This window comes from Bacteroidota bacterium, from assembly GCA_020402865.1.
Taxonomy (GTDB): Bacteria; Bacteroidota; Bacteroidia; order Palsa-965; family Palsa-965.
Genome location: JADBYT010000001.1, coordinates 1 through 57,671, shown reverse-complemented (window position 1 = coordinate 57,671; position 57,671 = coordinate 1). Strand labels below are relative to the sequence as shown.

The following is a 57,671-nucleotide window of genomic DNA, read 5'->3' as shown; positions in this document are numbered from 1 at the left end:
TTTTACGGAGGTGGAAATGATATTGATGATGCGGCCGAAACCCGCAGCTTTCATGCCCGGAAGCACGGCCTGCGCCAGCAGATGGTTGCACAGCAGGTGCGACTGAAATGCGCCTACGAACGCATCAACCGTAGCGTCGGTAATGGGGCCGCCGGGAGGGCCGCCGGTGTTGTTTACCAGAATATGAATGGTGTGACCGGCCGCTACAAACTGCTGCACCGCTGCACCCACCTGCGCGGGCTGCGAAAAATCGGCCACGATATAGCTGTGATGGCCTGTGCCGGGAAGCGCGGCGAGCGTTTGTTTTAAACTTTCTTGGTTGCGCGCCATGAGTACGATGTTTGCACCAAGCAACGCAAGTTCATGCGCAGCCGCGCGGCCAATACCCTGCGTGCTGCCGCACACCAATGCTGTTTTTCCGGTAAGATCGAGATTCATGCGGCAAAGATACCGGAAAACCCTTGACGGACGGTTGCCGCGAAGCTGCCAGACGGACGCTAATTTGAAACACGGCTGGTATGAATTCCTAGCCTTGATTGAGCGCTTTCTCCGCAATAGCGAAAGCAAGAGCCTGACCGAATTTAACTGCGTGTGAGGTTCGCTCCTGCAAATCATTTTACTTTCATTGACAGTTATCAGGAAACAAAATTGCACCCAATCGCAGGTACTTGTTTATATTCGTTCTTCAAAAAAACAGATGCTCATGATTACACGTCCGTTTAACTTTAAAGTCTGGATAGAAGAAAACCGCCACCTGCTTAAACCGCCGGTAAACAATAAAGTGGTGTATAAAGACGCTGAGTTTATTGTGATGGTGGTAGGCGGGCCGAACTCGCGCAAGGATTTTCACTACAACGAGAGCGAGGAATTTTTCTACCAGCTTGAAGGCGATGTAACCGTGCGCATACAGGAAGACGGCAAAGCGGTGGATGTGCCGATACGCGAAGGCGATATTTTTCTGCTTCCGCCGCGCGTGCCGCACAACCCGATGCGCGGGCCCAACACCGTAGGGCTTGTAATGGAGCGTAAGCGCCGTGAAGGTGAAAAGGACGGACTGCTTTGGTTTTGCGAGAAATGCAATACCAAATTGTATGAAGAGTATTTTGTACTTACTGATATTGCGAATCAGTTTCAGGGAGTGTTTTCGAAGTTTTATGGCAGCGAGGCACTGCGCACGTGCAAGGCCTGCGGGCATGTGATGGAGCCGCCGCCGGTGATTGCGTGAGGAGTGCGGGAGGGGGATTTTTGGATGGGGCTGTGTGGTAGGGCTGTGCGGTGGGGCTTTGCGGTGGGGCTGTGTGGTGGGGCTGTGTGGTGGGGCTGTGCGGTGGGGCTGTGCGGTGGGGCTGTGCGGTGGGGCTGTGCGGTGGGGCTGTGCGGTGGGGCGCGAGGTTCGCGCCCGGGGAGTGAGCTGGGGAGGGAGCTGGGGAGGGAGCCGGGCGCCACCGGAGACGCTACGCGAAAAAGCTTTTATCCAGCGCGAGCCATTCCAGAGCGGCGCCATGCAGCAGCATGTTTTTCTTTTCGTCGGGCCAGGGCATGCTGCGGATGAGTTCGCCGGGGCGGTTTTCGCCGAGGGGGAAAGGATAGTCGCTGCCCAGGGCTACGCGGTTTGCGCCAAATTGATCGACCACCAGTTCGAGGACTTTTGGATCATGCACAAGGCTGTCGATCCAGAAACGGCCGGGGTAGTTGCGGGGCGGTACGGGATTGTCGATAGCCACCAGATCAGGCCGGCAGTCGAACCCATGCTGTACACGACCGATTGTAGCGGGAAACGAGCCGCCGCCATGGGCAAAGGCCACCCGCAAATGCGGCAGTTTTTCAAATACACCGCCAAAGAGCATGGAGCAGATTGCACGTGATGTTTCGGCGGGCATGCCTACCAGCCACGGCAGCCAGTAACGCTGCATGTTTTCCTCGCCCATCATTTCCCACGGGTGAATGAACACGGCCATTTCGAGCTCCTGGCAGGCGGCGAAAATCTCGAAAAACTGCGGCTCGTTGAGGTTGAGCTGATTTACATTGGTACCAATCTGAATGCCGCGCAAACCAATTTCCTTGCAGCGCCGCAATTCCTGTATGGCATATTCGGTATGCTGCATGGGCACAGTGCCAAGACCAACGAAACGTTTAGGATAACGCGTTACGATTTCGGCAATATGATCGTTGAGGAATTTCGATAATTCGAGACAATCTTCGGGCTTGGCCCAGTAGCTGAACATGACCGGCACGGTTGAAAGCACCTGTACATCGACCAGTTGTTCATCACTTTCGCGCATGCGGGTTTCGGCGCTCCAGCAATTGTCATCAATATCGCGGAAAAACTTACCATCGTCGCGCAGCATGCGTGCGCAGCAGGGTTTGTAGTGATCCAGCTGAATAAAACCGCCGTATCCAAATTTTTCTTTCCAGTTGGGAATATGTTCGGGAAGAATATGGGTGTGAATGTCGATGGTGAAGTAATGCGCCATGAACACAAAGGTGGCGATTTTGGGCGAAACCGTGCCGGCGGCGGTGGTTACTTTTCTTTTTATCAAGCAGCCTACGGTTGCAGTTGAGCGCAAGATTGATCCATAATGCAGGTAAACAGTGCTATCCGTAAATACGGCCGGAGCACTTAATCTGCATTAACCACAACCCACATAAAAATCGTAACTTTGCACTTCCTTGTAACATCAGAAACAACAAGGCAAAGCGCCATGAGCGATCAGATCAAACACGAGTGCGGCATAGCTCTTATCCGCCTGCTTAAACCCTATCAGTATTATATAGACAAATACGGCACGCCCATGTACGGGCTGAACAAGCTGTATTTGTTAATGGAAAAGCAGCACAACCGGGGGCAGGACGGCGCGGGTGTGGCTACCATAAAATTTGATGTGCCACCGGGTACGCGCTACATAAGCCGCTACCGCTCTACCGATCCGGCTGCAATTAAGGAGATTTTCGGCAAGATCAATACGAAGTTTGAGCATGCGCTGCGCGAACATCCCGACAAGATAACCGATGCGGCCTGGCTTAAGAAAAACGTGGCGTTCAGCGGCGAGTTATTGCTGGGGCACCTGCGCTACGGCACATACGGCGGAAACAGCGTGGAAAACTGCCATCCGTTTCTGCGCCAGAACAACTGGATTACCCGCAATCTGGTGGTGGCCGGCAACTTTAACCTTACCAATGTGGACGAGCTTTTCCACCATTTGGTGGAACTGGGCCAGCACCCCAAAGAAAAAGCCGACACGGTTACAGTGATGGAGAAAATCGGTCACTTCCTTGACCGGGAAGTGGAAGGACTTTTTCAGGAGTTCAAGCGCAAAGGCCACAGCAACGAAGAAATTACCGGACTCATTGCGGAGCACCTTGACATACAGAAGATACTGAAAGACGCCGGCAAGAAATGGGATGGCGGTTACACCATGGCCGGTATGCTTGGTCATGGCGATGCGTTTGTACTGCGCGACCCGAACGGCATCCGTCCGGCGTTCTGGTATGCCGATGAAGAAGTGGTGGTGGTAACTTCCGAACGTCCGCAAATTCAAACGGCGTTCAATGTCTCCATCGACAGCATCAACGAACTGAAGCCGGGACACGCACTTATTATCAAGAAAAACGGCAGCTACGCCGAGAAACAGGTGCGCACACCCCGCGAGAAAAAATCGTGCTCGTTTGAGCGTATTTACTTTTCGCGTGGCAGCGACCGCGATATTTACACCGAACGCAAAAGCCTCGGCCACCAGCTTACCGACAAGGTGCTGAAAACGGTTGATTATGATCTGCACAATACCGTGTTTTCATTCATACCCAATACAGCCGAAATTGCCTTTTACGGTCTGGTTGACGGTTTGCACCATTACCTGAATACTGTAAAACGCCACAAAATACTCTCACTGAAAAATGTGACCGAGCCGGAGCTTTCAGACATCCTCTCCATGCAACCGCGCATTGAGAAAATTGCGCTCAAAGATGCCAAGCTCCGCACATTCATTACCAGCGACCGCCAGCGCGACGACATGGTGGCGCACGTGTATGATACCACCTACGGCATTGTAAAACCCGGCGATAATCTGGTGGTGCTCGACGATTCGATTGTGCGCGGCACTACGCTCAAGCACAGCATTATCAAAATCCTCGACCGTCTGAAGCCGCGCAAAATTGTAATCGTATCATCGGCACCGCAAATTCGTTACCCCGACTGCTACGGCATTGACATGGCCAAAATGGGCGATTTCATTGCCTTTCAGGCTGCCGTAGAATTGCTGCGCAAGACATTCCGCGAAAATTTGCTGGATGAGGTGTATGAAAAAGCCAAGGCGCAGGAAGATTTACCTGACGAGCAGATTGTAAATGTGGTGAAGGAAATTTACAAACCCTTTACCGCCGATGAAGTTTCGGCCAAGATCTCCGAATTGCTTACACCCGCCGGCGTAAATGCCAACATTGAAATTGTGTTCCAGTCTATTGAAGGCCTGCACAATGCCTGCCCCGGCCACACCGGCGACTGGTATTTTACCGGCGATTATCCCACGCCGGGTGGCAACCGCGTAGTAAACAGAGCCTTTATGAATTACATGGAAGGTAAAAACGTGCGGGCGTATTAAGGCTTCAAATTCTGTTTTGTTTATACAGTTTGCATCCGGCTTTTACAGGCCGGATGTTTTTTTTCATATCTTGATTAAGTCAAACTCCCAGACTCATGAAAAAACGCCTCCGCATTCTTTGTATTCTCCTGCTTGCAGTTACCGCAACGCTGCATGCACAAACGTTCAGCAGCACAGCTACTGCACCTATTCAGGATAATCAGTACCACTTCACCACCATTAACGTAAGCGGCCTCCCCAATACGCTCGACAGTACGTTTGGCTTATGCACGGTTTGTTTTGATGTAGCACACAGCTACATTGGCGATCTTGATGTGTATGTGATTTCTCCTGCCGGCGACTCAATCAGGCTCATCAATAACCAGGGCGGCGGCGGCAACAATTACAGCGGCACCTGCCTGAACATGGCGGCCACTACATCGGTACTGCTTGGACAGGCCCCGTTTACCGGCACATTCATTCCGGAAGTGAGCCTGAACTATTACAATCAGGGGCAAAACCCCAACGGCACATGGCGTTTTGGCATACGTGATGAGGCTCCGAATGATACGGGAATGATTGTGCAGGCCTCACTCACCTTCTGCAATAACCCGCCGCCCGATCCGCCGCAAATGCCCGGCCCGTGCGACTACTACAACGGCGGTAACTGCTTTTGTCCCGACGGCTTTTCAACTAACTGCGACCTGTTGCCCGACATGACGGCTTCTTACGATTACATTATTCAGGATCATCAGGAGCAGCCGGGCATTATACGCGTGGGCAACGCCACACCCAATATTGGCTGGGGGCCCATGGAAATACGCGCTTCAAACTTCTGCTGGTGCGATACCGTGCCGGTAAACTGCACCACCAGCGTATGCCCCAACGGCGGACAACCTACACAGCAACTTTACCAGCGCATCTATCACAAAAACAATGGCGTAATTACTTACTACGACACCCTCACACAGGGACGCATGAGCAATCACCCTTCGCACGGGCACGTACATGTGAACAACTGGTCGGAGTTTACGCTACGCACATTTGACCCCAACGAACCCGATGCACGCAACTGGCCCATTGTGGCGCGCGGATCAAAAATCAGCTTCTGCCTCATCAACCTTGGCGATTGCACAAGCAACAACGGCTGGTGCCGCGACACACTCAACAATGTACTAACCATGGATAGTATTCCCAATGCCCCGTTTGGCCGCGTAAGCGGCTGCGGCACCGAACAGGGAATTTACACCGGCATGCTCGACATTTACAGTTCCGGCCTGCCCGATATGCATATTGATTTAACCGGCGTGTGCAACGGCAGCTACTACGTCGTATCAGAAACTGATCCCGACAACAACTTCCTCGAAACAAACGACGAAAACAACTGGGTTGCCGTGCCCATTACCCTCAACCTGCAGTCAAACCCCATCAGTACCGGTTTCAATATGAGCCAGAGCGGCACTGCGGTAGTAGTAAACAACAACAACACCGACCTGCTGGGCTTTGAATGGGATTTCGGCGACGGCAATACCGACACGCTTAACAATCCGGCCACACACGTGTATGCGCAGCCGGGCACATACACCATTACGCTTACGCAAATAAACGGCTGTGGCAGCTACACCTCCACGCAGGTTGTGACCATTACCGGCATTGGCGAAACGGAAGGCTTCAACGAACAGTTGCTGCAGGTGGCGCCCAATCCCACACCGGGCATTGTGCAGCTCAGCGGCATACTACCGGATGGAGAAATGATGCACGTGGAGTTGTTTGATGTACTTGGCCAGCGTGTGCTGAATGTGCAGCAACGTATGCCCGCCGGAAAATACACCCTGCCGCTTGATCTGGATGCAGCGGGGCTTGCAAACGGAAGCTACCTTGTGCGTGTATCGGCCGGCAATTACTCGGCTGTGAAGCGGGTGGTGCTGAGCCGGTAGTGCATTGAGCCGGTTAGAAATTTAGCATTGAAATAGTACGTTAATAAAAGGAGGCTGTCTCACACTTTTGAGGCAGCCTTCTTTGCTGCTGTATAGCCGTTAGTTACTTTGTATTTACCGTTCGTTACAGTATAGGTGTGTTGGTTACACGCAACGATTTCCCGCTTGTGGTTGTTTCATATTTGCATTATTAAACTGCCCGCGTGCCATCAGGCATCTATAGCCTGGGACTTAAAAGGCAGATGTAGCCCTACTGTGTTGCCTACAAAAATACATTTAAGCACAACGAATATACAGCCGAAGCCCACGAATATACATCTGCCACTCACACCCTGTGGTGCAGAATTACCTTCATCGTGCTCAGTACTTAAATTATGCTACACAAGATCCTCGTTAGCCTCGCAGGGCTGTTTTGCATCTGCTATACAGAAGCAAATGCACAGTCGTTTTTTAGCAATTCAGGCGACAGTATTCATGATAATCAGCAAACCTGTTTACCTATTGTGGTAAGTGGTTTACCTGGTAGCACCGACAGTAGTTTTGGTATTTGCACCGTGTGCTTTAGTATTAATCACGCCAACATTGGTAATCTGGACGTGAGTATGGTTTCGCCTGCGGGCGACACGGTAAAGCTCATCAACAACCAGGGCGGAACGGGAACAAGCTATCAGGGCACCTGTTTATCCAATTCGGGAATTACACAAATTGCCAATGGTTCGAGCCCTTTTTCAAACACCTACATTCCTGAAAACAGCCTGAACTATTTTAACACGGGGCAGAATCCAAACGGAACCTGGTTTCTATGCGTGAAGGATGAAGTACCCACCGCAGAGGGATACATTGTTTACGGAGCAATTCTCTTTTGCAGTAATCCTCCGAACGACTCGCTTGCCGTTGGGCCTTGCGGAATATTAAATGGTAATTCATGCGTTTGCCCCGACGGAAGCAGCGATTGCGATCTGCTTCCCGACATGACAGCCTCAGCCGATATTATTCAGGCCGAGCATACCGAGTTTCCGGGCTTGCTTACGCTGAGCAATGCCACACCCAATATCGGCTGGGGGCCGATGGAAATACATAGTTCTGGGCTGTGCTACTGCGACACGGTTAGTGTACCCTGCTCAACCACCATTTGTCCGGACGGAAACCCGCCAACCGAAAAACTTCTTCAGCGCATTTATCACAAAAACGGGGCTTCAATTACTTCATACGATACGCTCACAGGCGCTACAATGAGTTATCACCCCACGCACGGACATATACACATCAATAACTGGTCGTGGTTTACATTGCGCACACCTACATCAAATCCAGATGCGACTACCTGGCCGATTGTAAAATCAGGCTCAAAGGTTAGTTTCTGTCTTGTAAATCTTGGTGATTGCACAAACAATCCGGGGTATTGCCGTGACAGTGCGGGAAATATTCTTACCATGAATGATATCCCGAATGCACCCTTTGGTGAAGTAAGCGGCTGTGGTATGGATCAGGGAATTTATACCGGGAAACTGGATATATACGGTCAGGCATTGCCCGATATGAATATTGATCTTACCGGTGTATGCAACGGTAATTATTACCTCGTTTCAATTACCGACCCCGACAACAATTTCATCGAATCAAATAACAACAACAACTGGGTTGCCGTTCCTGTAAGTTTAAACATGCAGTCGTCGGCCATTACCAGCAGCTTTTCCGTTTCAATTTCCGGATCGGCTATCATAGCCTCCAATAACAATTCTGATTTAACCGGATTTATCTGGGATTTTGGCGACGGCCATACAGATACTATAAATAATCCTGCCACACATACTTATTCAGCACCGGGAACCTACACAATTACGCTCACACAAACTAATCCGTGCGGCAGTTACACAACCACGCAAACAATAGTAATTACCGGCATTGAAGAAAGCAGCGACTACAGCCAGCGAGCCTTGAAAGTGTATCCCAACCCCACACAATCGGTTGCCGAAATTACACACCTGCAAACTTCTGCTGGTAAATGCCAGCTTTCGCTACTCAATTTAAATGGTGAGGTAGTATATGCTCAGGCTGAATCAAATGTACAGCGCGGATGGAACAGTTTTACCCTCGACTTTGAACAGCTGGGAATCAGTCAGGGGGTATATATCGTTCGTTTAATTAGTGATGAGCGCACCTTGGTAACACGGCTTGTGTATCAGCACTGATATATGTTTCGTACGGAAGTATTCACGATAAACTGAAGGGAAAAACCTTTCGGTCTTTTTTAACTCAACACAAAAACGATGAAAAACAAACTGACGTTACTCGCAGTATGCAGTTGCATTGCATTGGGCTTATCCGCCCAGCGTTATGTAAATGCAGTAACCGGTGCATCTGCCGGACAAATTAATGAAGTGATAGAAACAGAATGGAACAGCGGGATCAATAACCCGACCGTACTGATGGATAAAACTTCAGGATTTGCATTGATGAACTTCAATGAATCTAACGGGGCACTTTTAGCCGGATTTGGCATTGACTTAAACGGAGGTGCACTCAACAGATATCATCCGGTGGCTATGGCTCAGGTAGGCAACATGCAGATGGTTGTTGGACAGGACCGGGATAATATTTACTACACGCTGGTATATTCAAATACGGGTGTGGTATTATATAGTTTCGGTTTTGCTAAAACGAATATTACCGGAATCAATTTGTATCAGGATGCGATTCCTGTTGACATTGTTTACGATGGTGGTCTGTTTTGTTATTTACTAACTGAATCGACCGTGACTAGCGCTTTTTCCACCAGCGTCAGATCATTTGGTTTTTTAAAAATAAACGTAATGAACGGAAGTGTGAATACGTTTGCAATTGACGCGTCCGCCAAAACTGGCATCAATAAATACCCCAATGATATTGAGTATGTGGATAATACACATATTTATGTTTCAGGTGTAACTGAATTTCAGGGAACAAAAAGGTTCTTTGTTGATAATATTCTTACTCCAAATAATATTTATCAGTTTGCTTACAGTACATCGAGCTTAACTCCGGCACATTGTTATGTGAAAGCATCGGGAACAACCCTGTGGCTTTCGTGCGATATGAACAACTCCCTTAATTCTACCTCACCGCTTGTATTAATGAGAGTTACAGACACCGGAAGTGGCTTCACGGTAAACAACGCCAGCACGTATAACTATTCCATGCTAAAAATTGTATCTGTTGATTTTCGTTCGAATTATCTGCTGATTGGAAGTACAAACGCCACAAACTCACAACCCCAACAATTCCTGTTCAATACAAGCACAGCTTCATTAACCAGTCTATCCAGCTATTCCACAACCGGATCAAATGTAAAGCCGTATGGAATATACTGCAGTGCTTCGCAACGGATATTTACAGCCTTATGTGATAATTCTGTTAATGTACTCTACAACCTCCGAACAGATGTAAACAGCACAGCAACTAATTGCCACAGTTCGATCACTTCACTCCCAAAGTCGATTACGGTTCCGGTAACAACAATAACCCCTGCATGGAAACTTAATGATCCTGTGCTGATGAATATGACCTACGCTACAGTTAGTTATTTACTTACTCAAACCGCTCAATGCCAGACATTCGCACAAAATGAAACCGAATCGAATAATCAAACACTTTCCCGAATTGGTTCTTCTTCGCTTATTGCCCCTAATCCATCAAACGATTATATTCAGATCAATGCGGCTGAACAAAAAGAAATTACACAGATTGAAATCTATTCTTTCAACGGACAGCTCATTGAGCGTATTCGTCCGGAAAATGGAACAGCTGTTACGTTCTCCACTTCGCACCTGAATAATGGTATTTATCTGTTCATTATTCATAACAACGACGGTACTGTTGAAAACCGGAATGTAGCGGTGCAGCATTAACCAGAAATCAACTCAAAGCAAAGAAGCTGTCTCAAAAGGAAGAGACAGCTTCTTTGCTTTAATATTATAATAAATGATAAATTTAGTTGAGGCGGTAAAAGCCCATCGAAGTAATCTACCACCAGCTATATCATGAGGTGCCGGTTAGTTTCGGCTGCTTATACACCGGTACGGTCGAACACGGCTCACCATACATCAGACTTTTCACCACGGGTTGCAGCATACGTGTAAGTTCTACATACGCCGTAAGCGGCACCGGCTTATCGCCACAGCCTTTTACCACTACGCGGGCATCTTTGTATTGTGCAATATCAAAGTTGGAGAGTATTTCACTGTAAAGCACCGTTTCAAGCATTTCTAAATTGCCAAACACAATTTTCTTTGCAAACGGCGCCAGCGAAACCGAAAGCAGCATCCATGCCCAATCGGGAATAATGGCATCGGCACTGCAATGCACGGCTACAAACGCATCCTGATACTGCGCCCAGTTGTTGGTTTTAATGTATTCGCGGAAATCCTTCTCACGCAAAATCAAACCCTGAAACAACTGGTCTTTAATGTCGATGACTTTACGTTCGCCCGCAGGATACCACTCTCCAAGATCAATGGTGATAAGTCCGCTCTGTGCAACGCGATTTACAATTTCGTTTTCCATTGTAACATTGTACTACCGGGTTCGGTTCGACAAGCTCACCGACCCGGGGTTGTGTACTTTGCTATTGGTTGGTGAGCCTGTCGTTCCACCCAATAGTTACATAAATCCAAGCTCCAGCTGTGCCACTTCGCTCATCATGTCTTTTTCCCACGGTGGCTCAAACGTAATTTCCACTTTCCCTTCCTTCACCCCTTCCACTTCTTTCACACGTTGTTCCACTTCTGCCGGCAGCGACTCAGCAGCCGGGCAGTTGGGCGATGTGAGCGTCATACGTACACTCACTTCTTTTTCGTCATTGACATTAATCTCGTAAATGAGACCAAGCTCCCAGATGTCAACCGGAATCTCAGGATCATAGCACGTTTTAATGGCATCAATGATGCGCTGCGCAAGGTCCGTATCTTTTGAAATAATGATTGCCGACATAAGCGAAATATTTGATCAGGATGCTTTGGCCTGAAGTACAAGCGCATCCATTTTCATCTGTTTAATCATGGCCACCAGTCCGTTTGCGCGCGTGGGCGACAAATGTTCTTTCAGACCGATTGTATCAATAAAAGGCAGTTGTGCCTCCGTAATTTCTTTGGGTGTGTGGCCCGAAAGCACACGCACCATAAGCGCCACAATGCCTTTGGTAATTATTGCATCACTGTCGGCCGCAAAGGTTACTTTGCCGTCTTTCAGTTCGCTGTGCAGCCATACACGACTCTGACAGCCGCGTATCAAACGGTCATCGGTTTTGAGTTCATCTGACAACGGAGCAAGCGATTTTCCCATATCGATCAGATACTGGTACTTATCGTCCCACTGATCGAACATTTCAAATTCGCCGATAATTTCTTCTTCCTGTTCGTGTATGCTCATAATTACGCAAGCATTTTAAGCGCCTTGTGCAACGCTGCAATAAACACATCCGCATCGCTGCGGGTATTATACAAACCAAACGACGCACGCACAGTACCAGGCACACCAAAGCGCTGCATAAGCGGCTGTGTGCAGTGGTGGCCTGTACGCACCGCTACGCCCTGCTGGTCGAGAATGGTGCCCACATCATAAGGATGCAGATTGCCCACCACAAACGAAATGACTCCGGCTTTATGCGGCGCTGTGCCAATGATACGCATGCCTTCAATCTGCTCAAGCTGTGCAGTGGTGTAGGTCAGCAAATCGTGTTCATGCGCGGCAATGGCTTCTACGCCCACCGCATTCATATAATCGAGTGCGGTGGCAAAACCAATGGCGCCTTCTATATTTGGTGTACCGGCTTCAAAGCGCAGCGGGCCTTCCACATAAGTCGTTTTCTCAAACGTAACGTGCGAAATAATTCCGCCACCGCCCTGATAGGGCTGCAATTTATTCATCATTTCACCACGCACATACAACATACCAATGCCCGTGGGGCCGTATGTTTTGTGCGCCGAGAAGCAGTAGAAATCGCAGCCGATTTCCTGTACGTTTACACGCAGATGCGGCGCAGCCTGAGCGCCATCAACCAGTACCGGTATCTGCTGCGCATGTGCCATGGCAGTAAGCCGCTGCACATCGTTTACCGTGCCCAGCGTATTTGACACATGGGTAAACGCAAATAATTTAGTGCGCGATGAAAGCATCCCGGCCGCCGCTTCGTAGTCCAGCTCACCGTTATCGGTAACGGGTACTACTTTGAGCACAGCGCCTTTTTCTTCGCATACCAATTGCCACGGAACAATGTTTGAGTGATGTTCCATGCCGGTAATAAGCACTTCATCGCCCGGCTGCAGGCGGTTACGCAGGTAGGCATGCGCTACAAGGTTCACGCTTTCTGTGGTGCCGCGCGTAAAAATTATTTCCTGCGCCGATGATGCATTTACAAAGCCGGCCACGGTAACGCGCGCTGCTTCGTAGGCTGCGGAAGCTTCCTGACTAAGCGCGTGTACACCGCGGTGAATGTTGGCATTATAATGTGTGTAGTATTTTATAAGCGCGTCAATTACCTGCTGCGGCTTTTGTGTGGTGGCACCATTATCAAGATACACCAGCGGCCTGCCGGGCGATTTTGCAGTAACATGCACATGACGACCGAGTATAGGAAAATCGGCACGGAAGCGCTGCACATCAAAAGCAGCGGCGGCGGTGATTTCGTTTTCGGCAGACACGTGCATACGTATTAAATGGCGCCCATACGGCGGGCAATAAGTGTATCAATGTAATTACGAAGCTCGTCGTGCGGCACGGCATTTACCACTTCTTCGGCAAATGCGTTTACCAGCAGCTTGCGTGCGCTTTCTTCGCCAATGCCGCGTGCGCGCAGGTAAAACAAGGCTTCTTCATCCATGCGGCCGGTTGATGTGCCGTGACTGCATTTTACATCATCGGCATAAATTTCAAGCTGCGGCTTGGTGTTTATCGAAGCATCGTCGCTGAGCAGAATATTTTTGTTGTTCTGAAACGCATTGGTCTTCTGCGCATCGCGCTGTACAAAAATCTTTCCGTTAAACACAGCCAGCGAGCGGTCGCTCATTACACCCTTATACAACTCATTGCTCATGCAGTTGGGCACCTGATGGTCAACCAGCGTGTGGTTATCCACCACGGCATTGCCATAAGGCAGATACAGTCCGTAGAGATGTGCTTCGGCATGCTCACCGGCAATTTCCACATTCAGGTTGTTGCGCACAAATGCACCGCCGGTGGTAAAGGTGTAGGTATTGTAAAGCGCATCGGCCGATACATGTGCCTGCACAGTACTGAGCAGGTAACCGGCTTCGTTTTCTGTTTGCAGGCGGTAGTGATCGAGCTTGGCGCCGTTGGCCACTACTACTTCGGCCAGTACGTTTGTAAACGAGCGTACCGGACCAATGCTTTCGAATGTTTCAATGAGTGTGGCTTTCGAATTTGTTTCGGCCACAACCAGATGACGTGGCTGCAGGAAGGCCGAAACCTCGTTGGTGGCAATGTGCAGAATATGCACCGGCTTCTCCACCACCGCATCTTTGTCGATATGTACAAATAACCCGCTGTCGGCCAGTGCTGTATTTATGGCAATAAACGGATCGGCGGCACTGTCGGCCAGTTCGGCGTAGTGTGCTTTTGCAGCCGGATCAGAAACTACTGCATCGGCAATGGATTCAACGGTAAGTCCTTCGGGCAGTTCGCCTGCAAACGAAAGATCAGGTACAAAGTGACCGTTGATCACCACAAATACCATTGCTTCTTTTACCGGCGAAAGTTCGGCCACATCTTCGGCTGTTACATCGCGGAAAGCAGCTACCCGTGTGCCGAAGCCTTTTTTAAGCACGGCATCAGGGTTGATGTATTTGTAGTCTTCCGATTTACGTGTAGGAAAACCTGTGGCTGCAAACTGTTGTGCAGCCGAGCGGCGCAGTGCGGCCTCGCCGAACAGCGAGGGAAGTTCGGTTTCAAACTTTTCCAGCAGCTGCTCTTTCAGTGTCATGGCTTGTGTGGCTGTACTCATGCCTCAACTGTATTTGCTTCTGCCTTAATCCAGTCGTAGCCTTTTTCTTCAAGCTCAAGCGCCAGTTCTTTCGGGCCCGACTTTACAATGCGGCCGTTCCAGAGTACATGCACCACATCGGGCACAATATAATCGAGCAGGCGCTGGTAGTGTGTAACCACAATAAACGAACGTTCGGGGCTGCGGAGTTTGTTTACACCGTTGGCTACAATGCGCAGCGCATCAATATCAAGACCCGAATCGGTTTCATCGAGAATAGCCAGTTTCGGTTCGAGCATGGCCATCTGGAAAATTTCGTTGCGTTTTTTCTCACCACCGCTGAAACCTTCGTTTACCGAACGGCCGGCAAGTTTACCATCAAGCTCCACCAGCTTCTGCTTCTCTTTCACCAGCGCCAGAAAGTCTTTCGCTTCCATGGGGCCTTCGCCTTTGTATTCGCGAATTTCGTTGATGGCTGTTTTGAGGAAGTTGATGTTGCTCACACCCGGAATTTCTACCGGATACTGGAAGGCGAGAAACAGTCCTTCGCGGGCGCGGTCTTCGGGCGAAAGTTCGAGGAGATCTTTGCCGTTGAATGAAACACTGCCCTGTGTCACTTCATACTCTTCGCGGCCGGCGAGTACCGAAGCAAGTGTACTTTTGCCCGAGCCGTTGGGGCCCATAATGGCATGCACTTCGCCCGGTTTCACTTCGAGATTGAGTCCGCGAAGAATTTCTTTTCCTTCAACAGAAGCGTGGAGATTGTTTATGGTAATCATGATTATGAATATGCGGATGCGTTTGTAACGATGAATGAATTAACCCACACTGCCTTCGAGGCTTACCGAAAGCAGTTTTTGTGCTTCCACGGCAAACTCCATGGGAAGCTGGTTGAGCACTTCGCGGCAATAGCCGTTTACAATAAGACCGATTGCTTTTTCGGTATCAATGCCGCGCTGGTTGCAATAGAAAATCTGGTCTTCGCCAATTTTCGAAGTGGTGGCTTCGTGCTCCACAATGCCCGACTTATCGTTTATTTCGATGTAGGGGAATGTGTGCGCACCGCATTTATCGCCCATCAGCAGCGAATCGCACTGCGAGAAGTTGCGCGCATTTTTGGCGCCTTTGGCAATACGCACTAATCCGCGGTAGCTGTTGTTGCTGAAACCGGCCGAAATACCTTTTGAAATAATGGTGCTGCGCGTGTTGCGGCCCAGGTGAATCATTTTGGTACCGGTGTCGGCCTGCTGCATGTTGTTGGTAACAGCTACCGAGTAAAATTCGCCTACCGAATTATCGCCTTTCAGGATTACCGAAGGATACTTCCAGGTAATGGCCGAACCGGTTTCTACCTGAGTCCACGAAATTTTTGAATTGGCACCGAGGCAAATGCCACGCTTGGTGACAAAGTTGTAAATACCGCCACGGCCTTCTTTATCGCCGGGATACCAGTTTTGCACGGTTGAGTATTTCACTTCACCGTCGCGCTGGGCCACAATTTCCACCACGGCCGCATGCAGCTGGTTTTCGTCGCGCTGCGGGGCGGTGCAACCTTCGAGGTAGCTCACGTAAGCGCCTTCGTCGGCCACAATAAGTGTGCGTTCAAACTGACCGGTTCCGGCCGAGTTGATGCGGAAATAGGTGGAAAGTTCCATCGGGCAGCGCACGCCTTTGGGAATGTAGCAGAACGAACCGTCGCTGAACACGGCTGAGTTTAGTGCAGCGTAGTAGTTATCGGTATAAGGCACCACCGAGCCCATGTACTGGCGCACCAGTTCGGGGTGATCCTGCACGGCTTCGCTGAACGAGCAGAAGATGATGCCTTTTTCGGCCAGCACTTCCTTAAAGGTAGTTTTTACCGATACGCTGTCTATCACCGCATCCACGGCAATTTTCGACTCCACCCCCACGAGGCGTTTCTGCTCTTCGAGCGAAATGCCGAGCTTTTCAAAGGTTTTGAGCAGCTCGGGATCCACTTCTTCGAGGCTCCCTACGGTTGCTTTTTTCTTGGGCGCCGCGTAGTAGCTGATGGACTGAAAGTCGATGGAAGGATAATCGAGATGCGCCCAATGCTTCGGCTCTTCGAGTGTGAGCCAGTGGCGGAAGGCTTTAAGACGATATTCGAGCATCCATTCCGGCTCGTTTTTCTTGGCCGAGATGAAACGCACAATATCTTCGTTGAGTCCGAGCGGGGCAAACTCAGTATCAATATCCGATACAAAGCCGTATTTGTATTCGGAGGAAATATGTTCTTCGAGAACCGGATTTTGTTCAGCAGCCATAGTGGTGTGCTAGATGTGATCGCTATAGAAACAGTGGAAAACGCGCGAAGTTCAGCCGTGCAATGAATTACACCGAGAAACTTTCGCCGCAGCCGCAGGTGCGTGAGGCATTGGGGTTGTTAAACACAAACCCTTTGCCGTTGAGGCCGCCGGTGTAATCGAGCTCGGTGCCGGCCAGATAAAGGAAACTCTTGCGGTCAACCACTATTTTGATGCCTTTATCTTCAAACACCTGATCAGTGGGCAGCAAATTGTTGTCGAACTCCAGCTTGTACGAAAGCCCCGAACAACCACCACTATCCACTCCCACACGAATAAACGTATCAGCAGGGCGGTTTTCCTCTGCAATCAGGTGCAGCGCGTGCTCTTTGGCATTATCAGTTACCGTAATCATTTGATTATCAGTTTTAAAACTCAGAATCTTTATTTAGACTAATTCTAAACTTGGGTGCAAAAATACCTACTTTTAGGTAGCTGGGCAAGCAGATTAACAAGTTTTCGACAAATGAGCGGAACTAATGGATGTGGCTTTAGTAATAGCGTGATTTACAACCATTAAAACCTGTTAATGGTACGCAGCCCTTGCAAAAATGCAAGGGCTGCGTGCGGGGTATAAAAGATTAAAAGGATACAGGGTTACAAAGCGGCAGCCAGTTTTTGTTTTATTTCCTCTTCAGAAGCTGGTTTTGCTGCAAGTACTATTTTTTGTTGTGGTTGGATGATTAATTTCTCTGATGCAAAATAGGACTGGCTTTCTTTTTGGGCGGTAACAACAAGTACAGCTTCTTCGCCTACCGGCAATTGCATGGGTTCATAATCGCCGTGAGAAAAACCATAGGTGCCATCCGCTTTCTGGTATCCGGGGAGAAATATGTTTTTTCCTGGAAAAACAAGTGTAATATTCACACTGTTATATAATTTCTTGTCTTCCAGATCTGTAACAAAATCTACCTGTCGGGTGCGCGGATCGTTACTCAGCCGGTCAATGTTTGCCCAACCAAGTTTTTTCATACTGAATACATACGACTGTGAAGGGTCTGAAACTAAATAATTAGTGTTGAAATTTCCTTCTAAAATAACATTTCCCGCACCAGTAGTTCTACCGCCATTCGGGATCAGAGAACGATAATATTGTCTGATTTTTTCTGGTCTATAAATCAATGTATCATCTCCCTCTCTCAGAAAAACGGTATCCTCACCGATATATATTGCAATTGGATTAGGAGTTAAATCATCCGAAGACGAATCATATTCATCTCGACTTTGGATTGATGGATTTTCTGATTCCTGATCAATTTTTACCGGGTTAACCCAGTTCATTAATCCATTACTAATTTTACCTTCAAACACCGACATTCCCGCTTGTTTAGCTGCAGCAGGAATTTCTACATCCACAGCCGCATTGCGGTTTAATTTCAGCTCACGGCCATTGCTTCGGGCAGTTATTTCAATCATACCTCCGCTTTCCAACACCCGCCCGTTATGAAGTGTGGTAAGTCCGGCCAGCACAATATCTTCTGGCCTTACGGCCTCGCGGAGACTTACTTCTACCGGCGTTTTTACTTCACTCCCATCGGCAAAGCAAAAGGCTGATGCCGGTATGCGAAGTTGTGTGCCGTATTTTCCCTGAATAACAGTATCGCGAAACGGGTTTACTTTCCATTCCTGCTTCTCTAACACATTCGGTGTAAATACTAATGCAGGCTTGTACCGGCGTGGTTTGCGACGATTACTTTTAATTTTTGGAGTAATTTTTTCAGGTGCAGCAACCGGCGCAGGCTGTGGTGCTGGTGCAATTTCAGCAACTTGTTCGGGCTGACGGGTTGTTGCGGGTTGCTTGATTTCTACGGGTGCCGAACATCCGGCAAGAAGCAAAGCCGGTAAAACGAGGGTGAGAAGTATATGTTTCATACCTGTTAATTGCACTAAACTATAAAAGGTAACCCTTGCGGTTAAAATTTCTTACAGGTATAATATAGATAATTACCCCATTATATTCAAAAAAAACCCGGACAAATCCGGGCTTATACAGTTGTTATGAAGTTACCCCACCGGGCACGGACGGATATCGCCCGTATCATGCCACTCGTGCTCAATATCATGCAACACGAGTGCATTATCGAACTTTATGGTGCCTTTGGGAAACATATCGGTATCCTCGAAAAAGGAAGAACGAAGTGTTTTGGGAGCGATAAATTTGGGTTCCCAGTTATCGGGGCGGAATTCAAGACCTACCATTTTATCACCGGTGCGGGAATAGCCTACGGAGCCGCCACGGAAAAACAGGGAAGCCTGCTCTACACTATCAAACACAGAACCTTCAGGAAGTCCGTTAATTATGCGGGCATCAATGGAAAGGCTGGTATTGTCTGTGCTGATGATATCAACAAGATAACGGTCGCCTACTTCTTCGAAGTGGAAATAGGCATCCTGATTGCGGCCAGGAAAAATGCGGCCGTTTGTAATGTTATTGATGAACGAGGAATTATCGCGGCGGGGCACATAAACGCCTTCGCGCTTTACGCCGTCTTCCTCCCACTCTACCGCAATGCGGTAGGCGATATTTTTTGAACTGAGGCCAAGCATTTTGGGCATGCCTTTTACCCGCATTTCTTTCATCCGGATAAGGCATACGCCAGCAATAGCTCTGCCTTTCACCAATTTCGGACGAAACGGTGAGGGCAACAGCCGCTGGGCTACTTCAGGGTCAACCGTGTAATTAATCATTACACGTAATGCAATCAATCCCTTAATCACTGGCAACATGCTCGCTCTTCTTTGGGTGTAATTTGCAAGTATAACACCCGGCACGGTTCGTTGTTCAGTTCTCATTAAAATAAATGTTTTGAGCTTATTTTGTTGAACTAAACAACCATGTTTTCCTGTTGTTCACTCCACGAAATTAAAGTGTGAGTGAGGGGGAAAGCGTAACTTTGCGGCATGCTTGACAATTCTTCGCGCACTGAACTTGCCGAACTGGGCGAGTTTGGCCTAATCCGCCACCTTACCCAGCATGTTGAACTGCGCCACACCGGCAGTGTAAAAGGTGTGGGCGACGATGCCGCCGTGCTGAAGCCTGCCGAAAACATGCTAACGCTTGTTTCAACCGATATGCTGGCCGAGGGCGTGCATTTTGATCTGGGTTACATGCCGTTGCGGCATCTGGGCTACAAGGCGGCCACTGTAAATTTCAGCGATATCTGCGCCATGAACGGCACGCCCAAACAGCTGCTGGTATCAATGGCGGTATCAAGCCGTTTTCCGCTCGATGCCATTGAAGAGTTGTACAGCGGACTGCTGCTGGCCTGCAACCGCTACCATGTGGATCTGGTTGGCGGCGACACGACCTCATCGAAATCGGGGCTGGTGCTTTCGCTCACCATCATTGGCGAAGCCGCACCCGACAAAGTGGTGTACCGCAACGGCGCAAAGCCCGGCGATTTACTCTGCGTAACCGGCGACCTTGGCGGGGCTTACATTGGCCTGATGCTGCTGGAGCGCGAAAAGCAGGTGTTCAGAGAAAACCCCAACATCCAGCCCGACCTTGAAGGCAATGATTACGTGCTCGAACGCCAGCTCAAACCCGAAGCCCGCATAGACGTGGTGCAGCTGCTTGCCGACAGAGGCGTGAAACCTACCGCCATGATTGATATTTCCGACGGGCTGGCCTCCGAACTGCTGCACATCTGCTCGCAGTCGAAAACCGGGGCACAGGTGTTTGAAGAAAAACTTCCAATCGACCCGATGACCTACGAACGTGCCCGTGGCTTCAATCTTGATCCCACCACCTGCATGCTCAGCGGCGGCGAAGATTACGAACTGCTGTTCACCATCGACATCAACGATTTCGAAAAAGTACAGCATCACCCCGATATCACCATCATCGGCCACATTGCCGACGAATCAAACGGTATTAATCTGGTTTCAAAATCCAACACCGTGCATCCGATCACGGCGCAGGGCTGGAATGCATTTACAAGCGGAAAATAAATTGCTGTTTGCGTTGCGCAAACACAAAACGCCGGAGGTCAGCGCTGACTTCCGGCGTTTTTTTTATCTGTTTGAGTTTGCATGCGCTGCCAGCAAACCCGGCGCCACCTGCTGTCCGGGAGGAAGGTGGCCGTACACTTCTTCGAATGAGTAGCCGCAGTAATGCTCGGTGGGAAATTCATTCACTTTGTTTTTGATGAAGTGGATGAACTGGTTGTAGTTGCGTTCGCGGGTGAGCGTGTCGATGAAAGCGGTGTACTTTTCGGTGTTGTTGAAGAAATCGCCGGCAAGGAGATAGTGGAATATTTCGTAGGCGGCGAGGAATTTCTGATAGCCATTGTCGCCCGCGCCGGCGTGAGCAAAGTTGAGCAGATTGGGATCGTAGAAAAGGCGGATGAATTTTTCGATAAGTGCATACGCAGCATCCACTTCTTTGTATTGTTTTTCAAATGCTGCCCGCCCGGCTTCATCGCCTTGCGTGAATTTCACATGCAGGCAATTGGCCACGCGGTGCGCTACTTCCATTGCGACATAAATACCGCTCGAAAAAATAGGATCGAGGAACGCGGCTGAGTCGCCGGCAAGCGCATAGTTTGAACCGAATTTCTGCGTAACGCGATAGGAATAATCGCCCATTACCTGTACTTCGTGTTCAATGGAAGCACCTTCAAGCACCGGTTTAAGGCACATTGCTTCTTCAATAAGCTGCTTGTACAGCGCAGTTTTCCAATCGTCGCCAAGCAGCTTTTTTTGTTCTTTTACATAGGCATTATTGAGTGTAACACCAATGCTGAGGTGATTGCGCCCCACCGGAATAACCCAGAGCCAGCCTAATTTTTCGCCGCCTATGTACACAATTTTGATGAGTCCGCTGCTGAGGGCCGAATCATAATTCGTGTTTACCCAATGTGTAAACAAGGCCACACGATCCAGCCCTTCATACGGTTCACGTGTGCGCCGGCGCGAGGCGAGGAATGCATTTTGTCCGCTGGCATCGACCAGAAAACGTGCAGCGTAATTTTTGCGTGTACCGTCGTGATGCAGCACGTCGATCGTAGCTTGAGACGGATTGGTGAGATCGACATTTTTCACGGTGGCACCTTCAAACACATCGGCACCCAGCTGTGCTGCACGTTTAAGCAGGGCGTGGTCAAAGGGTGCGCGCAGGGTGTGCATACTCATCTCGGCACCATCATTCATAATTTTATCAAAACACCACACCGATTGCCGCAGCCCGTCGCGATCCACAAAGTTAACGCCGGGCTTTTTGGTGGTAAACGGCAATACCTGTTCAAGCACACCCATTTCCTGCAGCTTGTAATAGGTGTAAGGAATCAGCGATTCGCCCACATGATCACGCGGAAAAAATTCTTTTTCAAAAACGGCTACGGCATAGCCATTTTGCCTGAGATAATTTGCACAGGCAGAACCGCCCGGCCCGCCTCCAATAATGGCTACATCGTATTGCATCACCACAAGATAATTAATATGGCACGACAAGCAGGCACTGGCAGCATATAAAATTTAACTATCAACACCAGCCCTCGCCGCTACAATTTCAGCAAAGCTTTTGCCTGAGGTTTTGCTTTCTGCCCAGGCGGGGAAATCGAAATATTCGAAAGCCGAACGCTCAAACGGATCGTCGGCCAGCGGGGCAATGTTTTGCAGGAAAGCCTCGTAATCGGCAATTGTGGCTTTGTTTTGCTGGCTAAGGTTTTCGGCAAATGCGAGAAAGCGTGTTTCGAATTGGTAAACGCGGTTACGTGTTTTGAAATAGCGCGTTACCGAACGCAACACATACGGCAGTACTTCATGATTATCGAGTTCGATATGGAGGATGACCTGAAAAAGCTGGGCCACGGCATAAATCCATTCATTCAGCCCGATTGCCGTATCGTTGAGCAGGCGTGTAATCCAGCGCAGTGCAATATGAGGTTTTGCAATGCCGAAAAAAGCCACTGCAAGGCTTAGGCAGAAATGTGCTTCGCGGAGTTTGCTCAGGCGGCCTTCGTATTTATCAAGTCCTTCGCTGATACGCGGAGCAAGATCGGCGGCTTTCTGAAACTGGCCGATACTGTTGTATAAAGCCAGTTCGAGACTGAATGCGGAGGAGAAGAGTTTGATTTCAAGATCTTCGTTGCCGCCGGTGTCGAGCTGTTCGGGCAGGCGGCGCAGTTTTTCGAGGTAGATATCCACAGCATCGTACCTGCGCAGGCGGCCGGCCACATAAATCAGGTTAGTGAGCACCGAAAAATAGGCATTCGGCTCATCGCTGAAAATGGTGGTGTTTTCTTCAATCAGCGTGGCATTGGCGGCCAGCTGGGCATAGCAGTTTTCGTAGTCGTTGGCCGCAAAGTAATAGGCACTGCTGGTGTGATGATAGAGATAGCGGGCATTTACACTGTGCCGGCCGGCAATTTCGGCGGGCAATGCCTGATCGAGCAGGCTGCGCAGGTGTTCGAGCTGGGTGGTTTCGCGTGCACGGCCTGTGCGGTTGAGCTGCATAAACAAGCGGCTTTTTACATGCCATAAATCATTTATCACACGTATTTCTTCGGCCACCAGCCTGTCGTTTTCAAGCATCCCGGCCACCTGCGCATCACTTATGCCGGAGTAATTATCTTTTTCGGCAAGGAGTTTTTCGAGCGCCTGCACCTGCACCAGCACCGCATACTTTTCGTTGCGCAGGGCCAGCTTTTTCAAGCTGCGAAGCCGTTTGGCACACTGGTCATACAGTGTTTTTTTATACAGAATTTCCGTGTAATGCAATTCTTTCCAAAGCTGTGCATCAACCGAGCTGTTATGATGAAACACATCCAGACTGCGCAGAATACTTTCGTACAACCGGTTTTTGGTTATGCTGAATTGCCTGATAAAAGCCTCCTTCCTGAATTTTTTCAGCAATGCTTCCTCATTGTAATTTTCCTGCGCAGCGATGGCGTCGAATAACAGCACATAGTTGTTGCTTTCGCCAATGGTATGCCGCGATGAGAAAATCTTGAAATGCCGCCGCTCGGCTTTGTTGAGCGAAAGGATTAATTTATGCAATTGATCAGAACTCGTCTTTGACATGTAAGTAATTTTTAATCGGGAAACCGGAACACTATTGTCTCAAACAGCTTTTAAGAAAGCAATTTAGCAGAAATATGGCATTCCCACCGCATGTGAATCGTCAAATAATTACACCTTTAACATGTATATTTATGGGTGATCTTTTTATTTGACTGCACATATCAAATCATAACACATGTATTAAAATGATTTTCAATATATTATACTATAAAAATATATCTTTGATCTGTATATTTTGCTCAATAATTGATTTGTGAAGCAAACGGTGTGGATGTAGGTTTGCATTGTATTGATCAACAAGCCGAGATCCGGAGTCTGATAAACGGGGATGTGCGTCAGGCTCCGGGTCAACGCAAAATGAATCACACTAAGAAAACAATTGACAGGTAACATGGGGATGTGCGCCTGTTGATTGTTTTTTGTTGCAGCTATCCGAGGTATTTGCATACCTGCGCAGGCGGGAAACAGTATCTTTAACCCAAACCAATTACGTTTCGGAACACGTGCACTTTCGCCTCAACCTGTTTTTGATCTGGCTGTTCTCGCTGGCAGCACTGCCTGATTTTGCACAAACGAGGCATTTCCGTAATTACTCGGTTGATGACGGGCTGGCTTTTGTGCAGGTTTACACCATTTTTCAAGACAGTAAAGGTTACCTCTGGTCGGGCGGGTATGGTGGTTTGAGCCAGTTTAACGGGCTTACGTTCAGCAATTATTCACCCCGCAACGGATTGCCTAACCACTGGGTAACAGGCATAACCGAAGACAAACAGAAAAACCTGTGGGTAGGCACCATTGACGGAGCCAGCCGCCTTCGAAACGGGAGGTTTGAAAACTTTAATGCTTCCAACGGACTTGCGGGAAACCACGTAAACTGCCTGCTTCAAACAACCACTGGTGCGCTTTGGTTTGGCACCGAAAGCGGACTGACGCTTTACAACGGCATCAATTTTATTTCGCTCTCCGCGCAAGGACCAGGGCGACAGGAAATACTATGCCTTTACGAACAGAAAAACACATCGGTACTCTGGATCGGCACGCGAAACGGAATTTACCGTTATGCCGACGGGCAGTTTACGCATTTCCCGATGCCGGCGCTTTTTAATAATGATGTAAAAGCCATTGCACACGACATAAACGGCGATTTGCTGGCCGGCACGTCCGACGGGATATTCATTTTTGAGGAAGGCCGGTTCAGGCTGCTGCTGCCGCCTTCGAGCGTGGATATGCCCGATGTGAATGCCTTGTTTACCGACAATGAAAACACCACCTGGATTGGCGCAGGCAACGGGCTTTTTGCGTGGGACGGCAAAACGATAAGGCGTATTCTGGTAGCGCGAAATATTAATGCCGAAAAAATTGATTGTATTTACCAGGACTATGAAGGCAGTTTGTGGCTGGGCACACATGCAGGCATGTATCGCTACCGGGGTGATGCGTTTATCAGCTACGGCGTGCACGAAGGCCTGAGCAACTATTTCATTTTTGGTGTTACGGAAGATAATGACGGAAACATCTGGGCCTGCTCCGAAACCGGCGGCGTGTTTAAGATGGCCGATGACGAGAAATTTGTAAACTATACCACAAAAGACGGACTCCCCTCAAACCGCACCAACGACGCCGAAACCACTCCCGACGGATCAGTGTGGATTGGGACCGGCAACGGGCTGGCACGCTGGAAAAACGGACGCTTTACCACATACACCAAAAAAAACGGACTGGAAAGCGATACGGTAAATACGTTGATGACCGACCGGAAGGGGCGGCTTTGGATTGGCGGCGGACAAGGCATTACACTTTTCGAAAACGAAAAATTTACCGCTTTCGAAATTCCTCCCGGTAATAAAAAAGCATTCAATGTCTGGTACCTCACCGAAACTGCTGATGGTAAAATCTGGGTAGGCACCTATTTGGGCGGATTGTATGTGTTTGACGGGAAAACGTTTGCCGATGCGACTTCACTCACCGGACTGAAAACAGAATCGTACTTTTCAATTTGTCAGGATAAAACCGGACGTATGTTTTTTGGTACACTCGACGGGGTGTTTATCTGGGACGGGAAACGCGGCGATAAGATTTCAGAGCTCGACGGGATGAATTCTGATCTGGTGTATGCCATGCTGCTTGATAAAGAACAGCGTTATTTGTGGATAGGCACCAATCAGGGCCTCAACCGGTTTGACCTTGAAACCTACAGGCGCAACGGCTCCAAACAAATTACCACACTGGGCAAGGAAGAAGGCTTTATGGGGGTAGAATGTAACTCGAACGGTGCGCTGCTCGACAGCAGAGGGATCATGTGGTTTGGTACGGTAAACGGATTGATACGCTACAACCCGGCCCGGCAGCGTATGAACCCGGCCTATACCAAAACAAACATTACAGGCATCCGGCTTTTTTATCAGGACACCGCATTGCAAAACAATGTGGAGTTGCCGTATTCCGACAACAACCTTTCGTTTGAGTTTGTAGGTATTTGCTTAACGCAGCCGGGCAAAGTACGCTACCGCTATCAGCTCGAAGGATTCGACAAAACCTGGTCGCCGGCTGCACATGAAAATGCGGCCACGTATGCCAACCTGCCTCCGGGTAAATACAAATTCAAAGTAATCAGCAGCAACAACGAAGGCCTCTGGTCGCCACAGCCGGCTGAGTTTACTTTTGTGATTCAAACTCCCATCTGGCAGCGCACCTGGTTTCAGCTGCTCATTGTGGCGGCGGCATTGTTGCTTATCATTACCGTGGTGCTGCTGCGTATCCGCCAGATCAAACGCCGCGAGCGGCTGGAAGCCGAAACACATGTGGCCATGTCGCGCAATGAGCTGAAAGCCCTGCGCGCGCAGATGAATCCGCACTTTGTATTCAACTCGCTCAATTCCATTCAGCATTTTATCTTAAACAACAAATCGGCCGATGCCGGCAAATACCTTAATAAATTTGCCCGCCTTATCCGCATCATCCTCTACAACTCCGAAAAAACTGCACTCACCGTGCGCGAGGAGCTTGAATACCTCCAGCTCTATCTCGACCTCGAAGCCCTGCGTTTCGAAAACCGGTTTACCTGGGAAGTGGATATTTCAGACGATATCGACATCGACTACATTGAAATACCACCCATGCTGCTTCAGCCCTACATTGAAAATGCAATCCTGCACGGACTCATGCCACGCGGCGATAACGGCAAACTGAACCTCAGCTTCCGGCTTCAGGAAAATACAATGGTGTGCAGCATTGTGGATAATGGCATTGGCCGTGAGCGTTCTCGCTCAATCAGGCAACTGTCTAAACAAAAAGACCATAAATCGTTAGGCATGAAAATTACCAACGACCGGCTTGAACTCATCAACCGCCTGAACGGAAGCAACCTGAGCATGTCTATCACCGACTTATACGACGAAGCCGACGAGCCGGCCGGAACACGTGTTGATATATTCATACCTGTTTCCTAATTTGCAGCCGCACGAAACATTTCATTCACATCAATTACCTGACTCATTATGATTACTGCCGTTATTGTAGAAGACGAAACCAAGAGCCGCGAGGTACTGGAAACATTAGTGAAAACAAATTGCCCGGATGTGCAGGTGGTGGCTACGGCCGACGCTGTGGCCTCGGGCGTAGAGCTGATTCGAAAAGTAAACCCAAAACTGGTTTTTCTCGATATTGAAATGGCCGACGGCAGCGGCTTCGATTTGCTCGAACAATTGCCGCAGGCCGGCTTTGATGTAATTTTTACCACAGCTTCAGACCAGCATGCCCTGCGCGCTATTAAATACAGCGCAATCGACTATCTGCTCAAACCCATCGACGGCGACGAGCTGAAGGCGGCGGTAGATAAAATTGTGAAAAAGCAAAGCGGCAACGATAATCTCGAAAACCTCAAGTTCCTGCTGCAAAACTTCCGCATGCCTTCTGAGCAGTACACAAAAATTACACTGCCCACCGGAAATGCCTACGAAATTGTAAACGTAAAAGACATTATCCGCTGCGAAGCCGATGGCAGCTACACCAGCTTCTTCCTCGAAAGCAAAAAGAAACTCCTCGTATCAGCCAGCCTCAAACATTACGAAGATCTGCTGCCCGAAAACGATTTCATCCGCGTTCACCATCATCACCTCATCAATATCAACCACGTGGTGCGCTATCTGAAAACCGATGGCGGCTATGCAGTAATGACCGACGGCTCGCAAATCGAAATTTCGCGCCGTAAAAAAGATGCATTCCTGCAGCGTCTAAATAAAATCTAAACTTCATACCAAATTATTATCGAGGCGCAACACCCCAAGTTGCGCCTCGATGCATTTATTACCGCAGGTAAGCCTAATTAACCTTTCACCACACCTGAAAGCACTTGCATTGCCAGTTTTCATGTTTATTTTTTCCATTTACGGCTTTCCTGCTGCCACATATCAAAGAGAAGAATCGGGGTATGGGTGATGTATGTATAATTGCAATGTAGTACCTCCGGGAACGTCCGGAGATTAGCTGAAAAAATTGAAGACAAAGAGCAGGACAGCAATGTCCGGGGAGCAGTCTGATGATCGGTGTACGTGGGGATGTTACATCGGCTGTCTGCTGTTCCCCCGCTCTTTCCGGTTTTAAAGCACTGTCTGATCCCCCGGACATCTATTCATACTTTTCCCCGCGCATCCCGCATTTTACTCATTCACAATTGCTGCTGTTTTATCTGAAACAGGCAGCGTAAAAACGTATTCGTATGAATAAAAAATTACTCCTCAGTATCGCCGCGGTTGCGGCAGTATTTCACAGCCTTTCGGCGCAATCGACCCTGGGTTATTCCGTGCTTGATATCAATCAGGCACATGCGGGTGTAAATTCAAACGGCGCATTGTTTACCAACTACACCACATTCGGGCCGCAGTATGAAGTGCCCGCAAATTCAAACAAACATACTTTTTATGCCGATGCCATGTGGATTGGCGGCTATGATACAGCGGGCCTGCTGCACACGGCTGCACAAACATATTCGCAGGCGGGTGTTGACTTTTTCGGCGGGCCGGTTTCAAGTCCTTCGGCCTATAACACCACTTTTGACAACCAGTGGGCACAGGTGTGGAAAATAAACAAAACGCAGATCGACAGTTTTGTGAACTGGTATGCCAACCCTTCGTTATATCCTAATTATACCATTCCGGCCGTAATTACCACATGGCCCGGCAACGGCGATACGAATCAGGGACAAGCCACCATGCTTGCCGCATTTGTGGATCTGAATCAGAATGGTCTCTACGAACCTATGCAGGGCGAATACCCCTGCATCAAAGGCGACCAGATGATCTTTGCCATCTATAACGACGACCGCGATGTGCACACCGAAACCGGCGGACGCAAGTTTAAGACCGAAATACACATGACGGTTTACGCCTACAGCCGTCCGGGCAACTGGCTCGACAGTACCGTGTTTATCAATTACCGTGTGTACAATCGCTCCACGAATGACTATGTAAATACGTTTATAGGTAAATGGGCCGATTTTGATATTGGTGCGTATGGTGATGATTTCATTGGCAGTGATGTATTGCGTGGAATGGTGTATGGTTACAACGGCGCTGTAAACGATGGTGGCAACAGCGCACCGGGAACCGGCACTTACGGAGCCAATCCGCCGGCGCAGGGCATCATGTTTTTGCGCGGCCCGCAGGCTGATGCCGGCGACGGAATTGATAACGATTACGACGGCGCTGTGGATGAAGCCGGCGAATACTGCAAAGTGAACCGGTTCATGTACTATAATAATGACGGCTCGCCGAGAGGAAATCCTACCGACACCACACAATACTACGGCTACATGACTTCATACTGGCGTGATACAAGTCCGCTTACCTATGGCGGCAACGGCTACGGCGGCACTACACAGGCGCATTTTATGTTTCCGGGCAGTTCTGATCCGCAGGGCTTTGGCACCAACATGGTTCCTCAGGCGCCGTGGGATGAAGTTTCGGCTGGTTCAACACCTGGCGATCGACGTGGTGTAGGCACATCGGGTCCGTTTACATTTGAAGCCGGCGAAATGCTTTGCCTCGACTATGCGTATTTATATGCACGCGGCAACAACGGCCCCGCAAGCAGCGTAGCCCGCCTGCAGCAAGTAGCCGACAGCACCCGCTACTGGTATGATCCGCAACCGCCCTGCGCATGCAACACGGTAAACCCCACCGGCATCCACCAATCTTTAACCCCGACGCGAACTGTCAGCCTGTATCCGAACCCGGCCAGCACAGTAGTGTTTGTAAACTACGAAGTGAAAGCTGCGAATGCTTCGTGGATCATTACAGACATTACCGGCCGCACTGTGGATACCGGGCTGATAGCCGCGGGCAACTCCTCGCAGGTAAATATCAGTAACCTGCCCGCAGGCATTTACACCCTGCGCATTGCCGACGGACAAACCATTGCCCAGGCGCGATTCGTGAAACAATAACTTTTGGCCACGCCCCGGCACGCACGCCTGTTTGAGTATATATTCAGACAGGCGTGTTTTTTTTACCCGGGCCAGATACTGCTCGTTTATTCGTTTTAGACAGCCAAATTACAACCACCACATACTACAATTTCCTGTTTTTCAGTTAGTTACCACTCATTTACAAAATCGACCAACAAGTAATCTAAACAGACCAACAGGCAAAGCATACCGACAAATTCCACTGCCACTTATCGCAAAAAATGTCCCGCCTGAAGCAAATCATTTGCCACCTGTTGAAAGTCCACAACATTGTATAGCGTGTCCGCGTACTATTGTATAGAAAGCTTCACCAAACAAAAAGAAGCCAACTAATAAGAGTAAGTTCTCTGACATACTGGAAGCACTTCAACTCAATACTGTGTGATACGGATGTTGTTAAAATGTGAACGGCCGAGTACTAAAAAACGTTAATTCAATCAACGTTTCCAATACCTGAACGTCATATTATCAAACACGTTCGTTGAAACACGGAGAACAGAAGGACGTACAGGTTTGTGTGTGTACGTGGGGATGTTACATATTCAAACAGGTACTGCCTTCTTTCTTTTTACTTGTATCTTTTTTTACTTACTGCATTATTTAGTCAGAAGTAAATATTAAGTCATAAATACTATTCACCTTCTAAATACGTTTGGTTATGAAAAGGCACGATGTTATCCGAAAAGACAATATGCAAAATAGACATGAATATCATGTGGACGGACTCGGTACTATGGGATTCATTTTTGGTCTTGCTTGTGTGGGTATTATTCTTTACAGCATTATACAGTTAATTTTTTCCTGAGTGTGTGTGGGACCCGGTTGTTGAATGATCGGCAAGGATTGTAAACAACCGGGTTTATTAAGAGTTTCAGCGGTAATTAAGCCGCTTCGCAATAAATAAGTTCTTGTACGTATTCAATCACTGTTTGCATAGCCCGGCTTGCCGGATTCAGGCAGAATGAAACAGAAAGTATTATGCTCCGTTTCCGACTTTGTGCGGCACGGAAATGCAAACGTTCTTTTCCCATTTCGCAGTCCCGTAAGACTGCAGTGTAAATTGAAATTACGCAGCCCCGTAAGGTTGCAGTGTAAATTGAAATTACGCAGCCCCGTAAGGTTGCGGCGAAATTCCGAACCCCGTAAGGTTCTTCCGCATTAAGAAATCGAAAAAACGACTCCCGGTTAGTTTGAATTATTCATTTACCGGACATGAGCAAGATTAGTTACTGTACAATGTAATTGGGCAACCCCGTAAGGTTGCAAACAAAAAAATCAGGATACGTTCTTTTGAGAAATTGATTTTAAACAACCCCGTAAGGTTGTACTGTTTTAACGAACCCCGTAAGGTTCGTTTGTTTTTCAGCTTCCGTTCTTTTATTTATTATTAATATGGTTTCTGCAATGCTTTTCCGGATTTCCGGAGCTGTAATGCATCGCTATAGTTACTTACCCGTTCTGGTTGGGGAAGTGTTTTTGGTTAGCCTTGTTTTGTGTGTGTAACAAGGCCGATTGGTTTCCAACTGCTTTTCCTATGCAGTTGTTCATTTTGGCAGTCGCGTTTTTTTAAGGTTAAGGCGTGACTAAATTTAAAAGCCGGTTGCAAATGTGCAGCCGGCTTTTGCTTTTATTATGATCATGCGTTTTACACGCCCGAAAATTTCCGTTTATAACAGGCACCGGTAAACGCGCGGAGTTTCTGCAAGGTAAGTTCGCGCGCTTCAATGAAGCCCATGTGGCCAACACGATCGAGGGCAAGCAGGCGGCAGGTTTTGGGGAGGCTGGCCTGTTCTTCGAGTGTGTGAAAGGGAATTACATTATCGCGCTTACCGGCAATAATGAGTACCGGGTATTGTGCAAATTTAAGCACGGGCTCACGGTTACGGCGTATTTTCATGCCTTCGAGTGCGGCTACAATGCCCTGTTTGCGTGTGCGTGAGGCCACGCGGCGCAGCCAGGTAATTTCCTTTTTCATGTAGCGCACATTGGCCAGCGCAAACAGGTTGGTCACCAGCGGATGCGTGTATTTTACCGCGCTGCGTTTCACAATGCGTATGGCGCGCTCGCGGTCCAGCTGCTTCTCTTCGCTGTCGGCCAGTGCGGTGCTGTGAAACAGACAGAGGCCGCGCAAAAATTCGGGGTACTTCTCGGCAAAAGCCAGCGCCACATAGCCGCCCATCGAATGCCCGGCAATAACATACCGCCTCAGCCCGGCCTGATCCATTACATCTTTCACCACATCGGCCATGCGCTCCATGCGGTGTACGTAGCCCAAACAATCAGACTTGCCGTGGCCGGGAAGGTCAATGGCAATGACGCGGAATTTTTTGGCAAGCTCGTCGGCAAAGCCATTGTAGTTCCACACTTCAAGCGATTCGAGAAAGCCATGCAACAACACAATAGCGCGGCCTTTGCCGGTATCGGAATAACGGATACGCGCACCACGGCACACCACTGTTTTTAGCGGACGTACCTCATCTTTTTTCTGTTCAGCCTTTCCGTTTTTCGCAGCAGCCATCAGCGAAAGATGATAAATTTTTGACTAACCACTGCTTCTCCGGCTTCAATGCGCACAAAATAAATTCCCGGCGCATACGCCGCCACATCAAACGCACACTGGTTTACCGCCTGCTGCTGCATAAGCTGTTTGCCCGCGCTGTTGTATATCGTGCAAACGGCTTCGCGCCCCTGAAATTTCACCTCAAGCACATCGCTGGCCGGGCTCGGGAAAACAGCAACGTCAGGAATCTCTGCCATCGTCGGCACGTCAGAAGCCGTGCACGGATTATAATTGTTTTTGATGCTCTTGCCAATGGCTACATTTTTCTGTATCACATTGGCTGGCATGTTTCGCACGCCCAGTTGTGCCGGCTCATCAAAACCACCCGGCCATAAATAGCCGATCAGTCCGGCAATACTTGTATCGGCCACCGCCAGATCGTAGTAGTTCTGCACCATGTATTCAATGGTATCCGGCGCATATCCTGCCTGGCCGTAAAGCGTAATCCACTGGTCGTCGATAATCAGAAACAATTCCTGCGACGATGAAGTGCGTGCATTTTTCAGCAGCGTCAGGTTCTGCATAAACTGCGCATCGTTTGGCGGATCAAAAATGCCGTACATATCGAAAGCAAGCCAGTCGGCCGAGGGCGGCACCTGAAACTGATTCATCATGGTGTAGGCCTCCACCAGAAAAACCGGAATAGCCGGAAATGCCTGCTGCAAAAGCGTGCACACCGTATCCAGTTCGGCATAGGTTACACCGTTCCAGTACGGCTCATCCACAATATAAAATGCGCCTATCGAAGCCGGCGTAATGGCTGCTTGGTTGATGGCCAGAAACTGATTCCAGCGGCTCAGGTAATCGCTGCGCAGCCCGTAGTTGGCGCCGCTGGGGCCGTTGGTGTCTTCGTATTCAAAAAACACAGACTGTATGTGCAGCATGGGCAGTACGCAGCGGCTGTTCATATTGGCAATGCGCTGCACAATGTTATCCGAGGGGCTGTACACCGCCAGATGCGCCACGTTCGAGAACGTGTCCACTTCGTTCAGGTAATTGGTCACTGCAGATGTATCATGCGGATCGTCCCAGAACACATCAATAAGTGCAAAACCAAAATAGCGAAGATGCGGCGGGGCTGTTTGTGCCTGCGCGGTGCGGCCCAGCAGGGCCATAATAACAACAAGTAAAAACAGCCGCTTCATGCCGGTGTTCAGTTGCGTGCCTCAGCCATGAGCTGCTCGATATGATCAGCTTCAATGGGGATATTGGCCATGAGGTCTATCTGGCCATTGTTGCTGAGCAGAATATCGTTTTCAATGCGCACACCAATGCCTTCGGCGGGAATGTAAATGCCGGGCTCGCAGGTGTAAACCATGCCTGCTTCAAACTTGCGGTAGCGTGCGCCCACATCGTGCACATCAATACCGAGGTAGTGCGAGGTGCCGTGCATGAAATACTTTTTGTACAGCGGTGCATCGGGGTTTTGCTTCTTCACTTCAGCCGCATCCAGCAGGCCGAGTTTAATGAGCTCTTCTTCCATGGCCAGCCCCACTTCCTTGTGGTAATCCACAATCATGTTGCCGGGCACAAGACGTGAGGTGGCATAACGCATTACGCGCAGCACGGCATTGTACACATCGCGCTGGCGCGGGGTGTATTTGCCGTTTACGGGCACCGTGCGGGTAAGATCGCTTTGGTAGTTGGCGTAGCCTGCAGCAAAATCCATGAGTACAATATCTCCGTCGTGGCACTGCTTGTCGTTGATGTTGTAGTGCAGCACGCATGAGTTTTTGCCGGCTGCAATAATGGGTTCATAGCCAGCAAAGCCGGCACCGTGGCGGATAAATTCATGTGCCAGTTCGGCCTCAATTTCGTATTCCCACACGCCGGGTTTAATGAACCCGAGCACACGGCGGAAGCCTTTTTCCGTAAGGTCGCAGGCTTTGCGCATGAGTTCAATTTCAATGTCAGATTTAATGGCACGCAGCTCATGCAGAATGGGTGCCGAGCGCAGGTAATTGTGCATCGGGTAGGTTTCGCGGCACCATTTTACAAAACGTGCATCGCGGGTTTCCACCTCAATTACGGCGCGGTAGTGCTCGTTGGTATTGAGGTACACGTTTTCGGCTTCTACCATTAACGTGTAAAGAATCTGTTTGAACTGGTGTGTCCAATACACTTTGCGCACACCCGAAACCTCGGTGGCCTGTTCCTTATTCAGTTTTTCGCCTTCCCAGATGGCAATATGCTCGCTGGTTTCGCGCACAAAAAGCACTTCGCGGTGATCGGGGTCAATGGAATCGGGAAAAAGCACCAGAATGGTTTCTTCCTGATCCACACCCGAAAGGTAAAACAGGTCGCTGTTCTGGCGGAATTTCATGGTGCCGTCGGCCCCGGTTGGCATTACATCATTGGCATTCAAGATTGCAATGGAATTGGGCTTCATGCGTGAAGCAAACCGGCGGCGGTTATCGGTAAACAGCGAATTGTTTATGGATGCGTAGCGCATAGGTATGTGTGTTGGAATGAGGGTTAAAGATAAAGGATTGCGGGGAAATGAATACTCTTAAAAACCTCGAACAGCTATTTTGTTGCAGAAATCATTTTGAATTGCAAAAGCCCTTTTTTAAGGTAAACCTATGTATAATCTGCAATTCGGATCAGCTTCAAAAACAAGCATCTTGTCCACAGGATAATCCAATTCTAATTCTTTGGTATCAATCCAAATTCCTAATCCTTTTATTTTTATTTCTTCACCTTCATATAAGACACCTTCATTACATCTTAATACTTTACTTTTACCAGATGCGGTTGTTAGAGAAACCGACGATTCATTCAATAACCAAGAAAGGCCAGGGGAATTATCATTAACAGAATTAATAATCATTTCCCCATGAAAACCAATATCGGCAATTGCAGACAATGTTCTCACTACGGCATAACCTGTACCATCATAAATTATCAAAGATGTTCTAGGAATATAGTCTACCAGCAAATTCCACATTACCTTGCCAGTTGCACCATATTTCATTTCTTCAATCTTCGAATTATAAAACACACAACTTGTTTCGCTTAACGGAGCAGTTAATAAATTTTGACATCCAATTATTTCTCCTTTTACACATACTACCTCATGGTCTTTGCAATCAGATATTTGGGAAACATTGTGTCTATTCAGATTCGATCTTACAATCTCTTTTTTACTAAAAAACCAAATTAACACCCTTAATATAATGGCTGTTATTAACAAAAGAATTGGTGTCAATGGAACGAAATTCATAATACAATTTAGCTTAGAAAATTCATTCAGCTTATAATAATCTGGGGGAAACTCACACCGCCCCATCCGTAAAATACAACTTCGCATCCTGCTCAGCCGAGAACACCAGAATTTTATCCACCGGCAACTGAAAGCCCAGCGACTTCGCATCGCGCCAAACGGCTTTGCCGGCCACATTTACCACTTCGCCTTCTTCAAGCAGGCCTTCCTTGTAACGCATGCTTTTGTTCCAGCCAAAAATGCCGGTGCTTTTTTTCGCATGGGTTTTCAGGTATTCTTCAATATGTGCAGGCGCATCTTTAAATGTGCCCGAATTGAAGTTGGCATCGGGCACAATAAAGCAGCGTGCGCTTTCGGCGTTAATCAGGGCATAGCCGCTTCCGTCGTGCAGCAATACAAGACCGGCTTTCACATCGTCAATTACCTTATGCCAGTGGCCTGATTTTCCGCTGCTGCGGTATTCCTCCACAATTACGCGGTAATACGAACACTCGCGCCCGCTCAGCGGCGCACGCAGCGTTTGTCCGTGAAACACCACCTTGCCCTGCACGCGGCCAGCTTCACCTTCGCGGAAGCTGCTTACCTGCTGCGGCTGGTGCTTGCGGATGTTGCGGAACACCGTTGTTTTTTCGCCGAAATACCAGGCGAGAAAAATAAGGAGTGCCACAACAGCAATGATGACGATTGCCCAGATCATAGGGTGAAGCGTTTGGTTGTACCTGGTAAATATAAACAGATGGAGCGAACCGTTCTGAGCAATAAAGCACCACCTGCTCCGGCTGTAGTTCAAAAAATCAGAAACAACCTACTTTACCGCAAACACAATAAAACCCACCCCCACCAGCATAAGCCCGGCAAAGGTGTACCACGGTGTTTTCGGTTCAATACCACGCTGAATCAGCGCCTGCTTAATATCGTGCGACATTTCGAACATCTGTCCGTTTTGTTTCAGTGCCCAGATTTGTCCGATACTGAAAAAAGGAATCCAGAAGAGATGAGCGTATTTCTGACGAATTTCCACTTCAATACCCGGCGCAAAGTTTTGTCCGAAGTCAAATTGATGCACAGGTGCAGAATACACCTTGAAAGAGCTCCATCCGTAAACAATCATAAAATAAGTTTATCAGGGTTAATTATTGAGTTTGGGTTGAGCAGGCAAGATTTGAAAAAAATCTGATTTTTCAAAATCACTGAAAAAGTTCATTTGTGGAATGAATTGCGTTGGGGAACGGGTGAAAATTTTACAAACCCGCTTTCCTTTTTCCTGAAACCACAAAAGAGCAGGAACCGCCTTATTTAGATTCATTTTTAATAAGCCTGAAACACTTGCTATTATTGAACTAAGCGCGCTGAGGCTTGTTATTAAGGCAAAATGAAAAACCTGCATTTTCGGCTTGTGGTATCGGTTGCGGTAAGTACATTTGTAACCGCTTCCGGAAACCAGTCCGGACAGGTTTTCCAAAATCAACATTCGTATTTCGCAGTATGACGAAATTTCTGACTTCCTCGCTCGGCAAGAAAACGGTGATGGCCCTGTCGGGGTTATTCCTTTGTCTGTTCCTCGTGGAGCACCTTTACACCAACGTGCACTTATTCTTTGGCGATGGCGGCAAAGAATTCAACGAGGCTTCACACAGCATGGTGCACAGCATCATCATCCGCATTATTGAAGTAGTGCTTTTCCTTGCCATTGTGGTACACGTGGCACAGGCGCTGCTGCTTACCAAAGAAAACAGCGATGCCCGCCCGGTAAAATATGCCGTAAACGGAGCAAGCAAAACCAGCAACTGGTTTTCGCGCAATATGCTGCTCACCGGCAGCGTAATTTTCTTTTTCATTGTAGTTCACCTCTACAATTTCTTTGTGCCGTATCGTGTTACCGGCCATGTGGTAGGGCCCGAAGAGGCGCTGGCCACCGGCGGCGAAACGCTGGCCATGGAAGTAGCCGAGGCAATGGCCAATCCTATTTACGCCATTATTTACCTTGTGTCTATCGCCCTGCTGGCGTTTCACCTTAACCACGGCTTCCAGTCGGCTTTCCAGACTTTGGGTTTGAACAACCAGAAGTACGGTAAAATCTGGAAACTGGCGAGTACCGGATTTGCGGCCCTCATTTTTGTGGGTTTTGCGGCATTCCCCATTTTCTTCCAGCTGGCCAAGTACATTGGTTTTGATGCACTGAACTGGAACCTCTAATTCATTAACCGCACATTCGCATTCATCATAATACTATGAGCAGCAAACTCAACGCGAAAATTCCGGCAGGCGAACTCGAGCAAAAATGGACGAAATACCGTTCTGAAGTAGCTCTGGTGAACCCGGCCAACAAGCGCAGCCTCGAAATTATTGTGGTAGGTTCAGGTCTGGCCGGTTCAGCCGCTGCAGCCTCTCTTGCCGAAATGGGCTACAAGGTAAAGGTGTTCTGCTTTCAGGACAGCCCGCGCCGCGCACACTCCATTGCCGCACAAGGTGGTATTAACGCCGCCAAAAACTACCAGAACGACGGCGACAGCGTTTGGCGCCTGTTTTACGATACCATTAAAGGCGGCGACTACCGCGCCCGCGAAGCCAACGTACACCGCCTGGCCGAAGTAAGTACCAGCATCATTGACCAGTGTGTGGCGCAGGGTGTGCCTTTTGCCCGCGAATATGGCGGACTGCTCAGCAACCGCTCATTCGGCGGCACACAGGTGCAGCGCACATTTTACGCCGCCGGCCAAACCGGCCAGCAGCTGCTGCTGGGCGCCTACAGTGCGCTTGAGCGCCAGGTAGGCCTGGGTAATGCCATCATGTACTCGCGCCACGAAATGCTGGATGTGGTAATGATCGATGGCAAAGCCAAAGGCATCATTGCCCGCAACCTCGTTACCGGCGAACTCGAACGCCATTCGGGCCATGCAGTGCTGCTTTGCACCGGCGGCTACGGAAACGTATTCTTCCTTTCCACCAATGCTATGGGTTCCAACGTAACCGCGGCGTGGAAAGCACACAAACGCGGCGCCTATTTCGGCAACCCGTGCTTTACTCAAATTCACCCCACCTGCATCCCCGTATCGGGCGATCACCAGTCGAAACTCACGCTCATGTCGGAGTCGCTGCGTAACGACGGCCGCATCTGGGTGCCCAAGAAACAGGGCGATACACGCCATCCGAACCAGATTCCGGAAGAAGAACGCGATTACTACCTCGAACGCCGCTACCCGGCTTTCGGTAACCTCGTTCCGCGCGACGTGGCTTCGCGCGCAGCCAAAGAACGCTGCGATGCCGGCTACGGTGTGGGCGCTTCGAAAATGGCGGTTTACCTCGACTATGCTTCGGCCATTGAGCGTTACGGAAAACAGCAGGCCAACAAGCTCGGCGAAACCGGCGCTACAAAAGAACGCATCATTGCCCTGGGCAAAGACGTAGTGAAAGAAAAGTACGGCAACCTTTTCGAGATGTACGAAAAGATTACCGACGAAAATCCCTACGAAATGCCCATGCGCATTTACCCGGCGGTTCACTACACCATGGGCGGCCTCTGGGTTGACTATGAACTCATGACCACCATTCCGGGTCTTTATGCGCTGGGCGAAGCCAACTTCTCCGATCACGGCGCAAACCGCCTCGGTGCTTCGGCGCTGATGCAGGGCCTGGCCGATGGATACTTTGTAATTCCTTACACCATTGGCAGCTACCTCAGCAGCCAGATCCGCGATAAAGCAGCCGATGTGAACAGCCCCGAGTTTGTGGCCGCCGAAAAGGAAACCGCTGAGCTCATCAACAAACTGATGAACATCAAAGGCACCAAGTCGGTTGACTATTTCCACAAGCGTCTCGGTAAAATTATGTGGGACAAATGCGGCATGGCGCGCAACAAGGAAGGTTTGCAGTGGGCGGTTGAAGAAATCCGCAAGCTGCAGAAAGAATTCTGGAGCGATGTGCGCGTACCCGGTACGGCAAACGGCCTCAATCCGGAGCTTGAAAAAGCCTGCCGCGTGGCCGATTTCCTCGAACTTGGCGAACTCATGTGCCTTGATGCATTGGATCGCGAAGAATCCTGCGGAGGTCACTTCCGCGAAGAACACCAAACAGAAGAAGGCGAAGCCATGCGCCATGATGATAAGTACATGTACGTAGCTGCGTGGGAGTTTAAAGGCACCAACAACTACGAACTGCACAAGGAAGAGCTCAAGTACGAGCGCATCAAACCTTCACAACGTAATTACAAGTAAGCACATTATCGCTATGGAACACAAAGGCATGAACCTTACACTTAAAGTGTGGCGCCAGCAAAACGCCTCCGACAAGGGCAAATTCGTTACGTACAATGTAAAAGACGTTTCGCCCGATATGTCGTTCCTCGAAATGTTCGACGTACTTAACGAGCAGCTTATCAATAGCGGCGATGAGCCGATTGCGTTTGACCACGACTGCCGCGAGGGCATTTGCGGCATGTGCAGCATGTACATAAACGGCCGCGCACATGGCCCCATGAAAGGCACCACCACCTGCCAGCTGCACATGCGTTCGTTTAAAGACGGCGATACCATTACCGTGGAGCCCTGGCGCGCAAAAGCATTCCCGGTAATTAAAGATCTCGTGGTTGACCGCTCCGCGTTCGACAAGATCATCGCTTCGGGCGGCTTTGTATCGGTAAATACCGGTAACGCGCAGGATGCCAACGCCATTCCGATTCCGAAAGACGATGCCGATGCTTCATTTGCTGCGGCGGCCTGCATTGGCTGCGGTGCCTGCGTGGCATCGTGCAAAAACTCGTCGGCCATGCTGTTTGTATCGGCCAAAGTATCGCAGTTTGCCCTGCTGCCGCAAGGTCAGGCCGAACGTACTGACCGTGTGCTGAACATGGTAAAAACCATGGACGAAGCCGGCTTCGGCAACTGCACCAACACCGGCTCCTGCGAAGTAGAGTGCCCGAAAGAAATTTCGCTCGGCAACATCGCCCGCATGAACCGCGAGTATTTGATGGCTACGCTGAAGAAGTAATTTCTTCTGCTGCTAAACATAAAAATCGGTCGTCTGAAATCAGACGACCGATTTTGTGTTTATACCAGGGCTGTCGGGGTGTTTTCTTTCTGCTGGTTTTGTACTGCTATACAAAAAGCCCGGCCGCATCGGTTGATGCGGCCGGGCCAAATTGCATGGGTTTATGCTAAGCAGAACTTACTGCTTCACAAACGTACGCTGTGAGGTGCTTTCGCTGCCAATGAAACGTACAGAGTAAGTTCCGGCAGGAAGCTGCTGCAGATCAACCGTAAGTGTGTTGCGGTTGCTTACATTTTGTGTAAACACTTCACGTCCGCGGATGTCAACAATAACCACGGTGTTTACGTTCTCGGTCCAGTTGAGGTTGATGAACGAAGCAGCCGGGTTGGGCATGATAGCGAAACCACTGTTGTCGATTTCGGTTACACCGGTGCAGGGTGATACCGAGATGTTTTGTGATGCGTTGTTGGTACAGCCGCTTGAATCAGTGTAGGTGTAGGTGATTGATGTGCTGCCTACTCCGGCGGTTGCAGGATTAAACACGCCATTGTTAACTGCTGTGCCGCTGTAGATACCACCTGCGGGTGAACCACCTGCGAGTGTAAGTGCTGCATCATCGAGACAAATGGTGCTCTGGCTGAGGGCCAGGGTTACCACGGGCAGTGCATTTACGTTCACGGTAAATGTAGCTGTGTCGGTGCAGAGGTCGGTGCTGTAACCCACTACGGTGTAAGTAGTAGTGGTGGTGGGCGATACCGTGAGTGAGGAGTTGGTTGAGTTATCAGACCAGAGGTAGGTATTGCCACCGGCTGCGTTGAGTGTGTTGGTTGAGCCGGCACAGGCAGCAGTGAGCGGGCCGGTAACAGTAACCACCGGAGCGGCAAAAGTGTTGAGGTTGAAAGTAGCTAATGCACCCTGACGGTTGCACACGGTATCTTCGGCATACACAGAAACTGAACCGGCCGCATTAGCAGTAACGTTAACAGTTGTGGTACCATTGCCGCTGTTGATTACAAGACCGCCGGTGGCTGTCCACACGTAGTTGTTTGCATTGGCAACGGCATTGATGCTGATGTTGATCTGGTTGCCGGGGCAAACTGTGTTTGTGGTGGTGGTGAATACGGGCTGAGCAGGTGTAGGATCAGCATAGCTGATGTACACGGCGCCGTTTCCGGTGCGGATGCCGCTGAGCAGGGTTCCGGCTACGGTCATGCCGCCATTGTAGTTAGTGCCACCGGCACCGCCGCCGCCGCCGCCTTTGTCGTTACCTGAGCAACCTGTGGTTCCGGCCGAACCGCCGCCGCCACCGCCGCCGCCGAGGAAGCCGCCGCCGCCGCCACCGCCGCCGGGAATAGAAGCAGCATTGAAGCAGCAGCAGGTTTGTCCGTTACCGCCGTTACCGCCATTTTCGTTGGTAGCTGTAATGCCGGGCTGGCCAAGGAAGCCTGCGCAGCCAATACCTGCAGCACCGGCGTTTGCGCCGTTACCGCCAAAACCACCACCGGCCACGCCGTTTGAGGTGGGCGCATCGGCACCGTTAGCACCGTTGCCACCGCCACCGTTACCGCCGTTACCGCCGTTTACAACAGCCTGTTCGCAACCGCCACGGCCACCGCCGCCACCGCCGCCGGCAACAAGCACACGATCAGCCGCAGCTGATGAGTTTACACGAACATCGGTAGCACCGCCGCCGCCGCCGGAGTTCTGGTTGCCGCCGTTGCCGCCACCATTAAAACCGCCGCTGGGTGTGGCACCAATGCCACCTACATATACAAACAGCACCTGACCAGGCACTACAGAAAGCGTTCCGCTAGCGTAGCCGCCAAGGCCGCCATTACCGCCAATTGAGCTGTTGCCACCAACTGCGCCGTTGCCACCCTGTGCACCATAAGCATCAATGTTGATGCTGGTAACACCGCAGGGCACAGTGTAAGTTTGCATGGCTCCCGTAAATACGAGCGAGTCCACAATTTGTGCAGGCCCGCCAACGGTAGTCGTTTGCGCCTGTAAGCCTGCAAAGGTTAACAGGGCTATGCCTGATAAAAGAGGTAATTTTGTCTTCATATTGGATTTAGGAGGAATTAAGGGTGCGAATTTAGCACCATAACGTAAAAATCCGGCTTTGGGTTATTGAAATCTGGTTTCGGGTAATTGAAAAAAGACTTTTACCCATCCTTCAACAAAAAACTTTATCTGCGATTACGCACTTTTACACGTTGGAAACCGGTTTTTACTAACCCGCCTGTTCAAACCCGTGCGGCAATTCTATCTTTACACGTGATGAGAGCCGTCTTCACCCTCTTTGCTTCTGTGCTTGTTTTCTTGCTTCACGGGCAAGACCCCTACGGCATTCCCGTCACCAAACGAAACGGACTTCCCTCCAACGAAATTTACAATATTCTTCAGGACAGCAAGGGATTTATATGGATATGCACAGGAGCCGGCTTATGCCGATACGACGGCTTTTCGTTTAAAACATATCCGCTCTCCCTGCAACGGCCTCCGGCTGGCACCTGCCTGCGCGAAGACAAATACGGCCGCATCTGGTACACTACTTTCGACGGCTGGCTGCATTACGTGGAGAATGACTCACTCTACGCCTTACCCAAACAACGACAGCCCGCAGGCAGTGTCGAATTCGGAATTAATCAGTCGGTTGTTTTTGCCCCTTCAATCCACGGCATTGATATTTATGATCTGCTTACGTTAAAGCTGAAAAAATCTATCCCCAATAAAAATCAATACTTCATTAACGCTACACAATATCAGGATAAATACTGCATACTTTCCGATTCGCTTTACCTCTATGATAGCGAAGGCCGGCTAAGCACCTTTCAAACTCCGCGCCCGTCGGTAAGCGGCTCTATTGTATGTTCAAACAATAACGAACTCCTCATTCTGCCCAGAGTTTTTGGCGCAAAACGTGCATTCCGCTTCAATGGACAGTCTTTTGAACCCGGGTTCGAATTGCCTGAAAGTTTTATTCACGCGCAGGCATTCTGCGAAAACAAATACTGGTTTTTTACCGATAAGGGTATTTTCATCTATACTACTTCCGGTGTCCCGCTCAATAAAGGAAATCCGCTTTTTGCAAAAGAACTCATGACCTGTCTGATGAAAGACAGAGAAAACAACTACTGGTTCGGGTCAAAAGATAATGCCATGCTGCTTGTGCATGACTTCGACCAGTATTTGCTGCTTAAAGACAGGGTTCCGGTGCAGCTTGAAATAACCGGCACAAAACTATACTGCGCATTCCGCAGCGGGGGGGCATCCATTATGCCGCTGCCGCTCAACGGCACGGAAGAAAATGTAGCGGGAATGGAAGGCCATGCGATTTACATGATGCGGTTTGATTCGGCATCGGGGTTGATGTTTTACACACACTCGCAGGGGTTTATTGTGCTTAAAGACAACAAGCCCATCATTACCCGCGATGCCGCAGTGAAAGGTGCCGTCCCGATCAGCGAAACCTATGCGTTGTATGCAGGCTCCGGGTCAAGTGGTTTATTGCGACTGAATGATAATCCTGATCCGGTTTGGGACAGATGCTACACCAAATACCGGGTTACGCGCATGGAGAATTACGAAGCGAACAACGTAACCGGAAACCTCCGGGGACGCGATGTAGCTGTAACCGAGCATGGACAACAGGGCTGGATTGCCACCAATCAGGAGCTTTATTCGATAACGCCACAAGGGGCAAAGGAGGTAAAACATAATGGTGAAGCCATTGTATGCCGGAGAATTCAGGCAGTAAAAAAAATCCTTTACGGGCTCACCGTAAACGGCGACCTGATTTGTATTAATTCCGCGCAAAAAATGGAGAAACTGAGCGGCCGGTTTCAGGTGCCCTCGCAAATTGAACAACTCTACAATTTCGGCAATCTGCTCATTATGGTCAGGGCGGGCTCGCTGATTATTTTTGATGTAACCAATTATGGCGGCGGGGTTACGGAAATAAAAACCAACGCATCAGACATTTTTGATGTGGAGTATTATAACGCAAACCTTCTTATTGCCACACCCGAAGGGCTTCTTGTGCTCAAGTATGCACAAAGCAATGTGCCGGTTTCCAACCCTCCTTTTATTATTAACTCCATCCTTGTAAACAACAGCCGCGCCACTGCCGAACAGCTGCTTAATCTGAGCAATGCGCAGCAGCAGATTGATATTAATTATTCCATACTTTCTTACCGGCCATCGTCAATTACCGAGTTGTATTACCGGCTGAATAATCAGGAATGGGTGCAATGCGATCCCGGCAGCCGCACACTGAAACTGGCGGGCCTTTCGTCGGGCGATTATACACTTGAGTTTAAGTTTGGCAAAGGTAAGTTGCTGAGCAAAATCCGCTTTCAGATTGCTCCGCCCTGGTGGCAGCACCCGCTCACCTATGTGGCGTTGGTTTTAATTGTTCTGCTCCTTGCGTATTTTATATATCGCTATCTGCTGCGCCTACAGGAAAAGAAAAACCGGCAAGTTACCGAGCGCCTTGAACTTGAGCGGAATTTCGACCGTTCAGTGCTTACGGCAATCCGCTCGCAAATGAATCCGCATTTTTTCTTTAATGCATTAAACACCATTCAATCTTACATTTTCGAAAACGACCGGCAGAATGCGGGCAATTACCTCTCGAAGTTTTCGAAACTCACCCGCATGGTGCTCGAAATGTCGGGCCGTGATCTGGTCACATTAAGCGAAGAGACAGATGCACTTCAGCTTTATCTTGAGCTGGAGAAAGCACGTTTTACGACCGACTTTAACTTTGAAATGCACTTTGCGGAAAATGTGGATAAAGAACTCATCCGCATTCCACCGATGCTTCTTCAGCCCTATGTGGAAAATGCGGTAAAGCACGGGCTGCTCCACAAAAAAGGTCAAAAACAGTTGCAGCTTCGCTTTTCGCGCGAGCAGCAGCTGCTTACGGTTGAAATAAGCGACAATGGTATTGGCCGTAAACGCTCACAGGAACTCAATAAAATACGCAACGAACATCACGAATCGTTTTCGAGCGAGGCTAACCAGAAACGCCTTGAGCTGCTCAATAAAGGCCGTACCAACAAACTCGGCGTGGAGTATGTGGATAAAACCGATCACCACGGCATGGCGCTTGGCACTACCGTAATCATTACAATACCTCTCTGAAATAACACACAATGTCTGAAAAATACAGCGCAATTATTATTGATGATGAAGTACGTGCCCGATCACTGCTGCGCGGACTGCTTGGCGAGGTGGCTCCTGAAATAGAAGTGGTGGCCGAAACCGAAGACCTTCCGAATGGTGTGAAAGCCATTCGCCGTTTGCAACCACAGCTGGTATTTCTCGATATTGAAATGCCGGGGCACAGCGGACTTGAGCTGCTTGATTTCTTTAACGATGATGAAGTCGGGTTTGAAATCATCTTTACCACGGCCTACAATAACTATGCGATAAGGGCATTCAAGCTTTCGGCCATCGACTATCTGCTTAAGCCCATTTCACCCGCCGAATTGCGTGAATCGGTTGACCGATTTCTGCGCAAAACACGCGAGCATGCAACACGGCTTGTAGATTATTCCGCACTGCGCGAAAATCTTTTGCCGCAAAATCCCGGCCGTATTGCCGTACCCAGCGGCAATGCCATCAAATTCATCGACCCGCAACACATTGTGTGCCTGAAGGCCGACAGCTCGTACACCGAAATTTATTTTACCGACGGCACGCAGCTTGTGGTAAGCCGCACGCTGAAAAATTTCGAAGACGGATTTGATGCCGCTGCTCCGTTTTACCGATGCCACAAATCATACATCGTAAACATTCAGCACATTTCTGAATATGTGAAATCAGACGGAGGTTATCTGCTGATGAATAACGGTATGCAGGTATCGGTTTCGCCTGAACGCATTGACGAACTGATGAACAAAATCAGCTTCATCAAACGCTGAGGAAATACACACAGGCCTAGCATGAAAGCCTGTATATTTGCGGCAGCAACACTGCAAGCAATGTCCGCTTTATACCTGGTTCCCACGCCTGTAGGCAATCTCGAAGATATTACGCTCCGCGCCATCCGTGTGCTGAAAGAAGCTGATCTGATTTTGTGCGAAGACACGCGCACCTCTTCAAAACTTCTTCAGCACTACGATATACGCAAACCCCTGCAGGCTCACCACGCGCACAACGAGCACCGTACTGTGGAAGACATTGCCGCGCGCATAGAAGCCGGACAAACCATAGCACTCATAACCGATGCCGGCACACCGGGCATTTCCGATCCGGGCTTCCTGCTGGTGCGCGCCTGTGTGCGTGCCGGTGTACACGTAGAATGCCTGCCCGGCCCCACGGCTTTTGTTCCGGCACTGGTTCAATCGGGGCTGCCGTGCGATCAGTTTGTGTTTGTGGGCTTCCTGCCCCAGAAAAAGGGCCGGCAAACACGCCTGCGCGCGCTGGCCGATGAACCGCGCACCTTTGTGCTGTACGAATCGCCATTCCGGCTTGTAAAAGCCCTGACCGAACTGGCCGAACACCTCGGCCCCGCACGCCAGGTAGCCGTATGCCGCGAGCTTACCAAACTGCACGAAGAAACCTATCGCGGCTCACTCGCCGAAGCAAAAACACATTTTGAAAGCAAAACCGTGAAAGGCGAAATCGTAATTGTGGTAGCCGGAAATACAGGCAACGAGCATGAAGAACCCGAAACTGACGAGTAAATACTGCTTATTCTGGTGGGCTTCGTATATTCGTAACACACCTCTCTCGCAATACGAATGATGCAACTTTCCGAAAAATCGGGCGCGCCGCCGGGCACACTGCTTTACGTAGGACGCGAAGCCAGCAAAGCGGTTCGTATTTCGCTCATCGAATACAACGAAAAGGAATTTCACGAAGAAACGTTCGTCAGCTTTTCCGACTGTATCCTCAACTCGCACGAAGACATGGTGCGGTGGATTAATGTAGATGGTGTGCATAATACCGAACTGGTAGAAGAAATATGCAACCGTTTCAATATTCACCCGCTTACACAGGAAGATATTGTAAACACCAACCAGCGCGCCAAGTTTGAAGATTACGATAACTATGCCGTGTGTGTAATGAAAATGATTTACACACACAATGAACATGAAAAAACAGACGAAGAGCGATTTATTACCGAGCAGCTTACCATAATTCTGCTCAGCAACAACACCGTGCTTTCCTTTCAGGAAGCCGAAAGCGGCGATGTATTTGATATTATCCGCACACGCATACGCCAGGGCAAAGGCCGCGTACGCAAAGCCGCTGCCGATTATCTCTGCTATGCGCTGATTGATGCGGTAATTGACTCGTATTTTGTGGTGCTCGAAGAAATTGGCGACGATGTGGAAATACTTGAAGACATCATGCTTCAAAACCCGCGGCCGAGTACACTTAACGCATTGCATACGCTCAAACGGCAAATGGTACACATCCGCAAAGCCGTGTGGCCCATGCGTGAACTGCTGAGCCTGATGGAGCGCACCGAATCATCACTCATTTCCGAAAACACCTACATCTATCTGCGCGATGCACACGACCATGCCATACGCGTTATAGATACCGTGGAAACTTACCGCGATCTGCTTTCGGGCATGATGGATCTTTACCTTTCCAGTGTGAGCAACCGCATGAATGAGGTGATGAAAACACTCACCATCATTACCACCATTTTTGTACCACTCACGTTTCTTACCGGTGTGTACGGAATGAATTTCGAAGTGCTTCCGGGAAAAAACAACCCGATTGGCTTCTGGGAACTTTGCGGTGTAATGTTGCTGCTCGTAATTGGATTGCTTTATTATTTCAGACGAAGAAAATGGCTGTAAAATATTTCCCGCTTCTGTTGCTTGCGCTTGCCGCCTGCGATAATCCGAAACGAAATCCGCCCCGGAAAGATACGGCGGCACAGGCCGCAGCAAATGCACCGGCAAACGACACACAGACCACCGCAACAAATGCCTTTGCAGTGGACACCTCACAACGTAACCAGAAAGCCGTGGCTGATGTACTGAACGGATTGCCCGACCTGATGGAAGGCGATATTATTGTGCAGGATATTCAAAACATCAATGGTATAATTATGCGCGATGCCATGCGTTCGGAATGGTCGAACATTGGCATTATCTTCAGGCGCGATGCGGATGGCGCCTTGGTGGTGATGGATGCCACAGGCAAGGTTCATCTTACTCCGTTGCCGGAATGGATTTCGGCCGGACGCGAGAATAAACTGGCGCTGTACAGACTCAAAGACGGCGAGAACATACTTGTGCCTAAAACTACCAAACAACTTCGGTTAGCCTGCAAACCATTCAAGGGAAAACCGGCCGACCTCTATTTCAACTGGAGCGATGAGGAAATGTACAGCGCCGAAATGGTTTGGAAAATTTACAGCACCGGCCTCGGCATTTCACTGTGCCCTACCCGCACACTGGCGGATCTGAAACTTGACGGGGAAGCACTGAAACCGCTGATGACAAAGAAATACGGCAGTCGTATTCCCGCAAATGAAACCGCAGTAACCATTCCCGATATCCTTCAGTCAAAACAACTCAAACTGCTCTATGCGCGTTGATCCGCTTCCCTCCGATGCATTGCTAAAGCAACTAAAAGTGCTTTTTGGAGCACTGCTTACCGGACAGCTAATGTTTTTTGCAGGTATGGGATTTATGCTGTTTTCGCAGACTGAAAAATCAATTGCGTTTTCATTCGACGGGAAATACACTCTGGTGCTCATGCTTGTGAGCGCCGTAGTGCTTGCGGCCGGGGTGTTTGTGCCACGAAAAATGCTTGCCACCCTGCGCACTGAAAAAGACGATGCGAAACTCTACGCCGGCTATCGCTCCGTGTGCATTGTACGCTGGGCAATGCACGAAGCAGCGGTGATTATCTGCCTCGCGGGTGCCTTTCTCGACACGCAGCCCGCTATGTTTATTCCGGCCGGAGTGGCTTTTCTGCTTTTCTGCACCCTGTTTCCCACGCGCGACAAACTATTTTCCGAATTACACTTAGGTTTTCGCTACTGAACATGGAAGCTTTTTACCTCGTAAAAAACGGCTCTGCAGCCACCGCGTTTGAACGGCGTGCCCTTGCTCTGCAGGCTCCGGCTTCAGGTCAGGTACAGCTTGCCACAGAAGCTTTCGGACTCAACTTTGCCGATGTAATGGCGCGTCAGGGTCTTTACCGCGAAGCACCGCCACTGCCGGCTGTGCTGGGGTACGAAGTGGTGGGACGAATTACCACCGCAGGTGAAAACACCAATGCTCCGCCCGCAGGCACACGTGTACTGGCCTTTACCCGCTTTGGCGGATATGCCACACACGTAAACACCGATGCCCGAAGTGTAATTCCCATTCCCGAAGACATGCCCGCCGCTGATGCCTGCGCACTGGCCACACAAGGCTGCACCGCCTGGTTTGCCGCCACACAGCTTTTCAGGCTGCGGGAAGGTGAACACGTGCTCGTGCAGGCCGCCGCTGGTGGTGTAGGAAGTTTGCTTGTACAATTAGCCAAACTGCAGGGCTGCGTGGTGTACGGCACTGCCGGCAACGATAGTAAACTCGAACTCCTGCGCACACTCGGCACCGATTATCCCATCAACTACCGCACCACTCACTTTGCCGATGCCGTAAAGCAGCTAAACGGCGGCAGAAAATTAGATGTGGTGTTTGATAATCTCGGCGGACGTGCATTTAAAAAAGCACTTGGCCTGCTGGCGCCGGGGGGCCGCATAGTTGGCTACGGCGCCGCCGAAAGGCTCGGCCGCCGGGGCCCGTTTGCCACCCTGCAGCTGGTGTTTGGTTTTGGCTTTCACAATCCGGTGCAGTGGCTCATGAAATCGCAAACCGTGGCCGGACTCAACATGCTGCGTGTGGCCGAACGCAATCCCTTGCTGTTGCAGGAAGGGATGACGGCCATGCTTGAACTGTACAACAATCGAAAAATAATAGTCATAAACGGTGGCGAATATCCCGCCAACAGCCTGCCCGAGGCTCACGAAGCACTTGGCAGCAGATCCACAACCGGTAAACTTGTGATACGCTGGTAACCACAGTTTGCGTAACTTCAATTCCGGCAAAAACACATCAGTAAACGTATGAAACGTATTTCCCTTTTTTTCGCGCTCTTCACGCTCACACTCTCAGCACAAGCGGCCATAAACGACACCAACTTTACCGATCCGAAAGGTTTGAAACAGGGGTTTTGGGTTGAACGGCTGGGCGCCTACGACTGGCATGGCAATTATGAAAACAGCGTGCGCGAGGGTACCTGGAAATCGTATCCGGTTGGCAGCCTCATGCTGGCGAATGTGGAGAATTATCTCCATGGAAAAAAACACGGCCTGTTTGTAGGTATCGATCGCTCTGGATTTGTGTATCGCGAAGAAACCTATGTAAACGATACACTGCATGGTGTACGCCGCACATTTTATACAGGCGGAAAACCCAAAACGGAAGAGCTTTTCGATAAAGGCAAACTCACCGGGATAAAGCGCGTGTATTATCCGAACGGAAAAAAGCAGGAGGAATCAATATATGTTAACGGACAACGTAACGGCACCTGCAAATGGTTTTTTGATGACGGAGTGGTGAATACCGAATCAAACTATGTAAACGGCCTGCTAAACGGATTTCAGATTACCTACTACCGGAATAAAAATGTAAACAGCTCGGTAAAGTATGTAAATAATGAAATGGATGGCGAATACAAGGAGTTTTATGAAGACGGGAAACTGAAAACCCAGGGCATGTATAAAATGGGGCAAATGGTGGGTGTGTGGACAGAATACTATCCCAATGAAAAGCCCAAAACATCTGGCCAGTACCTGAACAATCTGAAAGAGGGTTACTGGACCAATTACGATGAGAATGGTAAAAAAACCGGTCGTACCAAGTTTGTAAAAGGAGCCGGGCCTGATGATGTACCTCCTTCGCCTAAAGCGGATCCGCTTCCTCCCAAAAACTGATAATTGACAGTGCGGAGTATCGCATTGTGCGTAATTTTGCATCATGAATAAGCTTTGGATAAACATTGCAATTGGTGCTGCTGCGCTCGTGCTGCTCATACTCGTCATTCCGCAACTTGCCAGCGGTGAAAAGAAAGCCCTTCGTAAACTGCCGTATTACCGTCCTGTGCAAACCACAGCCGTAAACAATGATGCAGAAGGCCGCCACACCATACGTGCGTTCAGCTTTACCGACCAAACCGGGAAAACCGTTACAAACGCAGATTTCAAAGGGAAAATAACGCTTGTCAATTTCTTCTTTGCTACCTGCGAAGGTGTCTGTCCGGTAATGAACAAACAAATGGCGCGCGTGTATGAAAAGTTCAGCACCAACAGCAATGTGCGTTTCCTTTCGCACACAGTAAATCCCGAAAACGATTCGGTACCGGTGCTTGCCGAATATGCCGCACGCTACAAAGCGGATGCAGCTACATGGAAATTTGTAACCGGGAATAAAAACGAAATTTATGCGATGGCCCGCACCAGCTATCTGCTTTCCGACAGCGATGGCGACGGCAGCAAAGAAGACTTTTTACACTCAGATCAGATCGGCCTCATTGACCGCGACGGGCACGTGCGCGGCCGCTACACCGGCACCAATGCTGCTGAAGTGGACCGGCTGATGATTGATCTGGAGCTTTTGCTGAAGGAGTAAGTCGGTAATAATCCAAAAGCCAGCGGCCGCAGAACAGTTTTTCTGCGGCCGCTGGCTTTATCGGTGTTCGTGAATGCGACTGATCTTGGCGATTAATCAAACTTCTCTGGTCGCATTTAGCTCACACGTAATTTGTTTTTTATCGGTGTTCGTGAATGCGACTGATCTTGGCGATTAATCAAATTTCTCTGGTCGCATTTGCGGGAAGAACAGGACGTCTTGGATTGAGTGGCTGTTTGTGAGCAACATAGCCAAACGATCAATACCGATACCGATACCGGCAGTGGGCGGCATGCCGTATTCAAGTGCGCGCAGGAAATCGTGGTCGATATACATAGCTTCATCGTCGCCGCGCTCCATGAGTTTTACCTGTTCTTCAAAGCGTTCGCGCTGATCAACCGGATCGTTAAGCTCACTGTAGGCGTTGGCTACTTCCTTACCGTTTATCATCAGCTCAAAACGCTCTACGAGGCCTTCTTTGCTGCGGTGCTTTTTGGTGAGCGGGCTCATCTCTACCGGATAATCGGTAATGAAGGTGGGCTGGATGAAGTTGCCTTCGCATTTCTCACCAAAAATCTTGTCGATAAGTTTGGCGCGGCCCATGGTGCCGTCAATATGAATATGCATTTCACGGCAGGCCGCACGCAGCTGCTCTTCATCCATATTCGCCACGTCGATACCGGCGTATTCTTTAATGGCATCAAAAAGTGTTACGCGACGGAAAGGCGTGGCAAAACTGATGGTGTTATCACCCACCTGCAGTTCGGTTGTGCCGTTTGCATTGATGGCAGCTTTTTCGAGCATGGTTTCGCAGGTGCGCATCATCCACTCATAATCCTTGTAAGCCACATAGAATTCGAGAATGGTAAACTCCGGATTATGCGTGCGGTCCATGCCTTCGTTGCGGAAATTGCGCGAAAATTCAAACACGCCATCGAAACCGCCCACAATAAGGCGTTTGAGGTAAAGTTCGTTGGCAATGCGCAAAAACAATTCGGTATCGAGCGCATTATGGTGTGTAACAAACGGACGTGCCGCAGCGCCGCCCGGAATGGGTTGAAGCACCGGCGTATCCACTTCCAGCAGGCCAATATCGTTAAGGAAATTGCGCAGCGCATTAACCATTTTGGTGCGCTTCACAAACGTCTCTTTCACTTTCGGATTAATAATCAGGTCGGCATAGCGCTGGCGATAGCGGAATTCGGGATCCACCACCTCATCAAAACTATGGCCGCTTTCATCTACTTTCACCACCGGCAGCGGGCGCAGCGATTTGCTGAGCAGCACAAAACTGGTGGCGTGAATAGAAATTTCGCCCACCTGCGTGGTAAACACAAAACCTTCAATGCCGATGATGTCGCCAAGGTCGGTTAGTTTTTTCCACACCTCGTTGTACAGCGTTTTGTCTTCACCGGGGCAAATATCATCACGGCGCACATAAATCTGAATGCGGCCCGAAGCATCCTGCAGGTTGGCAAAGGCGGCCTTACCCATATCGCGCACCGTCATTAACCTACCGGCAATGCGCACGCTCTTGTAACTGGTTTTATCACGTTCGTAGTTTTCGTGAATGTCCTTCGCAGTTACATTCACGGTAAATTCTTCGGCCGGATACGGATTAATGCCCAGTTCGCGGAGACGTGCCAGTTTCTGGCGGCGGAGTACTTCCTGTTCTGAAAGTTCGGTGTGCATCAGGTGCTTTTTTTATTGGGCACAAAGATAGAAAAAGATTGGCCTTGGGAATCGTGCGGCGGCCACACAAAGCCAAACAGGTTACTGCGGGTGTTGTTTGTAATACTCTGCCACCAACTTCGCCTTCGCAGGCCCCACCACTGCCGCCAGTTCCTCCTCGCTTTTCTCCTTAATAACTTTCACCGAACGAAACTCTGTGAGCAATTTAGCCGCCGTGGTTTCGCTTATGCCTTTAATCTCCACCAATTCCGTTTTAATAGTGCCCTTGCTGCGTTTGTTGCGGTGATGTGTAATACCAAACCGATGCGCCTCGTCGCGGATGTACTGGATAATGCGCAGTGTTTCCGATTTTTTATCGAGATAAAGCGGAATCGGATCGTTGGGGTAATAAATTTCTTCGAGGCGTTTGGCAATACCAATCACCGCCACTTTGCCATGAAGCCCCAGCTTTTCGAGCGAGGTCATGGCGGCACCAAGCTGACCTTTGCCGCCGTCAATTACAATGAGCTGCGGCATTTCGAGGTTTTCTTCCTGCACCCGTTTGTAGCGGCGGAAAATCACTTCTTCCATCGTAGCAAAATCATCCGGCCCTTCTACGGTTTTCACATTGAAATGGCGGTAATCTTTTTTGCTTGGCTTCGCATCCCTGAACACCGTCATAGCCGAAACAGCATAGTCGCCATGAAAGTTTGAGTTATCAAAACACTCAATCAGCCGGGGTTCTTCGGTAAGGCGCAAATCCTTCAACATGGTTTGCAAAATGCGTTTGGTGTGTCGCTCTGGATCCACCAGATTGTCTTGCCGTTCCTTGTCTTTGCGGTAATATTCCACATTACGTTCCGAAAGCTCAAGCAGTTTCTTTTTATCGCCGCGCTGCGGAATGGTGTATTCCACTCCAGGCAGTTTCAGCTCAGGTTCAAACTGCACCACAATTTCTTTCGCGTTACTCTGAAAGCGTTCGCGCAATTCCACAATGGCAAGTTCAAGCAGTTCAGAATCGGTTTCATCCAAACGCTTTTTCATTTCCAGCGTATGCCCTTGTACAATAGCACCATCTATCACTTTGAAGAAATTTACAAACGCGGCCTTCTCTTCCGATGCGATGGTGAACACATCCACGTTGCTGATGGTGGGACTCACCACTGTAGATTTTCCCTGGTATTTTTCGAGTGCATGAAGCTTCTCTTTCACCTCCTGCGCTTTCTCAAAAGCCATGTTTACCACATGCTCATTCATTTCCTCGCGAAGCATACGGGTAACAATAGAAATATTGCCTTTAATAATATCGCGGATTTCACGGATATAGCCGTTGTATTCCAGTTCCTGCTGCAGGCCTTCGCACGGGCCTTTGCAGTTGCCAATGTGGTATTCCAGACAAACCTTGAATTTACCAGCTTTAATATTGGCATCAGAAAGTGTAAGCCGGCAACTTCGCAATTTATACACCTTGCGCACGAGTTCCAGCACTGTATGCATCACTTTACCCGAAGCATACGGCCCGAAATACTGCGAACCGTCGTCAAGGAGTTTTCGCGTGGGAAATACACGCGGAAAACGCTCGTTGGTGATGCAGATCCACGGATAGGTTTTATCGTCTTTCAGCCTGATGTTGTAAGGCGGCTGATACTTTTTGATAAGGTTATTTTCAAGCAGCAGTGCGTCAAGCTCGGTATCCACCACAATGTATTTGATGTCGTGAATTTTGCGCACAAGCACGTATGTCTTGCCACTCTCGTGCTGGTCTTTAGTAAAATAAGAACTTACCCTTTTCTTGAGGCTTTTGGCTTTACCCACATACAGCAGTTTCCCGGCCTGATCGTAATACTGATATACACCCGGTTTTTCGGGCATAACCTGCAAAAGTGGCTGAAGATGGTCGGGTGCGGGCATGCGGCAAAGATAATGAGGTGCACATAAAAAAGCCGGTGTCTCTTTGCAAGCACCGGCTTTTTCTTAACACACCTGGGTAATCTACCGCCCGGAGCGGGCTACGCAAACCTGCTCAAAAGCTTGGGCAAACATGCAGGCGGTATTTCTTTTTGGGCTTTTTGCACTTAAACATCCAGCCTAATGACAATTCGTGCGCTCCGGCAGAAGCATTCGTTAGGCGCGATACAGTTACATCATAACTGTAACCCACACGCATACCGTTATCGAGATCCAGACCAATGAGCATAATAAATGCATCGCGGCCGCGATACCATAAACCACCCACCAGCGCATTGTTTTTTACATACATGCCCAGATCAAGCCGGCGGAAATCGCCCTGCTGACGATACATGATGTTGGGCGAAATATAACTCTCACTGTTGTTGCGGCCACCCAGCGGAATAATACCACCGGCATGCGCAGTATATTTCCGGGGCAGTTTACTGGTGCCGTTCAGCAGCGACTCATTTTGTTCGAGAATATGATGCGTGGCCACACCGGCGTAAAAAGCACGCGACGAAAACATGGCACCTGCCGCAAGATCGAAACTGCTTACGCGCACCTGGCCGGGTATTTCCTGCGTAAGATTAATAAATCCGCCACGCGGATCAATCTGATCGCCGAAACTAAGCAGGCTCCAGTTTACTGCTTTCTGCCACCAGCCCGCCTGAAAGCCAAACGAGATGCTGGAGTGATGCGAGAGCGGAATAACCGGTGCATACACCACACCTACTCCGGTTGTGTTGAGGCTGCCTTGCCCGGCCTGATCATGCACTACAGTTACACCAATGCCACCCTTTACTTTATAGGCATATTGGTCATATGAAGCTGCAAAAGTGGAATATGTACCCGAAATGCCGGGCCACTGCTGCCGGTAGTTGGTTTGGATATTGGGACAGATTTTTGCTCCCGCCAGCGCCGGATTGAGGTACAGCGAATTGGCATAAAACTGCGAAAACTCGGGATCCTGAGCTTTGAGCGTAGTGAGCGGAAGACAAAAAATTCCGGCCGTAAGGAGGAGAGCATAGCCGTTTTTCATGTGCGTAATTTTGAGTTGCCAATGAAAAGACGGAGCTGGTGTGGCAGGGTTGCCTGTGAAAATGAAAAAAAACAGGGCCGGGAAATAAAAAAGGGCCGGAAAACGGCTTCAACCGCTCCGGCCCCTGATCCATAAAAGGCAATATGGCTTATTCGGTCACAATCATGCGCTTGCTGTCGGCGGCTTTGCCATCCACAATAAGTGCATAGATGTAAATACCGGGCGCAAGTTCGTTGGCATTAATGGTAAACTGACCGGCACCGCGCTGGTTAAGCTGCTCAGAACGGAT

Annotated in this window: 47 protein-coding genes (1 of these 47 running past the window's edge); 21 read left to right on the top strand and 26 right to left on the bottom strand. The window is 49.4% G+C overall.

What is annotated here, in order from left to right:
- Nucleotides 1-438, bottom strand: partial view of an SDR family oxidoreductase gene (locus IM638_00235; protein ID MCA6361438.1) — the 5' portion only. The gene continues 345 nt to the left of window position 1, outside the view; the window shows 438 of its 783 coding nt (coding positions 1-438); it begins with the start codon at nt 436-438; its stop codon lies off the left edge, out of view.
- A gap of 259 nt (nt 439-697) precedes the next feature.
- Here IM638_00235 and IM638_00230 point away from each other — a divergent pair, with 259 nt between their 5' ends.
- A complete protein-coding gene (locus tag IM638_00230; GenBank protein ID MCA6361437.1) occupies nt 698-1,225 on the top strand; it encodes a 3-hydroxyanthranilate 3,4-dioxygenase in 528 nt (175 codons plus the stop codon).
- 229 nt (nt 1,226-1,454) lie between these two features.
- Here the strand turns inward: IM638_00230 and IM638_00225 are convergent, their stop codons facing one another.
- Nucleotides 1,455-2,474, bottom strand: a complete 1,020-nt coding sequence (locus IM638_00225; protein ID MCA6361436.1) for an amidohydrolase — start codon at nt 2,472-2,474, stop codon at nt 1,455-1,457.
- A 228-nt stretch (nt 2,475-2,702) separates the two neighbouring features.
- On the opposite strand from IM638_00225, the gene IM638_00220 reads away from it, so the two are divergent.
- The 4 genes from IM638_00220 (at nt 2,703) to IM638_00205 (ending at nt 10,401) form a co-directional block, all read left to right on the top strand.
- Nucleotides 2,703-4,598 carry a class II glutamine amidotransferase gene (locus tag IM638_00220; protein ID MCA6361435.1) on the top strand — a complete coding sequence of 632 codons (1,896 nt, stop codon included), beginning with the start codon at nt 2,703-2,705 and terminating at the stop codon, nt 4,596-4,598.
- A 95-nt stretch (nt 4,599-4,693) separates the two neighbouring features.
- Nucleotides 4,694-6,514, top strand: coding sequence for a proprotein convertase P-domain-containing protein (locus IM638_00215; GenBank protein MCA6361434.1), 1,821 nt, complete (start codon nt 4,694-4,696; stop codon nt 6,512-6,514).
- Between the two features lie 374 nt (nt 6,515-6,888).
- Nucleotides 6,889-8,706: a T9SS type A sorting domain-containing protein gene (locus IM638_00210; GenBank protein ID MCA6361433.1), complete on the top strand. Its 1,818-nt coding sequence runs from the start codon at nt 6,889-6,891 to the stop codon at nt 8,704-8,706.
- 78 nt (nt 8,707-8,784) lie between these two features.
- Nucleotides 8,785-10,401, top strand: coding sequence for a T9SS type A sorting domain-containing protein (locus tag IM638_00205; GenBank protein ID MCA6361432.1), 1,617 nt, complete (start codon nt 8,785-8,787; stop codon nt 10,399-10,401).
- A gap of 130 nt (nt 10,402-10,531) precedes the next feature.
- Here IM638_00205 and IM638_00200 read toward each other — a convergent pair whose 3' ends face one another.
- The 10 genes from IM638_00200 to IM638_00155 form a co-directional block, all read right to left on the bottom strand.
- A complete protein-coding gene (locus IM638_00200; GenBank protein ID MCA6361431.1) occupies nt 10,532-11,056 on the bottom strand; it encodes a DUF2480 family protein in 525 nt (174 codons plus the stop codon).
- A gap of 96 nt (nt 11,057-11,152) precedes the next feature.
- Nucleotides 11,153-11,482 (bottom strand): SUF system Fe-S cluster assembly protein, encoded by a 330-nt coding sequence (locus IM638_00195; GenBank protein ID MCA6361430.1) that lies wholly within the window; start codon nt 11,480-11,482, stop codon nt 11,153-11,155.
- A gap of 15 nt (nt 11,483-11,497) precedes the next feature.
- Nucleotides 11,498-11,920 (bottom strand): SufE family protein, encoded by a 423-nt coding sequence (locus IM638_00190; GenBank protein ID MCA6361429.1) that lies wholly within the window; start codon nt 11,918-11,920, stop codon nt 11,498-11,500.
- Nucleotides 11,921-11,922: 2 nt separating this feature from the next.
- A complete protein-coding gene (locus IM638_00185) occupies nt 11,923-13,197 on the bottom strand; it encodes a cysteine desulfurase (GenBank protein ID MCA6361428.1) in 1,275 nt (424 codons plus the stop codon).
- A 5-nt stretch (nt 13,198-13,202) separates the two neighbouring features.
- On the bottom strand, nt 13,203-14,510 hold the full coding sequence (sufD, locus tag IM638_00180) for a Fe-S cluster assembly protein SufD (GenBank protein ID MCA6361427.1): 1,308 nt from the start codon (nt 14,508-14,510) through the stop codon (nt 13,203-13,205).
- Nucleotides 14,507-15,268: a Fe-S cluster assembly ATPase SufC gene (gene sufC, locus IM638_00175; GenBank protein ID MCA6361426.1), complete on the bottom strand. Its 762-nt coding sequence runs from the start codon at nt 15,266-15,268 to the stop codon at nt 14,507-14,509. Before sufC ends, sufD begins: the two co-directional genes overlap by 4 nt.
- Before the next feature lie 39 nt (nt 15,269-15,307).
- On the bottom strand, nt 15,308-16,771 hold the full coding sequence (gene sufB / locus IM638_00170; GenBank protein MCA6361425.1) for a Fe-S cluster assembly protein SufB: 1,464 nt from the start codon (nt 16,769-16,771) through the stop codon (nt 15,308-15,310).
- Between the two features lie 67 nt (nt 16,772-16,838).
- Complete coding sequence (locus IM638_00165; protein MCA6361424.1) at nt 16,839-17,165, bottom strand: iron-sulfur cluster assembly accessory protein; 327 nt, start codon at nt 17,163-17,165, stop codon at nt 16,839-16,841.
- Between the two features lie 242 nt (nt 17,166-17,407).
- On the bottom strand, nt 17,408-18,682 hold the full coding sequence (locus IM638_00160) for a hypothetical protein (protein ID MCA6361423.1): 1,275 nt from the start codon (nt 18,680-18,682) through the stop codon (nt 17,408-17,410).
- Nucleotides 18,683-18,814: 132 nt separating this feature from the next.
- On the bottom strand, nt 18,815-19,537 hold the full coding sequence (locus IM638_00155; protein MCA6361422.1) for a DUF2071 domain-containing protein: 723 nt from the start codon (nt 19,535-19,537) through the stop codon (nt 18,815-18,817).
- A 174-nt stretch (nt 19,538-19,711) separates the two neighbouring features.
- Here IM638_00155 and thiL point away from each other — a divergent pair, with 174 nt between their 5' ends.
- On the top strand, nt 19,712-20,761 hold the full coding sequence (gene thiL / locus IM638_00150; protein ID MCA6361421.1) for a thiamine-phosphate kinase: 1,050 nt from the start codon (nt 19,712-19,714) through the stop codon (nt 20,759-20,761).
- A 63-nt stretch (nt 20,762-20,824) separates the two neighbouring features.
- Here the strand turns inward: thiL and IM638_00145 are convergent, their stop codons facing one another.
- Nucleotides 20,825-22,231 carry a tryptophan 7-halogenase gene (locus tag IM638_00145; protein MCA6361420.1) on the bottom strand — a complete coding sequence of 469 codons (1,407 nt, stop codon included), beginning with the start codon at nt 22,229-22,231 and terminating at the stop codon, nt 20,825-20,827.
- Nucleotides 22,232-22,285: 54 nt separating this feature from the next.
- Entirely contained in the window at nt 22,286-23,833 is a 1,548-nt protein-coding gene (locus IM638_00140) for a hypothetical protein (protein ID MCA6361419.1), read from the bottom strand.
- Nucleotides 23,834-24,336: 503 nt separating this feature from the next.
- On the opposite strand from IM638_00140, the gene IM638_00135 reads away from it, so the two are divergent.
- From IM638_00135 to IM638_00125, 3 genes are all read left to right on the top strand, one after another.
- The gene (locus IM638_00135; GenBank protein MCA6361418.1) at nt 24,337-27,282 is read left to right on the top strand and encodes a histidine kinase; all 2,946 of its coding nucleotides are present in this window, start codon (nt 24,337-24,339) and stop codon (nt 27,280-27,282) included.
- Between the two features lie 48 nt (nt 27,283-27,330).
- The gene (locus IM638_00130) at nt 27,331-28,080 is read left to right on the top strand and encodes a response regulator transcription factor (GenBank protein MCA6361417.1); all 750 of its coding nucleotides are present in this window, start codon (nt 27,331-27,333) and stop codon (nt 28,078-28,080) included.
- Nucleotides 28,081-28,550: 470 nt separating this feature from the next.
- A complete protein-coding gene (locus IM638_00125) occupies nt 28,551-30,275 on the top strand; it encodes a T9SS type A sorting domain-containing protein (GenBank protein MCA6361416.1) in 1,725 nt (574 codons plus the stop codon).
- Nucleotides 30,276-31,941: 1,666 nt separating this feature from the next.
- Here IM638_00125 and IM638_00120 read toward each other — a convergent pair.
- The 7 genes from IM638_00120 to IM638_00090 all read right to left on the bottom strand — a co-directional run bounded on the left by IM638_00120 (nt 31,942) and on the right by IM638_00090 (nt 37,541).
- A complete protein-coding gene (locus IM638_00120; GenBank protein MCA6361415.1) occupies nt 31,942-32,814 on the bottom strand; it encodes an alpha/beta hydrolase in 873 nt (290 codons plus the stop codon).
- Complete coding sequence (locus IM638_00115) at nt 32,814-34,001, bottom strand: T9SS type A sorting domain-containing protein (protein MCA6361414.1); 1,188 nt, start codon at nt 33,999-34,001, stop codon at nt 32,814-32,816. The genes IM638_00120 and IM638_00115 overlap by 1 nt, the downstream gene beginning before the upstream one ends.
- Nucleotides 34,002-34,009: 8 nt before the next feature.
- Nucleotides 34,010-35,308, bottom strand: a complete 1,299-nt coding sequence (locus tag IM638_00110) for an aminopeptidase P N-terminal domain-containing protein (GenBank protein MCA6361413.1) — start codon at nt 35,306-35,308, stop codon at nt 34,010-34,012.
- 117 nt (nt 35,309-35,425) lie between these two features.
- Entirely contained in the window at nt 35,426-36,079 is a 654-nt protein-coding gene (locus IM638_00105) for a hypothetical protein (protein MCA6361412.1), read from the bottom strand.
- 52 nt (nt 36,080-36,131) lie between these two features.
- Nucleotides 36,132-36,776 carry a hypothetical protein gene (locus IM638_00100; GenBank protein MCA6361411.1) on the bottom strand — a complete coding sequence of 215 codons (645 nt, stop codon included), beginning with the start codon at nt 36,774-36,776 and terminating at the stop codon, nt 36,132-36,134.
- A 108-nt stretch (nt 36,777-36,884) separates the two neighbouring features.
- Complete coding sequence (locus IM638_00095; protein MCA6361410.1) at nt 36,885-37,190, bottom strand: hypothetical protein; 306 nt, start codon at nt 37,188-37,190, stop codon at nt 36,885-36,887.
- Nucleotides 37,191-37,208: 18 nt separating this feature from the next.
- Nucleotides 37,209-37,541, bottom strand: a complete 333-nt coding sequence (locus IM638_00090) for a hypothetical protein (GenBank protein ID MCA6361409.1) — start codon at nt 37,539-37,541, stop codon at nt 37,209-37,211.
- A gap of 23 nt (nt 37,542-37,564) precedes the next feature.
- Here IM638_00090 and IM638_00085 point away from each other — a divergent pair, with 23 nt between their 5' ends.
- From IM638_00085 to IM638_00075, 3 genes are read left to right on the top strand one after another with little or no spacing between them, the layout of a single operon-like run.
- Entirely contained in the window at nt 37,565-38,275 is a 711-nt protein-coding gene (locus tag IM638_00085; GenBank protein ID MCA6361408.1) for a succinate dehydrogenase cytochrome b subunit, read from the top strand.
- 35 nt (nt 38,276-38,310) lie between these two features.
- Entirely contained in the window at nt 38,311-40,293 is a 1,983-nt protein-coding gene (locus IM638_00080; GenBank protein MCA6361407.1) for a fumarate reductase/succinate dehydrogenase flavoprotein subunit, read from the top strand.
- 28 nt (nt 40,294-40,321) lie between these two features.
- Nucleotides 40,322-41,065, top strand: a complete 744-nt coding sequence (locus tag IM638_00075) for a succinate dehydrogenase/fumarate reductase iron-sulfur subunit (protein ID MCA6361406.1) — start codon at nt 40,322-40,324, stop codon at nt 41,063-41,065.
- A 177-nt stretch (nt 41,066-41,242) separates the two neighbouring features.
- Here the strand turns inward: IM638_00075 and IM638_00070 are convergent, their stop codons facing one another.
- The gene (locus tag IM638_00070) at nt 41,243-43,129 is read right to left on the bottom strand and encodes a T9SS type A sorting domain-containing protein (protein ID MCA6361405.1); all 1,887 of its coding nucleotides are present in this window, start codon (nt 43,127-43,129) and stop codon (nt 41,243-41,245) included.
- Between the two features lie 213 nt (nt 43,130-43,342).
- Here IM638_00070 and IM638_00065 point away from each other — a divergent pair, with 213 nt between their 5' ends.
- The 9 genes from IM638_00065 to IM638_00025 are packed head-to-tail and all read left to right on the top strand — an operon-like array spanning nt 43,343 to nt 52,722.
- Nucleotides 43,343-46,213 (top strand): histidine kinase, encoded by a 2,871-nt coding sequence (locus tag IM638_00065; protein MCA6361404.1) that lies wholly within the window; start codon nt 43,343-43,345, stop codon nt 46,211-46,213.
- An 11-nt stretch (nt 46,214-46,224) separates the two neighbouring features.
- Nucleotides 46,225-46,995 carry a response regulator gene (locus IM638_00060; GenBank protein ID MCA6361403.1) on the top strand — a complete coding sequence of 257 codons (771 nt, stop codon included), beginning with the start codon at nt 46,225-46,227 and terminating at the stop codon, nt 46,993-46,995.
- A 60-nt stretch (nt 46,996-47,055) separates the two neighbouring features.
- Nucleotides 47,056-47,760: a 16S rRNA (cytidine(1402)-2'-O)-methyltransferase gene (rsmI, locus tag IM638_00055; GenBank protein ID MCA6361402.1), complete on the top strand. Its 705-nt coding sequence runs from the start codon at nt 47,056-47,058 to the stop codon at nt 47,758-47,760.
- Between the two features lie 57 nt (nt 47,761-47,817).
- A complete protein-coding gene (gene corA, locus IM638_00050; GenBank protein ID MCA6361401.1) occupies nt 47,818-48,891 on the top strand; it encodes a magnesium/cobalt transporter CorA in 1,074 nt (357 codons plus the stop codon).
- The gene (locus IM638_00045; GenBank protein ID MCA6361400.1) at nt 48,882-49,637 is read left to right on the top strand and encodes a hypothetical protein; all 756 of its coding nucleotides are present in this window, start codon (nt 48,882-48,884) and stop codon (nt 49,635-49,637) included. The genes corA and IM638_00045 overlap by 10 nt, the downstream gene beginning before the upstream one ends.
- Nucleotides 49,627-50,088 (top strand): hypothetical protein, encoded by a 462-nt coding sequence (locus tag IM638_00040; protein MCA6361399.1) that lies wholly within the window; start codon nt 49,627-49,629, stop codon nt 50,086-50,088. The genes IM638_00045 and IM638_00040 overlap by 11 nt, the downstream gene beginning before the upstream one ends.
- 2 nt (nt 50,089-50,090) lie before the next feature.
- Nucleotides 50,091-51,110, top strand: a complete 1,020-nt coding sequence (locus IM638_00035; GenBank protein ID MCA6361398.1) for a zinc-binding dehydrogenase — start codon at nt 50,091-50,093, stop codon at nt 51,108-51,110.
- A gap of 48 nt (nt 51,111-51,158) precedes the next feature.
- Nucleotides 51,159-52,028 (top strand): hypothetical protein, encoded by an 870-nt coding sequence (locus tag IM638_00030; GenBank protein MCA6361397.1) that lies wholly within the window; start codon nt 51,159-51,161, stop codon nt 52,026-52,028.
- A 43-nt stretch (nt 52,029-52,071) separates the two neighbouring features.
- Nucleotides 52,072-52,722 (top strand): SCO family protein, encoded by a 651-nt coding sequence (locus tag IM638_00025; GenBank protein MCA6361396.1) that lies wholly within the window; start codon nt 52,072-52,074, stop codon nt 52,720-52,722.
- A 174-nt stretch (nt 52,723-52,896) separates the two neighbouring features.
- On the opposite strand, the gene lysS is transcribed toward IM638_00025, so the two are convergent.
- From lysS to IM638_00005, 4 genes are all read right to left on the bottom strand, one after another.
- Nucleotides 52,897-54,414 (bottom strand): lysine--tRNA ligase, encoded by a 1,518-nt coding sequence (lysS, locus tag IM638_00020; protein MCA6361395.1) that lies wholly within the window; start codon nt 54,412-54,414, stop codon nt 52,897-52,899.
- An 81-nt stretch (nt 54,415-54,495) separates the two neighbouring features.
- On the bottom strand, nt 54,496-56,304 hold the full coding sequence (gene uvrC / locus IM638_00015; protein ID MCA6361394.1) for an excinuclease ABC subunit UvrC: 1,809 nt from the start codon (nt 56,302-56,304) through the stop codon (nt 54,496-54,498).
- A gap of 112 nt (nt 56,305-56,416) precedes the next feature.
- The gene (locus tag IM638_00010) at nt 56,417-57,382 is read right to left on the bottom strand and encodes a type IX secretion system membrane protein PorP/SprF (GenBank protein MCA6361393.1); all 966 of its coding nucleotides are present in this window, start codon (nt 57,380-57,382) and stop codon (nt 56,417-56,419) included.
- Nucleotides 57,383-57,530: 148 nt separating this feature from the next.
- Nucleotides 57,531-57,671, bottom strand: a 141-nt coding sequence (locus IM638_00005) for a secretion protein Por (protein ID MCA6361392.1), incomplete at its 5' end; no start/stop codon positions are given.

Bases quoted from the DNA above. Each gene is read 5' to 3' on its own strand.
- IM638_00195 (MCA6361430.1), bottom strand. From the start codon at position 11,482: ATGTCGGCAATCATTATTTCAAAAGATACGGACCTTGCGCAGCGCATC.
- uvrC (MCA6361394.1), bottom strand. From the start codon at position 56,304: ATGCCCGCACCCGACCATCTTCAGCCACTTTTGCAGGTTATGCCCGAA.
- IM638_00120 (MCA6361415.1), bottom strand. From the start codon at position 32,814: ATGGCTGCTGCGAAAAACGGAAAGGCTGAACAGAAAAAAGATGAGGTA.
- IM638_00035 (MCA6361398.1), top strand. From the start codon at position 50,091: ATGGAAGCTTTTTACCTCGTAAAAAACGGCTCTGCAGCCACCGCGTTT.
- IM638_00025 (MCA6361396.1), top strand. From the start codon at position 52,072: ATGAATAAGCTTTGGATAAACATTGCAATTGGTGCTGCTGCGCTCGTG.
- IM638_00045 (MCA6361400.1), top strand. From the start codon at position 48,882: ATGGCTGTAAAATATTTCCCGCTTCTGTTGCTTGCGCTTGCCGCCTGC.
- IM638_00165 (MCA6361424.1), bottom strand. From the start codon at position 17,165: ATGATTACGGTAACTGATAATGCCAAAGAGCACGCGCTGCACCTGATT.
- IM638_00130 (MCA6361417.1), top strand. From the start codon at position 27,331: ATGATTACTGCCGTTATTGTAGAAGACGAAACCAAGAGCCGCGAGGTA.
- sufC (MCA6361426.1), bottom strand. From the start codon at position 15,268: ATGATTACCATAAACAATCTCCACGCTTCTGTTGAAGGAAAAGAAATT.
- IM638_00125 (MCA6361416.1), top strand. From the start codon at position 28,551: ATGAATAAAAAATTACTCCTCAGTATCGCCGCGGTTGCGGCAGTATTT.
- IM638_00185 (MCA6361428.1), bottom strand. From the start codon at position 13,197: ATGCACGTGTCTGCCGAAAACGAAATCACCGCCGCCGCTGCTTTTGAT.
- IM638_00205 (MCA6361432.1), top strand. From the start codon at position 8,785: ATGAAAAACAAACTGACGTTACTCGCAGTATGCAGTTGCATTGCATTG.
- IM638_00010 (MCA6361393.1), bottom strand. From the start codon at position 57,382: ATGAAAAACGGCTATGCTCTCCTCCTTACGGCCGGAATTTTTTGTCTT.
- IM638_00030 (MCA6361397.1), top strand. From the start codon at position 51,159: ATGAAACGTATTTCCCTTTTTTTCGCGCTCTTCACGCTCACACTCTCA.
- thiL (MCA6361421.1), top strand. From the start codon at position 19,712: ATGCTTGACAATTCTTCGCGCACTGAACTTGCCGAACTGGGCGAGTTT.
- sufB (MCA6361425.1), bottom strand. From the start codon at position 16,771: ATGGCTGCTGAACAAAATCCGGTTCTCGAAGAACATATTTCCTCCGAA.
- IM638_00070 (MCA6361405.1), bottom strand. From the start codon at position 43,129: ATGAAGACAAAATTACCTCTTTTATCAGGCATAGCCCTGTTAACCTTT.
- IM638_00085 (MCA6361408.1), top strand. From the start codon at position 37,565: ATGACGAAATTTCTGACTTCCTCGCTCGGCAAGAAAACGGTGATGGCC.
- IM638_00190 (MCA6361429.1), bottom strand. From the start codon at position 11,920: ATGAGCATACACGAACAGGAAGAAGAAATTATCGGCGAATTTGAAATG.
- IM638_00160 (MCA6361423.1), bottom strand. From the start codon at position 18,682: ATGAAACATATACTTCTCACCCTCGTTTTACCGGCTTTGCTTCTTGCC.
- IM638_00115 (MCA6361414.1), bottom strand. From the start codon at position 34,001: ATGAAGCGGCTGTTTTTACTTGTTGTTATTATGGCCCTGCTGGGCCGC.
- lysS (MCA6361395.1), bottom strand. From the start codon at position 54,414: ATGCACACCGAACTTTCAGAACAGGAAGTACTCCGCCGCCAGAAACTG.
- IM638_00095 (MCA6361410.1), bottom strand. From the start codon at position 37,190: ATGATTGTTTACGGATGGAGCTCTTTCAAGGTGTATTCTGCACCTGTG.
- IM638_00110 (MCA6361413.1), bottom strand. From the start codon at position 35,308: ATGCGCTACGCATCCATAAACAATTCGCTGTTTACCGATAACCGCCGC.
- sufD (MCA6361427.1), bottom strand. From the start codon at position 14,510: ATGAGTACAGCCACACAAGCCATGACACTGAAAGAGCAGCTGCTGGAA.
- IM638_00040 (MCA6361399.1), top strand. From the start codon at position 49,627: ATGCGCGTTGATCCGCTTCCCTCCGATGCATTGCTAAAGCAACTAAAA.
- IM638_00080 (MCA6361407.1), top strand. From the start codon at position 38,311: ATGAGCAGCAAACTCAACGCGAAAATTCCGGCAGGCGAACTCGAGCAA.
- IM638_00220 (MCA6361435.1), top strand. From the start codon at position 2,703: ATGAGCGATCAGATCAAACACGAGTGCGGCATAGCTCTTATCCGCCTG.
- corA (MCA6361401.1), top strand. From the start codon at position 47,818: ATGATGCAACTTTCCGAAAAATCGGGCGCGCCGCCGGGCACACTGCTT.
- IM638_00225 (MCA6361436.1), bottom strand. From the start codon at position 2,474: ATGGCGCATTACTTCACCATCGACATTCACACCCATATTCTTCCCGAA.
- IM638_00200 (MCA6361431.1), bottom strand. From the start codon at position 11,056: ATGGAAAACGAAATTGTAAATCGCGTTGCACAGAGCGGACTTATCACC.
- IM638_00230 (MCA6361437.1), top strand. From the start codon at position 698: ATGCTCATGATTACACGTCCGTTTAACTTTAAAGTCTGGATAGAAGAA.
- IM638_00215 (MCA6361434.1), top strand. From the start codon at position 4,694: ATGAAAAAACGCCTCCGCATTCTTTGTATTCTCCTGCTTGCAGTTACC.
- IM638_00210 (MCA6361433.1), top strand. From the start codon at position 6,889: ATGCTACACAAGATCCTCGTTAGCCTCGCAGGGCTGTTTTGCATCTGC.
- IM638_00145 (MCA6361420.1), bottom strand. From the start codon at position 22,231: ATGCAATACGATGTAGCCATTATTGGAGGCGGGCCGGGCGGTTCTGCC.
- IM638_00140 (MCA6361419.1), bottom strand. From the start codon at position 23,833: ATGTCAAAGACGAGTTCTGATCAATTGCATAAATTAATCCTTTCGCTC.
- IM638_00100 (MCA6361411.1), bottom strand. From the start codon at position 36,776: ATGATCTGGGCAATCGTCATCATTGCTGTTGTGGCACTCCTTATTTTT.
- rsmI (MCA6361402.1), top strand. From the start codon at position 47,056: ATGTCCGCTTTATACCTGGTTCCCACGCCTGTAGGCAATCTCGAAGAT.
- IM638_00060 (MCA6361403.1), top strand. From the start codon at position 46,225: ATGTCTGAAAAATACAGCGCAATTATTATTGATGATGAAGTACGTGCC.
- IM638_00075 (MCA6361406.1), top strand. From the start codon at position 40,322: ATGAACCTTACACTTAAAGTGTGGCGCCAGCAAAACGCCTCCGACAAG.
- IM638_00155 (MCA6361422.1), bottom strand. From the start codon at position 19,537: ATGTTGCCAGTGATTAAGGGATTGATTGCATTACGTGTAATGATTAAT.
- IM638_00105 (MCA6361412.1), bottom strand. From the start codon at position 36,079: ATGAATTTCGTTCCATTGACACCAATTCTTTTGTTAATAACAGCCATT.